The 42561-nt window shown below is 37.7% G+C and carries 31 protein-coding genes; 10 read left to right on the forward strand and 21 right to left on the reverse strand.

Going from position 1 to position 42561, the window contains the following annotated elements:
- Window positions 1–301 precede the first annotated feature (301 nt).
- Complete coding sequence (locus NC797_RS15070) at window positions 302–1063, forward strand: hypothetical protein (RefSeq protein ID WP_272437641.1); 762 nt, start codon at window positions 302–304, stop codon at window positions 1061–1063.
- Window positions 1064–1080: 17 nt separating this feature from the next.
- Complete coding sequence (locus NC797_RS15075) at window positions 1081–1818, forward strand: hypothetical protein (RefSeq protein WP_272437642.1); 738 nt, start codon at window positions 1081–1083, stop codon at window positions 1816–1818.
- A 164-nt stretch (window positions 1819–1982) separates the two neighbouring features.
- Here NC797_RS15075 and NC797_RS15080 read toward each other — a convergent pair whose 3' ends face one another.
- The 7 genes from NC797_RS15080 to NC797_RS15110 all read right to left on the reverse strand — a co-directional run bounded on the left by NC797_RS15080 (window position 1983) and on the right by NC797_RS15110 (window position 14687).
- Window positions 1983–3341, reverse strand: a complete 1359-nt coding sequence (locus NC797_RS15080) for a DNA double-strand break repair nuclease NurA (RefSeq protein ID WP_272437643.1) — start codon at window positions 3339–3341, stop codon at window positions 1983–1985.
- Window positions 3342–3343: 2 nt separating this feature from the next.
- Window positions 3344–5365 carry an ATP-binding protein gene (locus NC797_RS15085; RefSeq protein WP_272437644.1) on the reverse strand — a complete coding sequence of 674 codons (2022 nt, stop codon included), beginning with the start codon at window positions 5363–5365 and terminating at the stop codon, window positions 3344–3346.
- 19 nt (window positions 5366–5384) lie between these two features.
- Window positions 5385–6362 carry a DNA-methyltransferase gene (locus NC797_RS15090; RefSeq protein ID WP_272437645.1) on the reverse strand — a complete coding sequence of 326 codons (978 nt, stop codon included), beginning with the start codon at window positions 6360–6362 and terminating at the stop codon, window positions 5385–5387.
- 579 nt (window positions 6363–6941) lie between these two features.
- Window positions 6942–9563, reverse strand: a complete 2622-nt coding sequence (locus tag NC797_RS15095) for a TnsA endonuclease N-terminal domain-containing protein (protein ID WP_272437646.1) — start codon at window positions 9561–9563, stop codon at window positions 6942–6944.
- Window positions 9556–11376, reverse strand: coding sequence for a site-specific DNA-methyltransferase (locus tag NC797_RS15100; protein ID WP_272437647.1), 1821 nt, complete (start codon window positions 11374–11376; stop codon window positions 9556–9558). Before NC797_RS15100 ends, NC797_RS15095 begins: the two co-directional genes overlap by 8 nt.
- Window positions 11377–11388: 12 nt before the next feature.
- Window positions 11389–14253, reverse strand: a complete 2865-nt coding sequence (locus NC797_RS15105; RefSeq protein ID WP_272437648.1) for an ATP-dependent helicase — start codon at window positions 14251–14253, stop codon at window positions 11389–11391.
- Window positions 14254–14441: 188 nt separating this feature from the next.
- Complete coding sequence (locus tag NC797_RS15110; protein ID WP_272437649.1) at window positions 14442–14687, reverse strand: TIGR04540 family protein; 246 nt, start codon at window positions 14685–14687, stop codon at window positions 14442–14444.
- 256 nt (window positions 14688–14943) lie between these two features.
- Here NC797_RS15110 and NC797_RS15115 point away from each other — a divergent pair, with 256 nt between their 5' ends.
- From NC797_RS15115 to NC797_RS15125, 3 genes are read left to right on the forward strand one after another with little or no spacing between them, the layout of a single operon-like run.
- The gene (locus NC797_RS15115) at window positions 14944–15147 is read left to right on the forward strand and encodes a hypothetical protein (RefSeq protein WP_272437650.1); all 204 of its coding nucleotides are present in this window, start codon (window positions 14944–14946) and stop codon (window positions 15145–15147) included.
- A gap of 33 nt (window positions 15148–15180) precedes the next feature.
- The gene (locus tag NC797_RS15120; protein WP_272437651.1) at window positions 15181–15687 is read left to right on the forward strand and encodes a hypothetical protein; all 507 of its coding nucleotides are present in this window, start codon (window positions 15181–15183) and stop codon (window positions 15685–15687) included.
- Between the two features lie 25 nt (window positions 15688–15712).
- Window positions 15713–16108 carry a hypothetical protein gene (locus NC797_RS15125; protein WP_272437652.1) on the forward strand — a complete coding sequence of 132 codons (396 nt, stop codon included), beginning with the start codon at window positions 15713–15715 and terminating at the stop codon, window positions 16106–16108.
- 168 nt (window positions 16109–16276) lie between these two features.
- Here the strand turns inward: NC797_RS15125 and NC797_RS15130 are convergent, their stop codons facing one another.
- The 3 genes from NC797_RS15130 to NC797_RS15140 all read right to left on the reverse strand — a co-directional run bounded on the left by NC797_RS15130 (window position 16277) and on the right by NC797_RS15140 (window position 19409).
- Window positions 16277–17890: an IS1634 family transposase gene (locus NC797_RS15130; protein ID WP_272437653.1), complete on the reverse strand. Its 1614-nt coding sequence runs from the start codon at window positions 17888–17890 to the stop codon at window positions 16277–16279.
- 707 nt (window positions 17891–18597) lie between these two features.
- The gene (gene rlmH, locus NC797_RS15135) at window positions 18598–19077 is read right to left on the reverse strand and encodes a 23S rRNA (pseudouridine(1915)-N(3))-methyltransferase RlmH (protein WP_272437654.1); all 480 of its coding nucleotides are present in this window, start codon (window positions 19075–19077) and stop codon (window positions 18598–18600) included.
- Window positions 19078–19112: 35 nt separating this feature from the next.
- Window positions 19113–19409 (reverse strand): 4a-hydroxytetrahydrobiopterin dehydratase, encoded by a 297-nt coding sequence (locus NC797_RS15140; RefSeq protein ID WP_272437655.1) that lies wholly within the window; start codon window positions 19407–19409, stop codon window positions 19113–19115.
- Window positions 19410–19568: 159 nt separating this feature from the next.
- Between NC797_RS15140 and NC797_RS15145 the strand changes: the two genes are divergently transcribed.
- The 5 genes from NC797_RS15145 (at window position 19569) to NC797_RS15165 (ending at window position 26024) form a co-directional block, all read left to right on the forward strand.
- Entirely contained in the window at window positions 19569–21326 is a 1758-nt protein-coding gene (locus tag NC797_RS15145) for a sigma-54-dependent Fis family transcriptional regulator (RefSeq protein WP_272437656.1), read from the forward strand.
- A 189-nt stretch (window positions 21327–21515) separates the two neighbouring features.
- Entirely contained in the window at window positions 21516–22535 is a 1020-nt protein-coding gene (locus tag NC797_RS15150; RefSeq protein ID WP_272437657.1) for a 2-keto-3-deoxygluconate permease, read from the forward strand.
- 18 nt (window positions 22536–22553) lie between these two features.
- Complete coding sequence (locus NC797_RS15155) at window positions 22554–23888, forward strand: four-carbon acid sugar kinase family protein (protein WP_272437658.1); 1335 nt, start codon at window positions 22554–22556, stop codon at window positions 23886–23888.
- Complete coding sequence (gene pdxA, locus NC797_RS15160) at window positions 23851–24849, forward strand: 4-hydroxythreonine-4-phosphate dehydrogenase PdxA (protein ID WP_272437659.1); 999 nt, start codon at window positions 23851–23853, stop codon at window positions 24847–24849. Before NC797_RS15155 ends, pdxA begins: the two co-directional genes overlap by 38 nt.
- Before the next feature lie 269 nt (window positions 24850–25118).
- On the forward strand, window positions 25119–26024 hold the full coding sequence (locus tag NC797_RS15165; protein ID WP_272437660.1) for a nuclease-related domain-containing protein: 906 nt from the start codon (window positions 25119–25121) through the stop codon (window positions 26022–26024).
- A gap of 1380 nt (window positions 26025–27404) precedes the next feature.
- On the opposite strand, the gene NC797_RS15170 is transcribed toward NC797_RS15165, so the two are convergent.
- The 11 genes from NC797_RS15170 to NC797_RS15220 form a co-directional block, all read right to left on the reverse strand.
- Window positions 27405–28853, reverse strand: coding sequence for an aldehyde dehydrogenase family protein (locus NC797_RS15170; protein ID WP_272437661.1), 1449 nt, complete (start codon window positions 28851–28853; stop codon window positions 27405–27407).
- A gap of 15 nt (window positions 28854–28868) precedes the next feature.
- Window positions 28869–29921, reverse strand: coding sequence for a homoserine dehydrogenase (locus NC797_RS15175; RefSeq protein WP_272437662.1), 1053 nt, complete (start codon window positions 29919–29921; stop codon window positions 28869–28871).
- 2 nt (window positions 29922–29923) lie between these two features.
- Complete coding sequence (locus NC797_RS15180) at window positions 29924–31126, reverse strand: M20 metallopeptidase family protein (protein WP_272437663.1); 1203 nt, start codon at window positions 31124–31126, stop codon at window positions 29924–29926.
- A gap of 18 nt (window positions 31127–31144) precedes the next feature.
- Window positions 31145–32344 (reverse strand): cystathionine gamma-synthase family protein, encoded by a 1200-nt coding sequence (locus NC797_RS15185; protein WP_272437664.1) that lies wholly within the window; start codon window positions 32342–32344, stop codon window positions 31145–31147.
- A gap of 77 nt (window positions 32345–32421) precedes the next feature.
- On the reverse strand, window positions 32422–33393 hold the full coding sequence (locus NC797_RS15190; RefSeq protein ID WP_334313224.1) for a cyclodeaminase: 972 nt from the start codon (window positions 33391–33393) through the stop codon (window positions 32422–32424).
- Between the two features lie 15 nt (window positions 33394–33408).
- On the reverse strand, window positions 33409–34614 hold the full coding sequence (locus NC797_RS15195) for a M24 family metallopeptidase (RefSeq protein ID WP_272437665.1): 1206 nt from the start codon (window positions 34612–34614) through the stop codon (window positions 33409–33411).
- Between the two features lie 167 nt (window positions 34615–34781).
- Window positions 34782–36455 carry a PucR family transcriptional regulator gene (locus NC797_RS15200; RefSeq protein WP_272437666.1) on the reverse strand — a complete coding sequence of 558 codons (1674 nt, stop codon included), beginning with the start codon at window positions 36453–36455 and terminating at the stop codon, window positions 34782–34784.
- 48 nt (window positions 36456–36503) lie between these two features.
- A complete protein-coding gene (locus NC797_RS15205) occupies window positions 36504–37481 on the reverse strand; it encodes a threonine/serine dehydratase (RefSeq protein ID WP_272437667.1) in 978 nt (325 codons plus the stop codon).
- Between the two features lie 369 nt (window positions 37482–37850).
- Window positions 37851–38762 (reverse strand): ROK family protein, encoded by a 912-nt coding sequence (locus tag NC797_RS15210; protein ID WP_272437668.1) that lies wholly within the window; start codon window positions 38760–38762, stop codon window positions 37851–37853.
- A 286-nt stretch (window positions 38763–39048) separates the two neighbouring features.
- Window positions 39049–40296 carry a metal-dependent hydrolase family protein gene (locus tag NC797_RS15215; RefSeq protein WP_272437669.1) on the reverse strand — a complete coding sequence of 416 codons (1248 nt, stop codon included), beginning with the start codon at window positions 40294–40296 and terminating at the stop codon, window positions 39049–39051.
- Window positions 40297–40330: 34 nt separating this feature from the next.
- Complete coding sequence (locus NC797_RS15220; protein WP_272437670.1) at window positions 40331–41491, reverse strand: hypothetical protein; 1161 nt, start codon at window positions 41489–41491, stop codon at window positions 40331–40333.
- Between the last annotated feature and the right edge of the window lie 1070 nt (window positions 41492–42561).

Here is a 42561-nt window from a genome sequence, read left to right on the forward strand (position 1 = left end):
CCGCAGAGGCTCAAAGTCAAGTGACAAGTTGCACGCGCTAGCTTCAAACAAAGTGCTAAAACTTAGAGAGCTATAAACAAGTTTATGTTCCTTTAAAAAATTGTTCAGTTTAGTGTTGACATACCAACCCTTACATGCTCTTAGAGATAGAATAAAAACTTCAACTCGGTATTAGTAAAAAACTAGGAGTCAAGGCTTGAAATTTTATTAGATTTTTTTTCTGAAATCCTTCATAATAAGGTTATAAAATTGTTTAATAATGAAAATAATTAGCTTGGAAAATAAATGAGGAGGTGGTTTTATGTGGTGGTTGTTATTTTTAAGCGCCGTAGCAGCTATAATTGCAACTTTCACAAGGTTTGGTTTCAGCATTATCGCAGTTTTAATTGCCTTACCAATAATTTATACTGCCTTCAATACGTTATTCGTAAATGTACGAAAAATAAGGATTTTGTTTAGAAAAGCCATTAACATTCTGAACCTATCAACATTTGATATGCAATTTAGATCTGTATTTAACATTGAAAATAAGTCAAAAATACAAAATATTAACAAGGATTATCTTATCATTCAAGATATTATATATGATATCTTGTTAAAGGAAGGTTTTAGTGGTAAAAAAAATGAGCTTATCGAACCATCACTAGATAGAATTAGTGGTGTGAAGTTTTATATTCACCCTTATAAAATTTATATGTCTATAGATCAATCGGATAACTTTGGTGAACAGTCACTTACCCTAACAGCAAATGGTAGGTTAAAATACAGAAACGGTGAAGCAGTATTAAACGATTTCTTAATAAACGTCTATGAGGGTATTGAACAATTAGGACTGAACCAGAACAAATATATTCTTAAACTTTCAAAGAACACTAATATAGATGGTTTTATGATTAAACATTTCATTAAGGAACTCAAAACTACAGAGGTAGAAAGCTTTAACATTAAAATAAATCACGCAAACATTAATATTGCTGCCAACCATAATGAAGTCACTATTGTTACTAAACAAAAAATTCATCTGATAAAGGGAATTAAGTTTTCATTAGAATTAATTAATTAATTAAGGAGTATATTTTCATGCCACAATCAATTATTATGCAAAGATTAATAAGTTTCCCACAAGAGTTTCCAGTAAGAACAAACACTACCGGTACAGCCGAGACCCGATTAATGTTTACATCCGAAATAAGGGAGCTTGGATTAAGTGAATATACAGAGGAAACTATAAATAAATACCAAGTTCTTCATCCAATTGGTAACTCATTTGAAGGAAAAGGAATTATAGAAGATGGAAGTGAGCATGAGTTAATTGCCGTATCTAGAGAAGAATCTTTTAACATTTTTAAAACACAGGATGATTTTTTACTTTTTACTGATGCTAAAAAAGCAATTATAGAACATGGAATAAAACGCTTGACAGATGGTACATATAACCATGGTGAAGGAAATATTTTTAAAACAGAAAAGTTAACAATAAATTTAAGTTCCCTGAAAGAAGAAATACAAGATGGTGCTTTAGGTAGAATTCGTGGTGGTTGGTGGAGAGGACTTCAAATTGCAGATGTTGAAGTAGCTTATTTAGGCGGAGGTACAGTGACAGAAAGTTATTACTGGAACACTTATGAGGAAAGTGAAGGGATAATCTCCGCATTAAGATTAGATATTCCTAATTTAATGGATGATGAAAATGAGGTCTTAAAGGTTCTACTAACAAAAGAGGGAAATTTGGTTGTATACAAGGATATTCCCACCGAAAGACACCTTCTTGAAGTTGCAACTACTATATTTAACTTAGCAAAGAATCACCTTGAATAATAAAACTAATCAAGAGGGAGAGTACTAGAAACCCTCCCTCCAAATTAATTTACGATACTTTTTAAATGTAAAGTGCTCTCGAATAAAATGATAAACCTTAGATAACTTTGTTAAAGGTACCAGTTTCAAAACTAAGGATGCTAAGATTCCCTCAAAAATAGAATTTATATATTTGACTTCGCAAATTTCTCTAATATTGTTGAACTAGGATGGTCAGCTAAAGATATCAATTTATTTACTAAAGCTACTGGTAATAAAGCATCATCATACATATCACACTTCAATTTTTCAATATTTGTTAATATTATATCTATATTCCTGTAATCTTCTTTCTTCGGGTTTAATATAACTTTAGCGTCTTTAGTTGGAAGAGTTGCAACGTAAATTCGCTCATTATTATCTTTATAGATTACTTTTCCACTATAATAGGATGTCGAAGCATACGGATTCTCGGGATCAGCCTTACCTGGCAATATATACTTATAAATATAATTATTATCTAGGAGTAAGGCCTCTCCTTTTTTTAATTTATTCTTTATCTTATCTGCATGTTCTACAAACGAACCTGATTTTTCTAACCCAATTAAGAACAAATTTCTCTTATCTATAAGGTAGTTTATCATTTCTCTCATTAATTTATGCATATTAGCTGTTTGCCCAAAAAATGCTAAAGGGCCGTCTTTTATAAACATAGTTTCGCTCAACAAAGATGATTTCGTCTGTAGCATTAATTTTATTATATGAATAATAAAAATCTGTTCCATAAGAGTAACCAAGTACCCTAAGATACCACCTGCACCAAGCTCTTCATCAATAGCTTCATGTAGTCTAAAGACATCTGTTAAATAAATTTCACCTTTACATTCAGGACAATAGAATATACCATCTGAAGTCATTTCATTGCAGCTTAGGTTTATGGCTCGTTTTTCACAGTTTATATTTGGGCAACTCCCTAGCTGATAAGTAAGGTCAGCCTCACTTCTTTCCTTTCCTTTATATTCCTTATAAACAAACCACTTTAACGTATCGATAAAAAAGTTACTTTCATCAGGTTTATTCATAAAAACATCGTATAATGTTTTTCTAACGGATTTAGTAAGTGACGTTTCTCCATCTAAGGAAATTCCTTTAACTGGTATTACAAACTTTAATCTCTCTATTTGCCGTAAGGATTCCATGTCTTCTTCATCTATAAATGGTAATTCATGAATTTCATCTAAATCACTTATTTTAAAAAAAGATGCTCCCAGTTGAAAAAAAGCAATTTTAGATGAGGGGAAGTCGTTTCTAACTGAAATTTCTCTATAACTTCCATCAAATGCAATTACTCTCTGAATCTCATTAGAATCATATTGGTTTATTTCAAAGGTATTAAAATGGTTTGCATCTATTTCTTCAGTTGTTTTTGGTAAATCGCAATTACTTAAGAAGTACTGTACGTCACTGTCTTTAATTACATAGGAGTGCGAAGATTTACTTGCTTTCTCAATTGGCCGCCTCCCTCTTTTTGATATATAGGCCATTATTATGCATCCTCCTGGGCAGAAAACTTATCAATTTGTACTGGTACTACAAATGAATTTGAATATGTCTTCATTCTGACAAAACCTTTATCGTTAGAAGAACTAAATTTTATTAAGCTAGAAGTAAAGTCTGCAAAATCATAGTATTTTCTTAATTCCTTTGTCTCATCCTCATTATTTAAATGTGCTATAAACCAGTTTTGAGTATTTTTTAATATATTCGAACTAATGGAACTGACTTCTTGTGTTGCATAAATTAAACCTAAATTTAATTTAGCACCTTCTTTAGCAATTCTGTTATATATCTGACTTAAATCCTTATCATCTTTTTTAGGGAATAGATTATGTGCTTCTTCAAAATAAAATTGAACAAAGTTATTGGGTTTAGTACCAATAAATCTAGACATCGCATCTTCAAATATCCTCTTACATATTTGCTCAGAATAAAGCGCTTGTATATCAGGATCCCCCTGAGACAAATCCACAATAACAATTTTTCCAATTCTTAAATGCTCTAAAATATCTTCCTCAAACGGGTTGTTATTAGATTTTGTGTGTAATCTAATCAAAGGAGTAAGTTTCTTATATCCACTTACAGTTGGGTTAGCACCAGGTTGCTTCTTCATTGTTAAGAATGTTAATAAAGCTTTTAATTCCTCATCCGCCCACTCTTTACCTTTATTCTTTTTGGGATATTCAGATGTATGTTTTAATTCCTTATATTTATCCCAAAGTTGTTCGAACCAGTTTGAAGCATCTTCAAGTGAAATTCCTTTAGAAGGGTCAATTCCTATTTCATCATTAAGTTCTTTAAATCCGCTAAATTTCACCTTGAATGTATTTGTTGGGAAACCAGCCTTTTTTAAACAACATAAGTAAGCTGCTTTCTTTCTATCGTATCTCGTTTTCGCACTACGATCATGATCTTCAGGCTTTTCTAAACTCACTACCCGGAATGCATTTACATAGTCAGAGCTTTCTCCTGTATTTCTAAAATGATTTTCGATTAGATTAAATCCAGCTGTTAGTTGTTCGTAAAAATTAACTTTCATAACTTTAAAGCCCGGCTCTTCTTTTTCAACTACACTATAACGAATAACATCTTTTTCAAAAAGTTCAAATATAGCTGTGCCTTCGTCTTGAAGATTTGCATTAGCATATTCACCATTAATATCAAAGATAATTTGACCTACAGGATACTTTGTAGTCCCATCATTATTAAAATTATTGAGGACAAACTTTGCACCAACTTCGTTTCGATATTGCTTTTGAGTAATCTCCTCAAGGGTATGATTTGCTAAATTACTCATCTCTACTGTTTGTTGTATTACTTTTTTCACAGTATTAGATTTACCTGTTCTTGTCATACCGAATAAAGCTGTTCGTTTACCTAGAAAGTCTGTAGGTAATATTGATACAGGGACTTCTTCATCATTCTCCTGAAACCTTTTAGTAGAACTATACCTAACCTGCCCAATCTTTTTATATATTTCTTCGTTTATTATACCTTCCTCATTCCCATTAACTATAAAATCCAATGCCTTTCCCTTCGGCTTAAACACGCTATAATTGTGAGCACTATAGAAGTTTTCTACGTCTGCACCAAATAACACTTTTCCACTGCTTCCTTTATAGAAACTCCCTAAAATTCTACACTCTAGCCCAGAAAAACTAAATTCATATCTAGTAAAGTCATCAAGTTCGCTACCGCTACCACTTGTATTAATATTATCCTTATAATATTCAATCATAGAACTAACTATTTCATTATCAGTAGGTAGTTTTGTAGTTTGAATGGCACGGAGCAATAAAGTTTCCGATACACCATCTTCATTATCATAATATGCTAAGAGAAATGAACCTTGTGGAACACCACCCACACGATATTTTTTAGAATCACTAATCAAAATAAATGCTTTATCGTAGTCTATATAAAAAGGACGTCCAACGAAATCTTCTTTACGTTTCCCTTCCAAAAACAAATCAATCTGAGCCTCACTTTTTATTCGTTCAGTTAATTTCAAATTTATCCCCCTCGAAATATTACTTTTTTGATAATGTAGTATCTAAATTAGGATCCTCAAACCTTACCATAGACTGTTCTCCATAATCTTTCATGACCTCTGTAGCTACCCAATTCCTTTCTAGCTTCTCCGCAATAAAGCCAGTTGTGTTACTTCCTGCAAATGGGTCAAAAACCAAATCCCCTTTGTCTGTTAAGAATTCAACAAAAAATTGAACGAGTTCCAATGGCATTCTAGCTGGATGGGGTGTAATCCCCCTTTCTCTACAAGCCTTCAAAAAAAAGTCGGATGAATTTGTATTAGAAATACTAAAAATATTCCCCGGCACCCTTCTCTCCCTTGTTTCATCAATCTGCTCTATTTCTAATACATTAGGCATAATACTTCCACCATTATCTTTTAGGAAGCTCGTTTCTCCAATATCATGTTCGGAGGGTCTCTTTCCAGAATTATATTTTTGTTTTTTAAGTAACCTTTTCATACTTGCACTATATGGACGAAGGACTTTACTATTATCTGCTTTTGGAGTATCACTCTTTGACATCCACCATACATGAGTATAACTGTCTATGGTTCTAAATCTATTTACTGTCACCCACTGGGCTGGACTAGGCAATCGTGAAGGGTTATAGCATATAAATTCTTGGCACAGATTAAGATTGGCCTTTTGATTTTTTAAAAACCCAAGAAGTGATTCTAAATGAAGTGTGGAATATACTGGTCTTTCCGCTTCCCATGAATTTCCCATTTCGATTACAATGGAACCATCATCTGTTAACAATTTACTAAAAGCCTCTGATAAATTACTAAACCACGCTCTATATTCTTCCCCTTTTAGATTTCCATATTTTTTCTTTTTGTTAAGAGGAAATGGTGGTGAAGTTATTAGAAGTTGTACTCTTCCGTGGAATTTCGCTCCTTCTTCTGAGTTAATAAAATCTTCCGCTCTATCTAAATAGTACTTTCCTAGTGATGTTTCATAAAACAAGTTTGTCATTTTCTATTCTCCTTGTAAAACGTTCTGTACTCCTTAATTCTTAAGTATAACACTTCAAATTCAATTGCGTTTATTAATTTTATTTTGTTTAATTCATTCATTGGTCTATGTATTGTTTTTTACCATTTATTTGCAAATAAAATCGGAATAATATTGAAAATTTAAAGAGAAATTGTAATTTTTCTACACTTTTATACTATATTTTTAATATGAAAAGCCTTAACATTAGAAAACTATAAAGCAGTTGGAAATCTAATATTAAGGCTATATTCATACGAATACTATAAAGTACCTGCTACCTCATAAATAAGTCTATCTTTATTTATATTTTCAAGTGCACATGCAATTCTTGGCTATGTGCCACATTAAAACTGACGGAATAGCGTTACCTAAAGCTCTATATTGATTCCCTTCGACGCCTTGTGAAATCTGGTACCTTGGCTCTCTTATCATACTTGCAGACACTCCTTGTCAAACAACCAAATTCCTACTCTCCCCAATTTTTCCAATTAACTTATTGAAACAGTGCTAGTTACTAATTAATTAATGAGTGGACAATAAGTTATAGTTTCCTATCTCCTATCCATTATCCAATACTGAAGTTGAATTACCCTTCATAACCTCACTTCCAGCGATGATTGAATAATTCATCTCACTTGCAGATGCCGTCTCCTTAGCGGCCTTTTCTTTCGCTTGTACAATCGGATCCTCAATCTTGTTATCGCCCTTAACTTCAATAATAAGCCATCTACCATTTCGTTTTTTTACTAAGAAATCTGGGTAATAGCTTCTTACAGTATTGGATTCAGGATCTATATACTGGATAAAAAATTCAGATTGGCCATGTGTGAGCATTCCAGTAAAATATATTTTTTCAATTCTATCACTAGCAATTATATCTTTAAAGAAATTTTTCTCTGGTTTCGAGTCAAAGCAATAAGTATCTAAATGAAAAGATTTATCTAACCAATTACTAAAGTAATCATCGTTTACATCTACGACTAGATTAGGGTTTGCAGACATTTCATAGTATCCTTGTTCTGGCTCCTTAACTAGATTAATCTCTTGTTCTTCTATTTTATCGTAACTTTCAATATCATACATTTCATTAAATAAACGAGGAATAATCCAATCATACAATAACTCATTGTATTTATTTACATAATCTAGGATTTCATTAAAACTCTGTTTGGAATTCCTCAATATTTTTTCAATTTCGATACATGAATTGTTTAAGTATCGAGCGATTTCAGCTACGAGCATCAATTGACTAAATTGTCTAGTATCTCTTTCATTAGTTAAGTCATACTCTTTATTCCAATTCATACTGTTACTTTTAATTAAGCCTTCCTGTACAGTTTGTACTAACCTGTACCTATCCAAATCAACTTTATCGAATTCAAAATCAATCTCGTCTGTTATTTGTTTTTCCTTCAACATATGCAATTTTTTCTTTTTATTCACTTTCATCTTAACAGGTGGTGGATTTAATTTTACCTTATAGCGCTTATTTTCACTTTTATTTTTTAAATCATCAATATTTAGTCTAAAGTTTTGCTGTAGTTCATCTTGTAATATACTCATGTTCTCATCAGAAAGGTATACATTAGCCCTCTCTTGAATATTACCTATTGCTCTCAAACATCTCATCGTTGCTTGTAGTACAAAAATCTTTGATCTTGGTTTTCTATATAACGCTACTCCAAATAAAGAACGACAATTCCAGCCTTCCCTTCCTTTATTAACAAGTAGGACAAACTGTTTTTCAGAATTTGGACTATCCAATCGATTGAATTCCCTTATGTCATCATTAGTGGTTAATTTAGAATCACCAACGTTGACAAGTATTTTATCATTTGTAATATTTAACTCTTGTAAAATTTGTTCGACAGCAGGTTTCAATTCGTTTTGTATTTCTTCTATTTTTGAACCGAAAATCGCTATTTTAGGCAATAAGCCTTCACGTCTATTTTCTCCATATTTATCCCAAAAATCTTTAATTACAATCCGCAAGAACTCTATTGATTTCGTATTAGAATATCCATTCACTGTTACTTCTTTCAAATATTGATTATCAATTGCTGCTTTCAGTCCATAAGCATAAACAACCTCTGGAAAGATTTCTTTTCCAGCGTACGGTGTTCCTGTGTAATTATAACAACCTACAACACTTGTCCCAGACTCTTCCAAAGACTTTGATATTTCGTTTATGGTGAGCCTTAAGCTAGTTTTTGCTTTCTTCAATCCCATATCCTTTGCGAGTGCATTTCCAAATGAATGATGTGCTTCATCTACGTAAATGCCCAACTGTTCAAGTCGAGTTAATTTTAAGAATCGCTGATTTTCTATTAACTCTCCTTCATCCTCAGGCTGATCGAAACCATAAAGATCTGCATTTTGGTCATAAACGCTATCTTGGCTATAAGAGGGCGTGCTAAATAACTTTTCAACTCCACTTTTTTCTTTGTGTTGCCTCTTTAATATTATTTTTTGAGTATTAGAAATGATAATATTAAACTTCGATCTATCTATAGTATTTAAAGTAGTTCCTGTATCTTCAAGAAAATGAATCTTTAAGTGCGTATTTAGCCAATTTAAATACTCAGGTGGAACTACCTTACTCCTATCAAAGGTTTGAATCTCTTTTAGTGACTGCAAAACTGTTTTATCTGGTGCAAAGACTAAGGCGTTATGACAATACTTTTTGTCCTTTGGAAACTTATTTGCAAGTAAAAATTCATAAAAGATACATGTAGCCATTAAAATTGTTTTGCCTGTACCCATAGTTAAAGAAAATATATAATTTGGGTATTCTTGAGCAAAATCTTCTGCATATTTTTTCATTCTGGAGAAAACCTGTTTATATTGCTCATGATCAATACCAAATAGAACCATCTGTTCGCCTTTTCCTAATCCAAAATCATCTCTTTTTTTAAATCCATTTTGCTTATGGTACCAATCTTCAAATATTTGATAAACCTTCCTGTTATCCAAATACTCCTTTAGAAAAATATACATCTCTAATGCTTCAAATTGGGGTACTCTTAAAAATGAATCGGGATTACTTGAATCATTAAAATCTAGGAACTTCCTTGATAAACTTCTATAATTCCTACGTATAGTACCTTTATTTTGATCATAAAATTGCCGTAAATAATTAAAGAAAGCAAAATCTAATGCAAACTCATTTTTCTTAGCCATTTTTAACACTCACCTCTAATGACTCTGATAATAAATCAGTAATCTTAACCCTAATCGTACCTGCATCTTTCGGAACCTCATATATTCCATTTACTGTCTCCTCATTTCCAGGTATATCAACTACACTTGGTTCTAAAACAGCACCATCGTAATTCCAATCGATCATAACTGATTCAACTAATTCCTTCCAATCTTCTACGTTATCTTTCATAAGACTCAGTTTTTGAAGTAGGTTCATAGGATAGAAGTTATTAATTATTAAACGACCATTCTCAATTATAATATCAGCCTCAGAATCACGCCTAAACTCTAAATTAGATTTGTCCCTTAATAAATCAACAATTTCAACATCTAATTTATACCCTACCTCTTGCTCAAGTGCAGCAGCAAGGTCTGGTTCGTGGCCCATACAAACAATTAACAGTTTTTCTACTGGCTGAGTTGGATTTTCAGCTTGGCGTTGTTCAAACATTTTATAATCAAAGTTAGTAATTAATTCATTTAAATCAGCTTTAGTAGCTATTCTATTGACCGGCATAACTTTTACCATACGTCCATCTTTTTCACCATCATATATGGAATTATTAACAAGCGTTTGTACTTCCAAAGCTTCCTTTAAAATTTCCTTAGCTTGGGCAGGATTACGAAATATCTCGTAGTGATTTACATTGTAAACTTCAAAGCCTGGTAATTCTTGATCACTCTCATTATAATTTTTTATCAGTCGTTTTGTGGTTGTTTGTACGGCAGCTAAGTTTATATCCGTTCCAACAAATTTTCTCCCAGTCTTTAATGCCACTGACTGAGTAGTGCCCGATCCCATAAAACAATCGAATACAATACTATCTTCATTAGATGATGATTTTATTATTCGCTCTAAAATTTGTTCAGGTTTTTGTGTAGGGTACTTAGTTAACTCTTTTGAACTTGTAGCCACCCCAAATCCAGGTATATCTGTCCAAATTGAATCCATAGGAATACTGTATTCATCAAGGTAATATTTTTTATATTTTTTCCCAGTAGAAGAAATATAAATATGTCCGGTTCTTTCCATTTCTTTAATAGAGTTTTCGGAGTAATCCCCTAATGTTGTTCTTTTAAATTTTCTTCCATCTGGATCTTCATATCTAAATTCCTTTAATTGTTTTTCTGTTAACTCACCATCTTGTATATGAAATATAGGATTATCTGTTTTAGAATACGCAATTATAACATCGTAAGTACGCGGCCAGTATTTTGCTTTCTTCTTGGCTCCTTTACCTACTGCATCTTTTTTCCAAATAATTTCACTTCTATAATTCGATGAGCCGAATATTTCATCCATAATACATTTTAAATGGTGTAACTTCCTATAATCACAATGTAAATAAATTGTTCCTCTATCTGATAATAATTCTCTCATTAAAATTAGTCGTTCATACATAAATTGCAAATATTCATCATTAGACCACAAATCCGAGTATTGAACTTCTTCAAAGCTATTCAAATCATTATGTAAAGCCTTTCCTTTTAGTTTTATTTTCTTCTTATAATCAGCATTTGAATCAAAAGGTGGGTCTATATAAATTAGATCTATTATGCCTCTATACTCCTTTAGCAAGTGACTCATTACCTGTAAATTATCTCCCCAAAATATTTTATTAAGCCAACCATCTACAGTTTCCCCATGTGTCTCTTTTAATTGAGCAGGGTAGTATTGTGTTGAACGAAATGGTCGCTTCCCTTTCCAATTCAGCATTGGATATCCTTTAATTGGTTCAAATTCATACTTTTCAATATTTGTTTCTTCTTGATTTAAGTTAAATTCACTCATTAATTATCACTCCTATAATTTCTGATCACAATAAAATCGCATATCACAGTTACGACAATGTTTTATTGGACGTTCTGCTATCCAGTAATCTTTCTCTTCAATACGCTCTACAATTTTATCAAACTTATTAATTGTTTTATCTATTGACTTTGTATCTTTATTAAATGTTACATAAGGGTTACTATTATCTTCACCTGTATAATATAAATGCATATTATTCACTTTTTGTCCTGTTCGTTCTTCTACTAAATGAGCATAAACTTCAAGTTGCCGTTTATAATGATAAAGTCTTTCTTGTTCCTTCACTAAATCAGGTTTTTTTTCCGATTTAAAGTCAATTATATCTACTGATCCATCTTCACCTTGAACTAAATCAATAGTCCCTTTTAACACATAATCGTCTTTCACTAAAGATACATCTACTTCCGCGTCCTTTATGTGAGACCAATTATTATTTTGTCTATCTACATACTTCTTTACTTGTTTTAAGGCAGCAATTTGTGTTTGTGGAGCAAGATAAACTCTTTCTTTTCTTATTAAATTTTTGTAATTAGATTCAAACCAGTTCTCAACATTTTCACTTGTGACTTTTTCCTCCTCGCCTTTCAAAGCGGCTTTATGAATATCCTCAATAGTTTGGTGTACAAGAGTTCCAAACAATGTTGCCCCCTGTCTTACCGGAGCAAATTCTAGATCTTTATAAAATTTATATTGAATAGCACATGTTTCAAAAATATTAATATGTGAAGTAAATGAATATTCTTTTTTGATGTTGACATCTTTAACATCCTCAAGTTCTAAATCATATATATCCGTAACTTCTCTCCAACTTTTTAATGGCTTATAGGATTCAATAAAACTTTTAGATGGAACATTTCTAGTCCCTTGTCCACTCGCCTTGCTTTCTAGACAACTCAACACTAATAAATTCTGTGCCCGGGAAAAAGCAGTATAGTAAAGTCTCCAAAAGTCATAATATTTTGTCCTACTCAATGGTTCAAATGGTTCTTTTCGATAAAAGTCCTCTTGCAATACTTCATCTAGATCTGAATATTGTTTTCTAGGTGATGATTCAAGTGACCCAACTATTACAATAGGAAATTCTAACCCTTTTGACTGATGAATTGTTAAAAATGATATACAACCACTCGGTGCATACCCTGAATCATCTTCATATTCATTAATTCCACCGTTGATTAAAAAGCGAAGATATTGATTAAAAAATGTCCTTAATATTTTATTTACTTTTCCAGGCGTAAACACTGAAACACGATGCAAATATTCAAATTTAGTTAACAACTGGGAAAATAATGAGAGGTTTCTTGCTGGACGACTGTCTCTAACTCCTTCAGTTCCTTGTTCCAAATATCGGTTAAATAAATCAAATTGTAGTAACTGATAAAACAATCCAGCGAATGCGTAATCAGTATTTTCACTTAAACTATAATGGTGTTTTGATTTTTTTCTTGCCCACTTTAATAACTTTTCATTCTCAGGCTTCCTAAGTTCATTTGTAAATTCTAAAAAACACTGATCATACATTTCCCATTCGTCTAAATGCGCATTTTTATTCCATTTTCTTACTTCAGGAAATTGCGGAAATAAGAAAATGATTGCGCCTATTAGTAACCGTACTTCTTCTCTATCAAAATACATATTTGACCTCGGCGAATAGACTGGAATATTTTTTTCTTCTAAATAGTTAGCCAATCCTGTAACCTTTGAATTTTTTACAGACTTAAATAGAAAAGCTACTTGGTTCCAATCTGTGAGCTTCCCTTTTTCTTTCAATGACATTAAAAATTGATATATTTCTTCATACCAACTATCTAATACATCGGCACCAGATACTTTTAATACGGCACTACTATTAGGATAGTTATCCTCATTCGGTACTATTTTCTTATCATATCTAAAGCTCTTACCTTTATAGTTCCAATTTTGTTGTTCCATCCATTGATTATAAAACTGAATAATATTCGGATGAGAACGGTAGTTAGTTGACAATTCAACCTGTGTACATACTTCATTTGGAAATTTATTAGGAAACTCTAGGATATTTCTAATTGTAGCACCTCTAAAACGATAAAGACCTTGGTCATCATCACCAACAACACAAATATTTTGCTTTTCCCCTGCTAATAAAAAGATAATTTCTTCCTGGATAGTATTGGTGTCTTGATATTCATCAATCATTAAGTAATGCAATTCTTCACTAAGTTGAGATGTAATTTGAGGATATTCTTTTAGTAATTTATAGGCCTCTAATTGAATCGTAGAAAAATCAAGAGCATTTTCCTCTTCCAATTGTTGTTGATATCGATCATAGCAATAGCCTAATGCTTGTACTTGAATTTCTGTTGACTTTTTTAACTCTTCAATATCTAACATTTCTTCACTTACTTTATTAATCCATTTAAGTAAATTCTCGGCCTTTTTCCATCTAGAAGTTCTCTCTCCCACTAATATTTCAACATTTGGAATTTGTAAATAATCGTTTAACTTTTGGTACAGAAAATACTGCTGGTCAAATTGATCCATTAACATAAAATTTTTCTTAAGCCTGGTGTATTCTCTATTTTCTTCTAAAATGCGTAAACAAATTGAGTGTATTGTTCCTAGGTACATTTCATTTAGATTAAAAGATATGTTTGCTTCATGGAGGCGATTAGAAACACGAGTCATCAGCTCATTTGCTGCTTTTTCAGTAAAAGTAGCCACTAATATATTTTCTGCTTCTACCCTTTTTTTCGTAATTAAATAATAAATGCGCTCAACAAGAGTATATGTTTTCCCTGACCCTGGCCCCGCAATAATCAAAACGGGCCCTTCGGTAGTTTGGACAGCTTTTAACTGATTTATATTTAACTTTGGCATTCCGTTCCCTCCGATTACAGGTTAATAGAATAAAAAATTCTCTTTATGATTTAAAGGTAGATCTTTGTATATATGAAATTTAGAATTTGCACGAATGTTTTCTTTTAATGAATCGCCTATCATCCCCAAGCTTTTATTATTTAGTACTTTTTGAATTTCTTACATCTCCTTAAACCTAAAATACACACCTATATATCGGCATTTGTATCTAGCACTTTGCTCACTACATTCAATCTTCTTTTTCCACATTGTTGACGAAGTACCGTTGTATACTTTCCGTTTCTTTTGAATTTATCTTCATTATTTATGTATAGTTTTTGGATCAAATCTACCATTTCTTGTTCACTTATAAAATCATCCCAGTACTTATCAATGACTAGATTAATATATGCAGCTAAATCTCTTTGTGTTTTTTGAAAAAGTTTAACTTCCACGTTGAAGTCACCCACTCTTACTTTTTTTATACTTTATTTTTATTTTATAGATAGTCCAATAGTAACACAACAGAAATGAAAAAATATGTAAAAATTTCTGTCGCCTCCATGTTTTATATGAAAGGGTGTACCTTCCCGTTTCGTGCCCCACCCCTTTATATAGCCGTTGTTTATCCATTTGGATAGATAACGGCTTTTTGCATTACAGAGACGACTTGCGCGGTGAGAGGAGCGTATTACGAAAGGAGGACTAAAGATGAACAACTCATTAGCAAAGGCCCTAATAGAGGCGAAAAAACTGAACAAATGGATTCCAGTAAAGTTTCTAGTGAAATATGACATTCACAAGGTTAATCTACTGAAACTTGAGGATGAAGGAATCATTCTGACTATGAAGAGTAAGTCAGATGGATTGCTACTGAAGCTAACTCTCAAAGGCTATCATTACTTCAACCAATGATAGGTATCCAAAGAATTTAGGAGGAATTTTATTATGCAGAAGTACTTATGCCTGGATCACGAATTGATTAATGGGAAAGGAGTTTCTATTCCAGAGATTAAAACAATCTACCAATCTTTATTAAATGAAAATGAAAGAATTACAAACGAGATAGTAGATTCAATTGAATGCAACGACTATGTAAGGCTGTCTCATCTATTGGTAAGTAGAAGTAAGATCCAAGATGCAATAAAGGAAATTGAATCATTGCATGAAGATGAGCTTATCGGCCAAATGCCTACTAAGGAACGAGTCTCCCGTTTACTTAACAATGCTGCTGAATCTTTGGAGACTAGCGGTGATGAAGTATTGTTAAACGTTTCAAACAGCTTAGAAAAATTTAATCACTCAGCACACAGTTTGGTAACGAAGACAATTAATATATCAACAAAAGCATTCAGTAAGGGAAATCAGCTTAATCATAAAGCAGGAAAATATCTTGTTAAGAAAACATCAAAAGGATTATCCAAACTAGCTGATGCAATCAAGGATAAATCCTAACCCATTGAAAGGAGGTGAAAATCATATGGAAACAGGTAAACATTCACCTAAGAACAATATCGTACCATTTTCCAACAATGGTGAATCTGAAGTGGTTTCACTGCCTAATATTGTTGTATCGACTAATGAATCGAGACGACGTATAGAGGAATTGCAAACGTTTGTTGAAGATGTGATGGTAAAAGGTGTTGATTATGGTTTAGTAGATGGATTTTCAAAACCAACATTACTAAAACCAGGTGCTGAAAAGTTATGCGACGTATTCGGCTTCTCTAAAGTAGCAGAGGTCATAAACCGCATCGAGCAGTGGGAAACAGGTATATTTGCATATGAAGTGAAGATGACACTTATACGCAAGGATAACGGGCTTGTTGAATCTGAAGGCTTAGGATCATGCAACAGTAAAGAATCATCGTTTTAGCAACAAGATCCCTATACAATCGTCAACACTGTATTGAAAATGGCTAAGAAAAGAGCGCTAATTGATGCCATTTTATCTGCAACACGTTTAAGTGGAATTTTCACACAGGATATTGAAGACTTTCCACAAAGGAAAACAAAACGCTACTTAACCTGGATTCCCGCATACTCATAACGAGGTAGGCGGGATAACACCCAAGCTTTCATAAATTTCCTTTTGTTTGCTGAGAAGTTCGCCAATGCGCAGTTTTTTCCCGGGCGATTCAAAGCATTCAATAACATCCAGTTGATCCAGCACGCCCTGTAACGTATAATTTTTAAATAAATCCGTGTCCTGCATTTGCTTTTTGATATAAGAAAGGTAGATAAGCGCGATAAACTCCACGAAAATCTTCCCGTCGAGGCTCTTTTCTGATGACACCAGTGTTCGGCGCATGTTCAGTCGTTCTTTCAGATTCCCGAACGCTTTTTCAACGACATCTTTATTGCGATAAAGCTCCAACGCAGTGATGGCGTCCATGGTTTCATTGGTCATCAGTGCAAAGAATCCAAAATAGCGTTTGGCCTTGTTGACAGCTTCTGCGTTGACGGTAACTTTTGTCCCTCGTTTTGGTGTGGTTTTTGTCTCAAAGTACTTTTGATACAGCTTGTCATGTTCTGGTTGTCTTTTCCCTGATTCCAATTCCTGCCGCAGGGTGATTAACTTGCGGTCAAACGCTTTTTCATCCTCCGCGGCTCTGTCAATATTGTAATAAAAGTGAATGTACATACGCTTGGACTGCGTCAGGGTGTCCCCTTTATAAGGCCGGTGTTGCGTATAATCCCACTTCGTCCGAACCGTGCGTCCATATAACTCGTATTTCTCACTGTAGTATTCAAATGATCGAAAACCGTCATAGATAGCATCCAGTTCTTTCCGGATGAAAACAAGCGACACTTTGACGGCAATCAGGAACTTTACGTGGTCTTTCAATAATGCGTTGATATTTTCTTTACTGTAGAAGCCCCTGTCCATGACCAGCTTCACCTTGGAGAAACCAAGAACATCCAAATCGGCAAGTAGGTTTCCGACGGTTTTGGAATCAGGGATATTATCAGCCAATTTGCGGTAATAAAACGGCAGATTGGACGTTTCACCGAAGACCAGCGCCAGGTTTAGCTGAGGCAGGGGATCGTTTTCTTTATTCCAGCCGTATTGCACCTGCCTCAGAAGTTCAGACTGGCTGGATATGGTGGTGATATCATAGGCCCAAAACTCCTCTTCCGTCCGCCGTTTTCCCTGCAACCGGAAGAACTTATATTTTGCATCTTCGGTGATGGATGCGAACAGATCGCTGCTTCGCTGGGACGTGATGTTTTCACCGTAAGGGTGTTTATGTAAGTGATTCCATTTTTCAAAACGATAAAGAGGAGCACTGTCCTCTAAGATTAGATAGTATGCAATGGATAGTATCTGCCGGTACGTGCCGGGAAAACACGCTTTCAGGTCTTCTGCAATGCCGGTATGCGAACCGATCTCATCCAGCAGATACGTGGCTCCGTAAAAATAACGTGCGGTTTGTACAGAGGGATCAGGACCTCTCTTTGTCACGGCTTGTCCGCCCTCTTTCTTTTTACGCCCCCTACCGTCTGTCGGAACAATTTCCCCGGTTTTACTGTCCACCCGTCCGATTAAGGTCCTCTTGGATCGGGATTGTTGCTTGTCCTTGTCCCAGTAAGAAATGGACTCATACGCGTAGGTGATCCCTGAACGCTTATCTTTCTGATAAACGATGGTAGCCATCTTTGTCGCCTCCTCGTTATGTATATTGTAACACATAACGAGTTTAGAAACAATAAAAAAAGGGCATAAAACCCGGTGTTTTCATGTTTTTACTTGATTCATCGTTATGTAATGACGGGAATCCAGGACTTAAGGAAATCATTGAAGAAACTAACAAGCAAAGAAGTCATTCAACGGAGCCCATTCAAGAGGAAATGAAACTTCTCAAAAGAAAGCTTAACAAGGTAACAAATCACATAGACAAACTGATGAACGCCTTATTAGACGAGGAACTTCCGCAGGAAATTGTTAAACCAAAGTTATTCGCTTCACAGGAACAAAAACAGCAACTAGAAAAACGATTGGAAGCATTAAATACAGAACTAACTGAAGCTGATACAACACCAATTGAATATGATTCAGTTCAACAATTATTAGGAGACTTTAAACAGCTACTTTCACAAGCTGCACCAGAGGAACAAAAGATATTACTCCGCTCCATCATAAAGGATATACAAGTATCATTGGATGCACCTCGTGGATTGGGACGTCATATTACGAAAATTAACCTATTCTTTGATTTTACCATTGATGCTATGCCTGATAGCTACGAGCTACTTGAGATGATTTATCCAGACCTTGAACAGCAGCTAGATATCTGGTCAAAAAGCTCCATTTCATACGGTAAATATAAAAGGGACATGCTTGAGTCCCTTAATAGTTTACCCTTATTTATGGTACGGTTCCCCCCTCATAATCCGAAACGCCCGATACACCTGCTCCAACAAAACCAACCGCATCAATTGATGTGGCAACGTCATCTTAGAAAAAGACAAAGCAAAGTCACTCCGCCTCCTTACTTCCTCACTTAATCCGAGAGATCCACCAATAACAAAAGTGACCTTACTTTTCCCATATGTAGCTAGCTGGTCAATTTTTGTCGCGAATTGTTCGGATGAGAGCATGTGGCCCATTATTTCCAGGGAAATAATGTAGTCATCTGTCGAAATTTTGGATAGGATGCGCTCTCCTTCCTTTCGTTTCACTTCCTTCATTTCCGCTTCGCTCATGTTTTCTGGCGCCTTTTCGTCTGGAATCTCTATGATATCAACCTTAGCATACGCACCTAACCGTTTTATATATTCCTGAATTCCTTGTTTCAAATATTTCTCTTTTAATTTCCCAACTGCAATAATCGTTATCTTCATTGGCCTTCCTTTCTATACCTTACCCTGTGGTAACATTATTTTTCTTCGTTCTCATATACCTCATCAAAATTTGCTGCCATCTTTATATCTAGGTCTGTTAATCCCTTTGCTTGCCACGAGGATAGCTTTACCGTAACTACTTTGTAGTCAATTGATATAAACGGGTGATGCTGGATGTTCTCGGAGTAGTTAGCAATGTCATGGACAAATTTAACTCCCGCAAGATAGTTTTTAAAGCGATATTTTCGCTGAATCCACTTTTTATCGACTCGTTTCCAATCGGACAGCTTTTGCAACGCCTGCTCAATTTGTTCTTCAGTTAAACGCTCCACCTTCCTCTCATCCTTTCCTTTTTATTGATCCGATTCTTTCTTTTCTCTATTGTACCTTTTAACTTGTCATTAATAAATGAAAGTTATAGCAACAGCTTGCCATTACTGTTGCAATGTGAAACAATTGTGGTAGAAGTCTACAAAAGAGAGGGACGCCGTATGATTAAAACTTTAGTTATTGCTCCGTATCCTGGCATGGTAGAACTTATGAAAAAATATCGTCTTGAACAGTCGGATTTAGATATTGATATTGAAGTAGGTGATCTTGAAAAGGGACTTGAAATCGCGAAAAGATCAGAAGAATTGGGCTATGATGTCATCATAAGTCGTGGCGGAACAGCTTCGTTAATACAACAACATATATCGATACCCGTTGTCCATATTGATGTGACAGGGTATGACATGATAAGGGTGTTAACACTTATTAAAGGGATGGAGGATAAAGCAGCTCTTGTTGGCTTCCCTAATATTTGTCAAGGTGCAGCTACGTTGTGTAGTATTTTAGACTTACACATAAAAACCATATCAATTAATAGTGGAAGTGAAGTAAAAGAACATTTACTACAGCTAAAAAGTGAAGGATATTCGGTTATTATTGGAGACGTAGTTACCGTACAAGCCGCAGAGCAAATTGGAATGCAAGGTATTTTAATTACTTCTGGTAAAGAGTCTATTATGGAAGCTTTTGAAGAAGCAAAACGAATCTATGCTTTGTTTTCCTCTATACGTAAGGAATCCAACCTTCTTTTACAGACGCTCCATCAACTACCGTATCCCATTGCCCTAATCAATCATGATTATAAGATACAGGAGTGCAACGATCGGTTTAAGCGTGAAATTGAAGTTGATCCACTACTTCAAGATACTAGTATTTCGGGATTGCTTAAACGAATTTTGCAAGAGGGTGTTTCTGATTCGATTACGACAAAAATAGGCAATAAGATCATTACCGTCCATGGGTTTCTTGTAGGCGACACAGATAACTGTGCAGTGCTTGTTTTCCAAAGATCTCACTTTGGCAGCAATAGTGAAGAGGCCATCTTCGTTAAAACAAACATTCCACACACTCCATTAGTTGGGTCTAGTGAGTTTGTCCAAAGCACAAAAAAGTCCATTCATAGTCTTACTACTTCAAATCGACCAGTGCTTATAATTGGAGAGCCAGGTACAGGCAAAGAAACACTAACTGAAACGATTCATGCAGAACGGTATGGTTCAAATTCTCCTATGGTCATCGCAAACTGTGATCAAGTAACGGAGCACGATCTGGATAACCTTTTAGAATCAAGTACCCTGCAGGAAACAACCTTTACACTTGTATTAAAAAACATTCATTTAATACGTCCAACGTTACAACAGCATTTACTAACTACTATTAAAAGAATTCCAACTAAAGCATCTATTATTTCTATATCTGAAATAAGAATGGGGGATCAAATAGAAAAGAAACAGTTTTCTCACGATCTATACTATCAATTGGCAGAGCTGACCATTCGTATTCCACCTTTAAAGAATAGAAAGGGAGATATAGACGCTTTAGTGCAATCTTTTATCACAGAGCTACACACTACTTTTGGAAAGGAAACGGTCGGCATAAGATCAGACGCTTTAGAAAAGCTAAAAACTTATGATTGGCCGGGTAATATTAATCAATTAAGGCAAGCGATCGGTGAATTAACGTTTCATTCACAAGGTATCTTTATTGAGGTAACCGAAGTGGAAAGGTTACTATCGGAGTATCAAAGGGATGATGATGTAAAGAAGGAAGAGCCTGTTATTCCGTTGCATGGGACATTAGAGGATATGGAACAATTGATCATTCAAAAAGTGTTGGATCAAGAAGGGAATAACCAATCAAAAGCGGCGGAACGTTTAGGAATCAATCGATCCACATTATGGCGCAAGCTTAATAAATAGCTTGTGCTTTTTGTTGCAAAATGAATCAATTCTATTTATTTATTATTTCGATTGGGAATAAAATGATAAAATCAAAAAATAATTGTTGCTTAATTGCACAATCATATGTTAAATTTATATTGAAAGCGCTTCATAGTACTTATATTGTTTCATTTTAAAACACTTATGTTAAAATGGGGAGGAATTAAAATGCAAATCAAAGCAACATTAGATCGAATTCCTGGTGGGATGATGGTTGTACCGTTATTACTTGCTGCAGTATTAAACACTGTTGCTCCTGATCTACTAAGAATCGGGAACTTTACACAGGCATTGTTTGTTGATGGTGCTGGAACACTTATTGCTTTGTTCTTATTATGTACAGGTGCTCAGATTAATCTTCGTACATTTGGAGTCAGCTTAGGTAAGGGAGCAACGCTTTTAACTACTAAATGGGTTGTTGGTGCCTTTTTTGGGCTATTGGCATACATTTTAGCTGGTTCAAATGGTTTATGGATAGGCCTAGCTCCAATCGCCATTGTTGCAGCAATGACAAATAGTAATGGCGGGTTATATATTGCCATTGTAGGACAATATGGAAACAAAGATGATCGTGCTGCATATTCTCTATTAGCACTAAACGACGGACCATTCTTTACAATGGTTGCATTATCCATATTTGGAGCAATGGGATTTGTAGACGGAATGTTTTCTCTGCAATCGTTTATCGCTGTTCTATTACCTATCCTAGTTGGAATGGTTTTGGGTAACTTAGATAGTCAAATGCGTGATTTCTTAGATAAGGGAAGCTCCATGTTAATTCCATTCTTTGCGTTTGCGCTAGGTATGGGGATAGACTTCGGTAAAATCATTGAAGGTGGAATATCTGGAATTTTTCTTGGTATTGCAACCGTATTTTTTACAGGTACTGCAGGGTATTTCGTATTCAAGGCATTTAAATGGAATCCAATTGTTGGGGCTTCAGAGGGATCCACTGCTGGTAATGCTGTTGCAACACCTGCTGCCATTGCTGCAGCAAACGCAAGCTTTGCAGGTATTGCAGAAATCGCAACCGTACAAGTTGCAGCTTCAACCGTAACAACTGCTATATTGCTTCCAATTTATATCGGTTTCCTAGTAAAACGGTTAGAGAAAAAAGGAGTCAAACTACCTGACGACTATACAACAAAAGAAAAGCTATCTGAACAAGCGGCAACAAACGCATCATAGGGAAGTGAGGGAAATAGAATGGAGCGTGTTATCGGAATTATTGCCGACGACTTAACAGGTGCAAATGATAGTGGCGTTCAACTTACAGAAAAAGGCATCCAAACATCTGTACTATTTGATATTCCTAGTACAGAGGATCATTTGAGTGAAGGAATCGTAATCGACACAGACTCACGCTCTTTAAACCGTCAGGATGCATATGATGTCACAAAAAAAGCTGCAACCTTTCTTAAAAAGGCTGGCTATTCACACATTTATAAAAAAATAGATTCCACCTTACGTGGGCACTTAGGTGCTGAACTAGAGGCGATAAGAGAAGTATGTGAGCCGGAGTTTCTTGTAGTTGCTCCGGCTTTCCCTCCTTATGGACGCACTACAAAAAATGGCATTCATTACTTAAAAGGAACCAAAATTTCTGATACAGAAATTTCGCGTGATCCTAAGCATCCTGTGAAAGAATCTTCTATACCAAAATTGTTGTTTGAACAAACAGGAAAAGAAATTGGACTGATTCAAACTGCTAATTTACGTGATGATGCTAGAAAGTGGGAAAAAACACTTTCGGGGTTTAAAAAGAAAGGGATACACTATTTAGTTTGTGATGCAGAAACGATTCAAGATTTATCCACTATTGTTCACCAGATTCGTGCTTTTACTGATCAAGTGGTTTGGTCTGGATCTGCTGGTCTTGCTGAGGTACTCCCCGAAATCATTCATTCGAACGATAAAAAGAGTACGCCAACGAACCGTTTTTCCTGCCAACAGGTTTTAACCGTCTGTGGCAGCCTGTCAGAAATGACCCAGCAACAGGTTGCTTTTTTAGCCAATCAAGATGAGGTAGTACCTGTTGAAGTAGATACAGTCAAAATTTTTGAGAATAACTGGGATCACTATCAACGCCAATATATAAAGCAAAGTTATATGGCTCTAAATAATGGAAAAGACGTCGTTTTGTATGTACCATCTACGGAAGAACAAAGAGAGCAAGTCATGGAAAAGGGAAAGTCTCTTAACTTAACAGCCTATCAAATTGGAAAACAAATATCGATTGCACTTAGTATGATTTCAAAAAGTATTGTAGAAGGGAATCGAAAGGTGGATGGATTGATTTTAACTGGTGGAGATACTGGTAAAGATGTAACGCGTGTACTCAGTGCAGTCGGTTTTCATTTAATAAAAGAAATAGAACCAGGAATACCTTTAGGACGTTTACTTGGAACGTATGATGACATGTATGTTGTTACAAAAGCCGGAGCCTTTGGTGAAGAAGATTCTTTGTATACAGCGATGCTAGAACTGAAAGGAGTGCGAGCAAATGAACAAGAAACCGATTATCGGTATAACCATGGGTGATGCAGCAGGGGTTGGACCAGAGATTATCGTAAAAAGCTTACAGCATAAAGAGGTCTATAAGCATGCCCACCCAATTGTCATTGGTGATGCGAAACGATTGAAACGCGCTGCTAAACTTTTACAAGTCGATAGCCAGATTACACGAATAACTGATAAGGATTCTTTTCATACTACTACTTCAACTGAAATAAAATGCCTTGACTTAGATATTATCTCAGCAGATTTACCATTTGGTGAAGTGTCAGCTGAGGCTGGTAATGGATCGTTTCAATTCCTGAAAACAGCGATTGATTTGGCAAATGAGCATAAAATTGATGCGATTTGTACGGCTCCTTTAAACAAAGAAGCCCTCCATAAAGCCGGTCATATTTATCCAGGGCATACAGAAATTTTGGCGGAGCTTACTGGAACGAAAGACTTTTCTATGATGCTTTCTTCACCAAAATTAAAGGTAATTCATGTCACGACACACGTAGGATTACTAGACGCGATTCGCATGATTAATCCTGAACGAGTCTATCATGTTATTCGACTGGCACATCAAACGTTAACAAGAGCAGGAATTACTAATCCGAGAATTGCAGTTTGCGGAATCAACCCCCATGCAGGGGAAAACGGATTATTTGGGTATGGAGAAGAGGAAGAGAAGGTTGTACCTGGTGTGATGAAGGCACAGGAAGAAGGGATAGATGTACAAGGTCCCCTTCCTGCCGACACTCTATTCTTCCGAGCTGTTCGTGGTGATTTTGATATGGTAGTCGCTATGTATCACGATCAAGGTCATGGCCCAATAAAAGTACTGGGACTGGAAGCTGGCGTGAATATTACAGTCGGTCTTCCGATTATCCGCACCAGTGTAGATCACGGAACTGCTTTTGACATCGCAGGAACAGGAATTGCCGATGAACAAAGTTTATTGGAGGCAATTCGACAAGCTATTGAACTAGCACCAAAAAAATGAGGTTAAGAATGGGTTAGGAATTTGAGGTAGCGGAGTGCACTACCTCATTTTTCATCCATCTTATTTTGAATGATTTAGCCTTTCTGAATCCTGCAGCAAAATTTTTTTTGCTACGACAAAACCTGGATATTTTGGCCATTATATTATTGGTGCTCTTGTTTACGCTTAATTCAGACTTCCCTTTTCTAATCGGTTTACTTATAATAAAGTTATCCTCTCGTTATTCCCTACCTCTTTTTAACAATTTCTATTAGGAAAGGAAGTGTGCGATGCCTTACAAATCACGCACGAAATCGTTAGAGTTATTAGTTTTAGAATCCTTAGATACCCGAATGCATTTAAGCGATAAGGATAAGCAGTATTATCATAATCTTAGAAAGGGGTATGAAGGAGAGAAAGTATTTGATGCTTTGCTAGAGAAGCAACAGTTTGATTGTCTCATATTAAATGATTTACTACTTAAATTGAAAAATACTACATTTCAAATCGACTCTCTAGTAATTATGTCAGGAACGATTCAATTTTATGAAGTAAAGAATTTCGAGGGAGATTTTATTTACGAATCGGACAAGTTGTATAAGAATGAAAAAATTGAAGTTAGCAACCCTCTCAATCAGTTAAATAGAAGTGAATCTTTACTACGTCAATTAATACAGAGTCTTGGATTTAATTTCTCCGTTAAAGGTTCTGTTGTTTTCATTAACCCCGAATTTACCTTGTATCAATCACCACTTAACAGACCTTTTATCTTCCCAACTCAAATCAATAGTTATTTAAACAAACTTAGTTCCTCATCTTCTAAATTACACGGAAAGCACAAAGCGTTAGCAGATAAACTAATTGCACTGCACATGCAACAATCACCCTATCAACTATTACCCTCATACGATTATGATCAACTAACAAAAGGAATAACTTGTCTAAGCTGCAACACATTTAATCTCACCCTCGATGGTAGGTATTGTGTTTGCAAGGATTGTGGGCACAAGGAAATGGTTGACACAGCCCTATTACGTAGTGTAAAAGAATACAAGCTTTTATTTTCTAACAAACCTATTACCACAAACGGAATACATGAGTGGTGCAAAATCATTGAATCTAAGAGAACGATTAGAAGAGTTTTAGAGCAGAACTTTAAAAAAGTGGGCATAAAACAATGGGCTCAATACGAATAAATATTAAAATACAAGTTAGTTAGCTGAACGACTGGTATGGGGCCTTTAACTAGGTGTGGGCTTCTACTGAATATAACTGAATGAGAACGCATTTTATCCGTTTTCCAACCCGCTTGCGCTCTCATCCGGTCGATCACGATGCGTTCACTCCGTTTTTTGACCCGAACGCGCTCTCATCCAGCCGATCACGACGCATTCACTCGGTTTTCTGCCCCGATCGCGCTCTCATCCAGCCGATCACGACGCGTTCACTCAATTTTTCGACCCGAACGCGCTCTCATCCAGCCGATCACGACGCGTTCGCTCCGTTTTCCGACCCGCTCGCGCTCTCATCCAGCCGATCACGACGCGTTCACTCAATTTTTCGACCCGAACGCGCTCTCATCCAGCCGATCACGACGCGTTCGCTCCGTTTTCCGACCCGCTCGCGCTCTCATCCCGCCGATCACGACGCGTTCACTCGATTTTTCAACCCGAACGCGCTCTCATCCAGCCGATCACGACGCGTTCACTCGATTTTCTGCCCCGCTCGCGCTCTCATTCGGCCGATCACGACGCGTTCACTCGATTTTTCGACCCGATCGCGCTCTCATCCAGCCGATCACGACGCATTCACTCGATTTTTCAACCCGCTCGCGCTCTCATCCAGCCGATCACGACGCGTTCACTCGATTTTTCGACCCGATCGCGCTCTCATCCAGCCGATCACGACACGTTCACTCGATTTTTCGACCCGAACGCGCTCTCATCCAGCCGATCACGACGCGTTCACTCGATTTTTCGACCCGATCGCGCTCTCATCCAGCCGATCACGACGCGTTCACTCGATTTTTCGACCCGAACGCGCTCTCATCCAGCCGATCACGACACGTTCACTCGATTTTTCAACCCGAACGCGTTCTCATCCAGCCGATCACGACGCGTTCGCTCCGTTTTCCGACCCGCTCGCGCTCTCATCCAGCCGATCACGACACGTTCACTCCGTTTTCCAACCCGCTCGCGTTCTCATCCAGCCGATCACGACGCGTTCGCTCCGTTTTCCGACCCGCTCGCGTTCTCATCCAGCCGATCACGACGCGTTCGCTCCGTTTTCCGACCCGCTCGCGCTCTCATCCAGCCGATCACGACACGTTCACTCCGTTTTCCAACCCGAACGCGCTCTCATCCAGCCGATCACGACGCATTCACTCGATTTTTCGACCCAAACGCGTTCTCATCCAGCCGATCACGTTTTCCGACCCGCTCGCGCTCTCATCCAGCCGATCACGACGCGTTCGCTAGGTTTATTTCAACTAGATATATTAATAAACTCTAACAAAAAACACCCCCCAGCATCGGCCAGAGGGGTGATTCATCTAAATTCGTAATCCATTTCCGCTGCTAAATAGCATTCTGATTTAACCGGAAATTGACTACTTTTGGGTCTGTCATTGCTTCAATTGCGGTTCGAACGCCTTCACGTCCTAGGCCTGATCCTTTTACTCCGCCAAATGGCATGGCGTCAATGCGGTAGTCACTGCTGTCATTTACCATGACGCCACCTACGTTTAGCCTTTGGATTGCGTAAAAGGCTTTGTCGAGATTCTTAGTGAAGATTCCAGCTTGAAGTCCGTAATTTACGTCATTTGCGAATTCAACCGCTTCGTCTAAGCTGTTAACTGGGTAAATTAACACGACTGGGCCGAAAATTTCTTCCTTGGCAATTCGCGCTGTGTCAGGCACATCTGTTAAAACAGTCGGATAGTAGAATGCTCCTTCACGTCTTCCGCCAGTATGAATGTTTGCGCCTTCTAGCAGTGCTTCGCTTACCCAGCTTTCCACTCGTTTTGCTTCCTTTTCGTTTATCATCGGTCCCATGTCGGTTAATTCCGACATTTTATCACCTGTTTGGATGTTGTTGGTTAGCTTAACAAAATAATTTAAAAATTCCTCGTATTTATCCTTCTCTACGTAAATGCGTTGAACTCCTAGACAGTTTTGACCGACAGCTGAAAAGGCTCCTGACACGCTTGACTGCACAGCATCTTGAATATCAGCATCCTGTAATACAATAACAGGGGAGTTGGACCCTAACTCCATGTTTATTTTTTTCAAGCCTGCTTTATGGGCAATGGTTTCTCCTGCTTCTAATCCTCCTGTGAAGGAGACCATTTTCACTGCAGGATGGGTTACGAGTACATCGCCAACCTCTCTACCTGAGCCAGTGACAACCGATAATAACCCTTCAGGTAAGCCTGCAGCAATAAAAGCATCTGCAAGCAATAACGCGCTTAGCGGAGTGACCGATGCTGGTTTGACGACGATGGCATTCCCTGCAGCAAGAGCAGGACCTACTTTGTGTGCTACCAGGTTTAGTGGGTCGTTAAAAGGTGTAATCGCTCCAATGACACCGATTGGAAAACGATAATAATAGCCCACTCGGTTCTCGCTTCCTTCGTTTTGATCAAAATTTATCGTTTCTCCGTTAATGCGCCTCGCTTCCTCTGCACTAATTCGTAATGTTTGGATCGCACGTTTAACTTCTCCACGGGCTTCTGTAATCGTCTTACTTCCTTCAGAGGCTATGGTTCGTGCATATTGCTCTTGATGTTCAGAAACATAGTCTGCTGCTTTATTGATTACGCGAATGCGATCGTGGACTGGCCAGTTTCGGGCGCTTTCAAACGCACGATTTGCCTCGTCAATTGCTTTTAGCATGTCATCCTTAGATGCCAGAGGAACTGTTGCAATTAGCTGGTTGTCTTGAGGATTATAAACCTCAAAAGTATTTTCTGCATCTAACCATTTTCCTGCAACAAGCATTTTTTCCGTTCTTATTTGTGTTTGCATAACGCACCGCCTTTCTCATATTTTTGCAAGAGCGTTTTGCTTTTGGTAATGGATAATGTCAATTAATAAGGAATACCCTGTTTCAATTAAACCTGCTCCTGCTCCTGTTAGTAGGATTGGTCCTGCTAGGTCACATTCATATAAGATGGCATTGGTTGAACCTGTAACCCCTGCCAAAGGATCATCCGCATCAATTTTTTCTGGCTTTATAGAAGCAGTAACGTTTCCATTTTCCTTCGTCACACGTGCTAATAATCGCCATTTCTTGTTTTCCTTTAATGCCTGCTGGATCATTTCCTGGGTAATATTTGAGATCCCCTCACAAGGAATATCCTCAGCAGAAACTGGAGTACCCATTAAGTAATTGGATAGAATTGCCGCTTTATATCTTGCATCGTAGCCTTCTACATCACTTGTTGGATCGGCTTCTGCATAACCGAGCTCTTGGGCTTTCTTTAATGCCCCATCATAGGATTGCCCCTTTTCCATTTCGGTTAAAATGTAGTTTGTTGTACCATTTAAAATCCCTTTAATTTCATGAATCTCGTTCCCCGCTAATGTTGTTACTGGCATTCTTAATGCTGGCGTACCACTCATTACCGTTCCTTCAAATCCCCAGAATACCCCGTTTTGCTCGGCTAGTTCATTTAGTTCATTATAAGCAAGGGCAACAGGTCCCTTGTTTGTTGTCACGACACTTTTCTTATTTTCAAAAGCTGCTTTATGATGATCAATTGCAGGTTGACCTGTTTTTACATCTGTAAAGGTAACCTCGACGATCATATCCGCATTACTATTTTGGATTGTTTCTAAGCTATTCCAGCCTTTGATGATGCCTGGCTGGTCAGGATAGTTTTCCACATTGCCTGTTTCTCTAACCGTATCGAGTAGCTTTTGTGTGTTCAACCCGTCTGGATGGTATATAGATCCTTTCATTACATCGGATACGGCGACGACTTCTGTTTCCAATCCGTATTTGTTTCGTAGTGACTGGCTGCGTTCGTCTAGAAGTTTTGCTAGTGCCTGCCCAACACCACCAAATCCAATAAAGGCTATTTTTGTTGTCATCCTTATTTTCCACCTCCATCAAGTAATAATCGATGGGCACATGCAGTAAATAGTGCTGTCCCGATTGGAAGCACATCTTCGTTGATTTTAAAATCTGGTGTGTGTAAATGCCGCATGATACCATCGTCAAATCCGCAACCGAGAAAGAACATAGCACCGGGTATTTGTTTTGTGATGTGCCCAAAATCCTCGCTTCCCATTCCAAAAGGTTCTTCATACATATTCATATTTGGAAAAAGCGTACCAACCGCCTGACGAATTACGTTGTTTATCTTTCTATCGTTTACAAGGGCTGGTTCCCCTTGCTCGAGCTGAAGTTCATAGTCTCCGCCAAAAGCGTGCACCACTCCAGCTATTTGTTCCAATTCTCTTTTCAACTGCTCGCGTACGTCATCTGTATATGAACGCATTGTACCTCTAATCTTTACTTGATCTGGTATTACATTCATAGCAGTACCACCTTGAATTTGACCAACACTAATTGTCCCGACATCGAGCGGATTCATTTTCCTACTGATCAGACTATAAATCCCCTGTAGAACATAGGTCATCATCCAAAATGGGTCTTTTCCTTGATGTGGATATCCGCCGTGACCCCCTGTTCCTGTTATCGTTAGTTCAAAATTATCAATGTTAGCCATGCTCGGTCCGTCGTTCACTTGAATTTCTCCAACCTGACGCCATGGACACATGTGTAAAGCAAGTGCAGCATCTACGTCATCCAATACACCAGATTGAAGTACATATGGTGCTCCTGTTATGCCCTGTTCGTCTGTATCCTCTTCAGCTGGCTGAAAAATAAGCTTGACTGTGCCAGTTAGATTGCCAGCTTCATAGTCTTCTACTAATAGTTTTGCTGTTCCTAATAGGATGGCCGTGTGTGCGTCATGCCCACAGGCGTGCATCATACCATGATAGGTGGAAGCATACTCATCATCGTTTAATTCCTGAATGGGCAGAGCGTCCATGTCTGCCCGGATTGCAATGACAGGAGCCTCCCCATTTCCTAGTGTGGCGACAATGCCATGTTTACCTATCCCTGTTTCTAGCTTCAAAATGCCCATCGAGCGTAGAACCGATTCGATGAATTTACTCGTTTGTTTTTCCTGGAAACTCAGTTCTGGGTATTTGTGCAAGTGGCGCCGCCAGGAAACAAGCCACGTTTTAATTTCCTCTGCACGATCTACGATATTTTCATTCGCCAAGGGAATAGCCTCCCCTCTTTAGTTGTTTACAAATAGGTGTTCTGGTAATGCATGAAAGGCTTGCTCTAGGTCATTGATTAAGTCTTCTATATCTTCAATTCCTGCTGAATAACGAATCAAGCCCTCTGGAATACCCATTGCAGCACGTTCTTCTGGAGTACACTCAACGTGACTTGTCGTACGAGATGGTCCAACAACCGTTTCAACAGATCCAAGGTTTGCTGCACGATTTGCAAACTGAAGCTTTGGCAGCAGGTGACGTACTGTATCGACTCCACCCTTAACAGAGAAGCTCAGCATACCACCGAATCCATCCATTTGTTTTTTCGCAATGTCATGACCTGTATGACCTTCTAATCCCGGATAAAAAACATCATCGACTACATCGACCGTCTGTAAATATCTTGCGACTGCCATTGCGTTTTCGTTCTGTTTCTCAATTCGAAGCTTCAATGTTTTCATTCCTCGTAAAAGCAGATAAGCTGCCATCGGATCTAGTGTTGCTCCATTTATTTCACGATAATGATAAATTTGTTCGACAAGTTCCTTTGCTCCGCAAACAGCGCCACCTAATGCATCTGCATGGCCACCGAGAAATTTTGTAGCACTATGAATAACTAAATCTGCACCTAAGTGTAATGGCCTTTGATTTATCGGCGTTGCAAATGTATTATCTACAACAACAATGGCCCCTTTTTCCTTACCAACTTGCGCCATCCGCTCTAGATCCGTGATTTTTACGGTAGGGTTTGTTGGAGTTTCGAGATAAAGTACTTTACAGCCTTTTTCAATCTCTTGTTCAATAATCTCATGATTTCCTGTTTCGCAAAGTGCAACTTCTACGTGTTGTTTTGGTAAAAACTCTGTAAATATTTTATTTGTTCCACCATAGGTATCTTTAATTGAGACGACGCGATCACCTGGATAAAGGAACGTATTCAATGTGTTACTAATTGCAGCCATTCCAGTTGAGAAGCTTGTAGCTGCCTCTGCTTCTTCTAAGTCTTTTATTTTATCTTCAAATGCCTGGACAGTCGGATTTGTGTTTCGTCCGTATATATGTCCTTCTTTTTTGCCGATCGCAACGTCATACCATTCATCCATATCGTCGTAACCGAACGAAACGCTATGAACAACGGGTACCTGTGTTGCTCCAAATGCGAGTTGATCCTTCTCTCCTGCCCAAATTGCTCTTGTGCCGATGTTAGTTTTTTTCATGTCAGCCTCTCCTCCTTATTGTTGTATGTTGACGATTTTACACTTACTTAAACCTACATCACCTCGACCTGCTGATCTTAGTCAACCTTCTGATTTTCCAGCTCTTTAAATAAATAATGATACGTATATCGAGCAATAGCCGTATCTTGTACGCCTATGCCTGTTAAATCACAAATTGTAATTTGATCATCCTTTGTTCGTCCACGCTCTTTTCCTGTGGTAATTTCACCAAGCTCGATTGCATCTCGTTCTACTCGTTCAGAGGTAGCCGCTCTTAATTCTCCGAGGCGCGTTGATTGGTCCTTTACATCGCACACAAAAAGATCTGCTGCCTCTAAGACGTCTGCACTTAATTCCTGTTTGTGCTCCGCATCTGAGCCCATTGCCGTGATGTGTACACCTTTATGCAAGCTAGCCGCTTCTACAATCGGCTTTGTTGCGGGTGTTGTCGTTACGACTACATCACTGTTTCTCACGGCCTCTGCAGCTTCTGATACGGGCTCGACTGGAATACCGAGTTGTTCTTCCATTTCACGTTTATACTGCTGTGCCTTGTCAGGTGATCTTCCGTACACATATGCTTTTTCGATATCACGGACAAGTGTTAAAGCTTGAAGCTGAAGCCGCGCCTGTGCACCCGTACCAATGATGCCAGCCACCTTACTATCCCTTTTTGTTAAATATTTTGCAGCAACAGCTCCAGCAGCGGCGGTTCGAATGTCTGTTAAATAACCATTATCAGCTAGCACAGCCTTTGGAATTCCTGTTTCCGCACTTAGCAATAGCATCATTCCATTTGCACTTGGCATGCCCAGTTTTGGATTATCAAAAAATCCAGATGAAATTTTGATTGCAAAACTATCATCCCCTTCGATATAAGCCGACTTAATATCTACTTCACCATTGTTTTCAGGAACGTCAATCCGCATAATTGGGGGCATGCTTACTTTTTTTTGAACTAGGTCGTTAAATGCCTGCTCAATGACTGCAATAACGACCTCATTCAGTTTCACCTTTTCAACAATGTCTGTTCTCGCTATTATTTCCAATTCATGCTGCACCCCCTAGCTAATTTTATCGCTACTGTTCATGTTGTATGGCTCGTTAATGATTAAGTCTCGTGGGCAATTAGTGAATAATTCACAGCCAGTATCTGTCACACGGAACGTTTCACTAATTTCTATTCCGTAGTTATCAAACCACAAGCCAGGTATGAGGTGGAATGTCATGTTAGGCTGTAGAACAGTAGTGTCGCCCATCCGAATGCTTGCCGTGTGTTCGCCCCAATCTGGCGGGTAATTTAACCCAACGGAATAGCCGAGACGTGCTTCTTTTTCGATACCGTGCTTACGTAAACTTTTTCGCCAAGCTGCTTCTAGATCATGACACGTTACCCCTGGCTTTGCAGTTTGCAATACCTCATTTAATCCCTCCACTACAATTGGAGTAATTTGCTTTAAGTTCTCAGCGGGGGCTCCGATTGAAACCGTTCGTGCCATTGGGACGTGATATCTTTTGTAACAGCCAGCAAGTTCAACGATTACAGAATCTCCTTCTTGAAAACGTTTTTCTGTCCAAGTTAGGTGCGGGGTGGACGTATTTTCACCTGATGGTAGTAGTGGAACAATGGAAGGATAATCTCCTCCGAATTCTTCCGTACCAGTTACCATTTGATAATAAATATCTGCTGCTGTGTCACACTCCCTCACCCCTGCACGTATGCTGTTAATTCCTTTGTACATTGTAAGCTCAGCGATTTGAGCTGCACGTTTCATGTATTCAATTTCCTGATCAGACTTAATGATTCGGACACGATTCACTAGTGAAGTCGCATCTTTAAAGGTTGCGTTTGGCAGATTTTGCTTAAGACACTCATATGCTTTTGCTGAAAAATAGTAGTTATCCATCTCTACACCTGTATAGCGGTTTCCGTGTCCAATTTGTGTTAAAATTTGTGCGACAAATTCCATTGGATGATAGGTCGTTGACTGTACATAGTAATCTGGATATGGAATGACATTGTCGTCATAAATCCACGTCATGGATCTAGCCCCACTTGCATCCTGATAACGCCCAATCCATATTGGCTGTGCCTCATCAATAATAATTACGAGCATTTGGTGTACGTAAAATGACCAGGCATCGTAGCCGGAAAGGTAATTCATGTTGGCGGGATCCGTTATTAAAAGCACCTCAATCCCATTCTCTGCCATACGCTGTTTTGTCTTGCTTAACCGATCCTGATATTCCAAAATATCAAACGGCAACATCCTTTTTCCTCCTCTCATTTACTTTAGATTTTTTCTTCTTACACCTATCATATTAAATCGCTTTCTTTTTCGTAATGTATAAACTGTATGAACTTTTAAACGATTCTCTTATACAAAAAGAACAAACGGCTCTCACCAGTAGTGAGAGCCGTATTCCAATTCGTCATTTACTCCATTTTTTTCAACATCCAAAGTCTTACACTTAGTTCAAGTAAGAATAAGTCATCCGAGTCAACGAGTGACAGCTGTGTTAGTGACTCGATATTCCGCAGACGATGTAGTAATGATTGCCGATGCAGGTTAAGTGCTCGTGCTGTTTGGCTCACATTTCCTTTGTATTTGTTGTAAATCATGAATGTATAGATTAGGTCTGTTTGCCGTTTTTTATCATATTGAATTAACGGCTGAATCGTGTCCTTTACAATATCAGCTATATCTGTGTCGTGTGACAAGGCCATTAACAAGCGATTGATTCTCGTATCACTAAAAAACGTTCGTTCTCCATTTCCTTTTTGCTTCATTCCGATTTCAAGTGCAGTTCTTGCTTCTTCATAGCTTTCATGAAACACGTAATGGCCATCCTTATGGGCTGCAATTCCCCATGAAGTGTAAATACCTGTTAATAATTCGTGAAGTCTGCGTTCAATAATGTCTAAAAACTGATTAGAAGTCTCCATATAAGGAATATGATCCGCTTCTAAAAAAATGATAACCTCCCCTTCATCAAAGGTTGTCATCGTTTTTCTGTTAAGTAAATTTCCAGCATTCGTAATCTCTTTTTGAAAATAATAATTCATACTTTGCAAGGACGATGTGCGTGGCCTATCTTTTGTGTGCTGGCTGTTGGTTGTATCATCCTTGAATCGAATATCTCCAACAATACATAAATAAGGTCGTGAAAGGTCATAGCCGAGTAATTGTGCTTTTGACAAAATTTGATTGGTGACTTCTGTATGATTTTTAGCAAGGTTCAGTAAAAAGTTATCCCTTAACCGAATTTCTGTAAGTTCAATTGCATTTTCTTTTACAAAATAGAGGGCACACGCTGTTAAGGCATGCTCCAACACATTCATGACAAACCAGTTTAACTGCTGACGATCATCTACTTGGAATAGGAGATAGCCTTGTTTACTATGGTTGGACATGATGGACAACTGGAAGCAAGTCTTGTTGTTTATAATAAATTCTTCAATATGGTGATAAAGTGGATGATCACTATAGGAAACTTCTGATGGTGGAATCTTTTGCCACTGTGCAGCTTGATCTAACGCATCAATAATTTCTTGATCAAATGAGCGTTTTGCACGTAATGTTTTTGTTTCGTCTATAACCGCAATAGGTAATTTCGTGTGAACAAATAATAATTCCGAAATTTCCTGAAGTCCTTTTCCTTGTAACACACAATTAATTAATTCTTGTCTTACTCCCTCTGCTTGTTCTCTACCAGCTTGTTTATCCTCATTTATCTCCTGGAGCACCATTTGAAGAATATCTCCAAAACGCACTTCCCACGGGATATCGATTAGGATAAAATTGTGTTGCTCAGCAAGCTGTAGCACGCGATCGGGAATGTCGTATATATATCTTCCTGTAGCAAATGCTAACGCTGTTGCACCAGAATCTATCACATCTTGGACGAATTTTTCCAGCAAAATTGGGTCATCCTCACACCCAATTCCTGTGCTTAATACGAATTCATTTTTTCTGACAAAGTTTTCAACTGGCACTTCAATGACAGAAATCCACTCCACTTGCTTTTCCGACAAAAAATCTTTCCCCGTTTTAACCTTTGCCGTTTCCATAACCGATAATTGAACAACATCCTTTACCAATAACCCCATGTTCTCACCTCACCCAATTGCAGACACTTTATATAGAGGAACAACCTCTTATAGTAACCCTTCAATTGTCTCTTGATCAATATTATTTCCAGTTATTACAATGACTATGTTTTGATCTGCGATATCCTGTTGCTGGAGAAGCCAGCCTACACCTGCTGCAGCTGCCCCTTCAATAACCATTTTATGGTGATCCATCATTGCAAGAATACCTTGTGCGATGGAATCTTCTGAAACGAGTTCACTTTTATCGATATATTGTTTGATCATAGAAAAGGTATGGCGATTGTCCTTACCAATCCCTCCTAATAAACTATCTGCTAAAGTGTTCACTTCAGGGAGGTTTACGGCTTTGCCTTGCTTTAAGCTTTCATGCATGACCGCAGCATGCTCCATCGTTACACCTGTAACATGAATTGCAGGGTCAGTATGCTTTAAAAAATAGGCAATTCCTGCAAGAAGTCCCCCTCCTGATAATGGGATAACGACATGATCTATCTCAGGTAAATCGTGGATAATTTCAATACCAATCGTACCTTGGCCAGCAATGACATCAAGATCATCAAAGGGTTTTACAACCGTTATGCCGTACTTACTTTCCAGTTCATAGCAATAGGCTTCTGCGTCATCTTGATTTTCTCCTACCACTTCAACTTTGGCACCAAGCTGCTTCAGTCTGTTCACTTTACCTGTTGGAACCCGATTGGATATGCAAACTGTTGCTGGAATGTTTAGCTGATTGGCGACATATGCAACGGCAATTCCATGGTTTCCTGTCGAGAAGGTAGCCACCCCTTTCTCCCGTTGTTCTTTTGACAGAGAAAGGATTTTATTAGCGGCACCTCTTATTTTGAATGCACCAGTATCCTGCATGTTTTCTAGCTTAAGATAGACGGAGGCACCAGTAATACTTGATAAAGGCTGAGAAAAAGTCAGTGGTGTGCGCTTTACAATTGATCCGATCCGTTTTCTTGCTTTCCAAATATCTCTTAAAAGAAAGAATTCGTTCCTATATGCAGCCTGTACCATCAAATCCCTCCTTTTTAACCCGAATCTTCTGTTAATTTTTGCACGAATGATACACTTTTACAATATATTCAGTTACAGCTCGTATTACGAATGAAAATGAAGAAATATGCACGCATTTCATTTTTTACAGATTAAGTGTTATGAGTGACTATCCTAACTAGTTTCTATACTCTTTCCCCTTTTTCAATATAGGTAAAACACCTGTTTTTGGAAACCTCTTAAAGTTAGAAAACCAGGCTAGCATACAAACCTGGTTTTTACGGGTGAGAGACGAAAAAAAACGTTGCCTTTCCTTCGAGATCGTAGTGATCCATGGAGGATGGAATGGAATGGAATGGAAGGATGAAGGTATCGTTTTCTCTTGTTCTATCAAATGTTATAGCAAAGCGCTGCAGCACCAATCACACCTGCATTCTGGTCAAGTGTTGCTGGAACTACTGGAGTACGTCTGCCTGCTGGATTTAAAGCGTTTTGCCGGACATAATCGGTCACTGCTTGAAAAAGTGGATCGCCTACCTTGGAAACGCCACCACCAATAACAATCTTCTCCGGATCTAATGTATTAATAATTGATACACATGCGACACCAATTTTCTGAAACACATCATGAATATATGTCGTTATGTGTTCGTCTCCTTCATGGAATAGAGAAAAAATCTGCTTCGTTGTTAATTCCTTGCCCTTTATTTTAGAACCGCGCCTTGCAATTGCTGTCCCGGAAGCAATATATTCCAAGCAACCATACTGACCACACGAACATTGTCCATAGGAAGGGTCCACGACAGCATGGCCAATGTCTCCCGCATTTCCTCTCGAACCACTAAGTAACTTACCGTCTACATAGAAGCCCGCCCCGATTCCTGTTGAGATCGTTACATATGCAAAATCAACACATTCCTTTGCTGCCCCTAACCACTTTTCAGCCACCGCTGCTGCATTTGCATCATTTTCTAAGGTAACTGGTAAACCAAAATATGTTCCTATTTCCTTAACTATTGGGACGTCTATCCAATTCTTTAAATTTGGTGGGCATGTGATAATACCACTTTTACTATCAAGTGGGCCTGGTGAACCAATTCCTATTCCGTCTATTTCCTTCAAAGCAATGCCAGCATGATCAATAATAGTAGAAATAGACTCATTTATGCGATGAATCATATTCTCTGGTAATATATCAACATCTGTCGGAATCACTTCTTGTTCCAGTAATTTACCCGATTTATCAACAATTGCAATCGCAATCTTCGTTCCACCAATATCCACACCAATAGCATAACTCATTTATTTTCATCCTCTTTTTTCCTTTGTTAATTTCAATGACTCTAAGCGGACAATGATGCCTCAAGTGTCATACCGCGATGCAGCCCGTCGTGGGCAAGCAGATGCGCCGCTTATCATTTGGTGACTTTTTGAACAACCTCTACAAGTTTTATTTTATCATATAACCAACTACGATATGTCCCAAAAACAAAAACCCCACTAAAACATTATGTTTGTAGTGAGGTTGTTTCTCTTAAGCCCTAAAATGAACTTGGACTGCTCTAGTTAATATGTTTTATAATTGTTTTCATTTAATTAATAGGTTCTTTTCGATCTTACCATCCTTTATTACAACTTGAATAGTATCATTATTCGATAGGGAATAGATATCCTCTAATGGATTCCCTTTTACTACAATTATATCAGCTAGTTTTCCCTGTTCGATTGTACCAACTTTATTTTCCCAACCTAGGCATTCCGCAGCGGTTTTAGTAGAAGCAACAATCGTTTCCATTGGGCTCATTCCTGCGTCTGCCATTAGACCTAGCTCTCTCAAGTTTGTTCCATGTTTCATAACACCAGCATCCGTACCCATCGCAATTTTGACCCCTGCTCTATACGCTTTGGTGAAACTTTCCTTATGTTGTTCGATGACTTCTTTTGACTTTTCAACTGCAGTATCTGGCATTCCTACATCTTTTGCAGTTTCTAATACAGCAACAGGCGCTAGAAGAGTAGGCACTAAGAATGTTCCGTTTTCCAACATTAATTCAATTGCCTCATCGTCAATGAATATGCCATGCTCAATGGAATGGATACCTGCTCGTACAGCGTTTTTGATCCCTTCAGCACCTTGAGCATGCGCCATAACTTTGACGCCTTTTCTGAATTTTCCCTCCTCAACGATCACTTTTAATTCTTCTAAGGAAAACTGCGTGAATTCAGGATGGTCTGTTGCACTAAGGACACCGCCAGTTGCATGGACTTTTATTACCTCAGCGCCCGCACGTAGCATTTCGCGTGTTTTTTTGCGTACTTCTTCTTTACCATCGCACATACCATGCGGCATACCTGGATAACCACTTGGTAGAATATCAACCACATTACCTGATACTGTGTAACCATCGCCGTGACCACCTGTTATGGTTAGTGCATTAATACTTAATTGCATTCTAGGACCAGCAATTAACCCTTCTTCTACCGCCCTTTTTACACCTTGATCCGTTCCAAGTGCATCCCTTACAGATGTTATTCCAGCATTCAGCGTTGCTTTTAAATATTCCTGTGCTTTATAATACATGAATGAAAAAGGAGTTGATAATTTTTCTGAAACAGGATGATACTCCATCATCATATGAACATGTGTATCAATAAAACCTGGTAGAACTGTTCCTCCATTTGCATCGATTATCTCTTCTTCTCCGGTAACTCGATAATCTGCTTCAGGACCAACATAATCAATTGTTTTATCATCAACGACAACAACTTGATCCTTTTTTGGTTCATGACCATACCCATCAACTAACAATCCATTTTTAATAATTTTTTTAACCATTATAAGTCCTCTCCCTTGCCAAGATATTTGAGTTTTACAAAGTTCCTACCAAAATTCCCGCAATAACTACAGATGTAACAGTAACGGTAGTAAATCCACCAATTAACATTGGTGCCAATAACTCATTAAAAATTAACTTTTCCTCTTCATCATTTCTAGCTATACTTCTACTTACCTCTTCACATAAAATATAATCTCCTGGAAAGCCAAATAAGGCCGTTAATGCTACAGGCATTCCTTTATATGGGTGCCATTTTACTAATTTAGATGTTATGTACCCCCCCAGTGCAATTCCGAAAGTACCTAATAGCAAAATAAGAATAATACTTGGTAAATTGTCGATTACTTGTTGTGGTGTAACACCACCCATTGTACCGATAACAACAAATATAATCCCCACCATTGTTATTGTAAAAGAGTTTGCTTGTTCCAGTGACCTTGATTCAAAAGCACCTAGTTTCAATCCGATAATACCAATTGCTAAACACCACAAACTATAGTGAATAGGAGTTACTTCGCCTAATGCTATCCCTATAGCCGCCCCAACAAACACGAAAAATAATTTTAGTGTCATACTGGAACGAATAGGCCCTTGCTTTTCTTTCTTGTCGCGCAATTGATCATTATTTTCTGTTAGAACGAAAGTACCATTATCCAATTCCCTTTGAATCTTTATGCCGTATTTTCTCATAAAGTTAAGCGCTAATGGCATTCCCAATACGCCTTGGAAGGCAACGATTAATGCAGGGATAACAACAAGACTAGCATACCCAACCTCTGTCAGTTTTTCTGATGTAATTACTAATGCTATAATTCCGCCTGAAATTGGGCCAACACCAGCTACTGCTGTTGGATAATCAAAAACAATTGTTACCACAACAAGGAGTATTATACCAGAAATAATTATTCCACCTAATGAGATCGCTACCGCTTTTATTTGCTTTTTCAACAATGACAGAGGAATCATTGTCCCCATATGTAAAATTGCTGGGCCTATTAAAATAGCACCTAAAGCAGCAAACGTAGACCTGTCCAAAATATCCGCTGGAAAAATGCCAGTCCAAGTGCTAATCAAATACCCTACCATCGCGGTAAGAAGCATCGGAACTCTTGCCCTTGATATGATCGAAATCCATTCTCCTAAAGCAATTAATGCAAAAACTAAAACCGTTGCGATAAGTGCGTTGTCCAGCATAAACATCCTCCTTATAAACTATATAAAATGTTAGATAATTTAAAATACTATATCATATAATATTATTTGTCTATATCCAATTTAACTATGATACAAAGTGAAAATATTGAAGTTGTAATCACACCAATATGTGAAGCGATTACATTATGCTTAAATAAATTTTAGAGATTGTAAAAACAACTACCACCTTTTCTATTTTATGAAAGGTGACTTATAGTGCGTGTTAAAAAGTCGACAAATTACAGTTGATCAATGCAACGGATGTGGGATCAGCTGGTGTCGATACCTCCGTCGCACAATGTAGAAACTATTTATGTCTGTGGAATGTTAGTCAAGGCTAGCCTTCTAATTTAAGATGATCGAACAGCAGAAGGTACCTTCTTAGCAATGATTCACCACTTCTGTCATCCTTGGCAAAGTACAACAGTGTAACCCAATCAAACCGATTCCTTTTTGTCCACATTATTATCCACACCCACAACAAAAAGGGGATTGTTCACAGGTTATACGCAATTATATACAAGTTATCCACAAAACTATCCACATATGCACAATTTGATTTCATGATATGGTATAGGAATAATTGTTCCATACGATATATGCTACGTTATCCTCAGGTTTATACACAACCCGTGTATAACTTTTTTAGTTGTTTAGATCGGGATAATAACGGCCTCTCAGTCCGCTAAACCTTCCAAAACCTCGGATTTCTGCTAAATAACGGCCTGTGAGTCCGCTTAAAATTCCACGCGGACTCACAGGCCCTTATTTTCACAAAAATGCCTGATTTTCTTGGTTTAGCGGACTCACAGGACGCTATTTGCTCTAATTGACCTTTTTATGGCTGGATTTTTGGCAATTAACGGCCTCTCAGTCCGCTAAACCTTCCAAAACCTCGGATTTCTGCCAAATAAGGGCCTGTGAGTCCGCTTAAAAATTCTATGCGGACTGAGAGGCCCTTATTTTCACAAAAATGCCTGATTTTCTTGGTTTAGCGGACTCACAGGACGCTATTTACTCTAATTGACCTTTTTATGGCTGGATTTTTGGCAATTAACGGCCTCTCAGTC

Origin of the sequence: Terrihalobacillus insolitus (assembly GCF_028416575.1) — a bacterium.
Taxonomy (GTDB): Bacteria; Bacillota; Bacilli; order Bacillales; family Amphibacillaceae; genus Terrihalobacillus; species Terrihalobacillus insolitus.

Coding starts and splice junctions, on each gene's coding strand:
- NC797_RS15070 (WP_272437641.1), top strand. CDS start 302: ATGTGGTGGTTGTTATTTTTAAGCGCCGTAGCAGCTATAATTGCAACT.
- NC797_RS15075 (WP_272437642.1), top strand. CDS start 1,081: ATGCCACAATCAATTATTATGCAAAGATTAATAAGTTTCCCACAAGAG.
- NC797_RS15080 (WP_272437643.1), bottom strand. CDS start 3,341: ATGGCCTATATATCAAAAAGAGGGAGGCGGCCAATTGAGAAAGCAAGT.
- NC797_RS15090 (WP_272437645.1), bottom strand. CDS start 6,362: ATGACAAACTTGTTTTATGAAACATCACTAGGAAAGTACTATTTAGAT.
- NC797_RS15095 (WP_272437646.1), bottom strand. CDS start 9,563: ATGGCTAAGAAAAATGAGTTTGCATTAGATTTTGCTTTCTTTAATTAT.
- NC797_RS15100 (WP_272437647.1), bottom strand. CDS start 11,376: ATGAGTGAATTTAACTTAAATCAAGAAGAAACAAATATTGAAAAGTAT.
- NC797_RS15105 (WP_272437648.1), bottom strand. CDS start 14,253: ATGCCAAAGTTAAATATAAATCAGTTAAAAGCTGTCCAAACTACCGAA.
- NC797_RS15115 (WP_272437650.1), top strand. CDS start 14,944: ATGAACAACTCATTAGCAAAGGCCCTAATAGAGGCGAAAAAACTGAAC.
- NC797_RS15120 (WP_272437651.1), top strand. CDS start 15,181: ATGCAGAAGTACTTATGCCTGGATCACGAATTGATTAATGGGAAAGGA.
- NC797_RS15125 (WP_272437652.1), top strand. CDS start 15,713: ATGGAAACAGGTAAACATTCACCTAAGAACAATATCGTACCATTTTCC.
- NC797_RS15130 (WP_272437653.1), bottom strand. CDS start 17,890: ATGGCTACCATCGTTTATCAGAAAGATAAGCGTTCAGGGATCACCTAC.
- rlmH (WP_272437654.1), bottom strand. CDS start 19,077: ATGAAGATAACGATTATTGCAGTTGGGAAATTAAAAGAGAAATATTTG.
- NC797_RS15145 (WP_272437656.1), top strand. CDS start 19,569: ATGATTAAAACTTTAGTTATTGCTCCGTATCCTGGCATGGTAGAACTT.
- NC797_RS15150 (WP_272437657.1), top strand. CDS start 21,516: ATGCAAATCAAAGCAACATTAGATCGAATTCCTGGTGGGATGATGGTT.
- NC797_RS15155 (WP_272437658.1), top strand. CDS start 22,554: ATGGAGCGTGTTATCGGAATTATTGCCGACGACTTAACAGGTGCAAAT.
- pdxA (WP_272437659.1), top strand. CDS start 23,851: ATGAACAAGAAACCGATTATCGGTATAACCATGGGTGATGCAGCAGGG.
- NC797_RS15165 (WP_272437660.1), top strand. CDS start 25,119: ATGCCTTACAAATCACGCACGAAATCGTTAGAGTTATTAGTTTTAGAA.
- NC797_RS15170 (WP_272437661.1), bottom strand. CDS start 28,853: ATGCAAACACAAATAAGAACGGAAAAAATGCTTGTTGCAGGAAAATGG.
- NC797_RS15175 (WP_272437662.1), bottom strand. CDS start 29,921: ATGACAACAAAAATAGCCTTTATTGGATTTGGTGGTGTTGGGCAGGCA.
- NC797_RS15185 (WP_272437664.1), bottom strand. CDS start 32,344: ATGAAAAAAACTAACATCGGCACAAGAGCAATTTGGGCAGGAGAGAAG.
- NC797_RS15195 (WP_272437665.1), bottom strand. CDS start 34,614: ATGTTGCCGTTTGATATTTTGGAATATCAGGATCGGTTAAGCAAGACA.
- NC797_RS15200 (WP_272437666.1), bottom strand. CDS start 36,455: ATGGGGTTATTGGTAAAGGATGTTGTTCAATTATCGGTTATGGAAACG.
- NC797_RS15205 (WP_272437667.1), bottom strand. CDS start 37,481: ATGGTACAGGCTGCATATAGGAACGAATTCTTTCTTTTAAGAGATATT.
- NC797_RS15210 (WP_272437668.1), bottom strand. CDS start 38,762: ATGAGTTATGCTATTGGTGTGGATATTGGTGGAACGAAGATTGCGATT.
- NC797_RS15215 (WP_272437669.1), bottom strand. CDS start 40,296: ATGGTTAAAAAAATTATTAAAAATGGATTGTTAGTTGATGGGTATGGT.
- NC797_RS15220 (WP_272437670.1), bottom strand. CDS start 41,491: ATGCTGGACAACGCACTTATCGCAACGGTTTTAGTTTTTGCATTAATT.